This window comes from Paraburkholderia sp. 22099, from assembly GCF_052045835.1.
Classification (GTDB): domain Bacteria; phylum Pseudomonadota; class Gammaproteobacteria; order Burkholderiales; family Burkholderiaceae; genus Paraburkholderia; species Paraburkholderia terricola.
In genome coordinates this window covers 1-56,260 of the sequence record NZ_JBQEPU010000036.1, presented here as the reverse complement: position 1 = coordinate 56,260, position 56,260 = coordinate 1, and the positions used below count along the sequence as shown (strand labels likewise).

At 63.3% G+C, this 56,260-nt stretch carries 55 protein-coding genes and 1 pseudogene (1 of these 56 cut by a window edge); 36 read left to right on the top strand and 20 right to left on the bottom strand.

All coding sequences use genetic code 11. The features are described from left to right. The 14 genes from ACTJLC_RS27025 to ACTJLC_RS26960 form a co-directional block, all read left to right on the top strand. Window positions 1-837, top strand: partial view of an OmpA family protein gene (locus ACTJLC_RS27025; RefSeq protein WP_440845766.1) — the 3' portion only. 939 nt of this gene lie to the left of the window's left edge; the window shows 837 of its 1,776 coding nt (coding positions 940-1,776); its start codon lies beyond the left edge, outside the window; the stop codon is at window positions 835-837. 463 nt (window positions 838-1,300) lie between these two features. Continuing rightward, window positions 1,301-1,966, top strand: coding sequence for a DUF2968 domain-containing protein (locus tag ACTJLC_RS27020; RefSeq protein ID WP_159442565.1), 666 nt, complete (start codon window positions 1,301-1,303; stop codon window positions 1,964-1,966). A gap of 60 nt (window positions 1,967-2,026) precedes the next feature. After that, window positions 2,027-2,719 carry a DUF2968 domain-containing protein gene (locus ACTJLC_RS27015; RefSeq protein ID WP_310135476.1) on the top strand — a complete coding sequence of 231 codons (693 nt, stop codon included), beginning with the start codon at window positions 2,027-2,029 and terminating at the stop codon, window positions 2,717-2,719. A 389-nt stretch (window positions 2,720-3,108) separates the two neighbouring features. Further along, window positions 3,109-3,267, top strand: a complete 159-nt coding sequence (locus ACTJLC_RS27010) for a hypothetical protein (RefSeq protein WP_161553733.1) — start codon at window positions 3,109-3,111, stop codon at window positions 3,265-3,267. Then, complete coding sequence (locus ACTJLC_RS27005) at window positions 3,251-4,243, top strand: GlxA family transcriptional regulator (RefSeq protein ID WP_310135474.1); 993 nt, start codon at window positions 3,251-3,253, stop codon at window positions 4,241-4,243. The genes ACTJLC_RS27010 and ACTJLC_RS27005 overlap by 17 nt, the downstream gene beginning before the upstream one ends. 420 nt (window positions 4,244-4,663) lie before the next feature. Then, window positions 4,664-5,665 carry an FHA domain-containing protein gene (locus tag ACTJLC_RS27000; protein ID WP_310135473.1) on the top strand — a complete coding sequence of 334 codons (1,002 nt, stop codon included), beginning with the start codon at window positions 4,664-4,666 and terminating at the stop codon, window positions 5,663-5,665. Then, complete coding sequence (locus ACTJLC_RS26995; protein WP_374710327.1) at window positions 5,662-9,720, top strand: TOMM system kinase/cyclase fusion protein; 4,059 nt, start codon at window positions 5,662-5,664, stop codon at window positions 9,718-9,720. Before ACTJLC_RS27000 ends, ACTJLC_RS26995 begins: the two co-directional genes overlap by 4 nt. A gap of 34 nt (window positions 9,721-9,754) precedes the next feature. After that, a complete protein-coding gene (locus ACTJLC_RS26990; RefSeq protein ID WP_083080863.1) occupies window positions 9,755-10,120 on the top strand; it encodes a BMA_0021/BMA_0022 family TOMM bacteriocin in 366 nt (121 codons plus the stop codon). A 1-nt stretch (window position 10,121) separates the two neighbouring features. Continuing rightward, window positions 10,122-10,475, top strand: a complete 354-nt coding sequence (locus ACTJLC_RS26985; protein ID WP_083080862.1) for a BMA_0021/BMA_0022 family TOMM bacteriocin — start codon at window positions 10,122-10,124, stop codon at window positions 10,473-10,475. Between the two features lie 112 nt (window positions 10,476-10,587). Beyond that, window positions 10,588-12,810 carry a TOMM precursor leader peptide-binding protein gene (locus ACTJLC_RS26980; protein ID WP_310135472.1) on the top strand — a complete coding sequence of 741 codons (2,223 nt, stop codon included), beginning with the start codon at window positions 10,588-10,590 and terminating at the stop codon, window positions 12,808-12,810. A 729-nt stretch (window positions 12,811-13,539) separates the two neighbouring features. After that, a complete protein-coding gene (locus ACTJLC_RS26975; RefSeq protein ID WP_310135471.1) occupies window positions 13,540-13,740 on the top strand; it encodes a hypothetical protein in 201 nt (66 codons plus the stop codon). A 247-nt stretch (window positions 13,741-13,987) separates the two neighbouring features. Then, a complete protein-coding gene (locus ACTJLC_RS26970) occupies window positions 13,988-14,560 on the top strand; it encodes a phasin family protein (protein ID WP_310135470.1) in 573 nt (190 codons plus the stop codon). 162 nt (window positions 14,561-14,722) lie between these two features. Further along, window positions 14,723-15,466 (top strand): acetoacetyl-CoA reductase, encoded by a 744-nt coding sequence (phbB, locus tag ACTJLC_RS26965; RefSeq protein ID WP_310135469.1) that lies wholly within the window; start codon window positions 14,723-14,725, stop codon window positions 15,464-15,466. 28 nt (window positions 15,467-15,494) lie between these two features. After that, window positions 15,495-15,653 (top strand): hypothetical protein, encoded by a 159-nt coding sequence (locus ACTJLC_RS26960; protein ID WP_167363311.1) that lies wholly within the window; start codon window positions 15,495-15,497, stop codon window positions 15,651-15,653. Window positions 15,654-15,743: 90 nt separating this feature from the next. Here the strand turns inward: ACTJLC_RS26960 and ACTJLC_RS26955 are convergent, their stop codons facing one another. Both ACTJLC_RS26955 and imuA read right to left on the bottom strand, forming a co-directional pair. Further along, window positions 15,744-17,213, bottom strand: coding sequence for a Y-family DNA polymerase (locus tag ACTJLC_RS26955; protein WP_310135468.1), 1,470 nt, complete (start codon window positions 17,211-17,213; stop codon window positions 15,744-15,746). Further along, window positions 17,143-17,850, bottom strand: coding sequence for a translesion DNA synthesis-associated protein ImuA (gene imuA, locus ACTJLC_RS26950; RefSeq protein WP_083080857.1), 708 nt, complete (start codon window positions 17,848-17,850; stop codon window positions 17,143-17,145). The genes ACTJLC_RS26955 and imuA overlap by 71 nt, the downstream gene beginning before the upstream one ends. 293 nt (window positions 17,851-18,143) lie before the next feature. Here imuA and ACTJLC_RS26945 point away from each other — a divergent pair, with 293 nt between their 5' ends. Further along, entirely contained in the window at window positions 18,144-19,145 is a 1,002-nt protein-coding gene (locus ACTJLC_RS26945; protein ID WP_310135467.1) for an SDR family oxidoreductase, read from the top strand. A 21-nt stretch (window positions 19,146-19,166) separates the two neighbouring features. Here the strand turns inward: ACTJLC_RS26945 and ACTJLC_RS26940 are convergent, their stop codons facing one another. Beyond that, window positions 19,167-19,820, bottom strand: a complete 654-nt coding sequence (locus ACTJLC_RS26940) for a DUF1109 domain-containing protein (protein WP_310135466.1) — start codon at window positions 19,818-19,820, stop codon at window positions 19,167-19,169. Continuing rightward, the gene (locus ACTJLC_RS26935) at window positions 19,817-20,476 is read right to left on the bottom strand and encodes a sigma-70 family RNA polymerase sigma factor (protein WP_310135465.1); all 660 of its coding nucleotides are present in this window, start codon (window positions 20,474-20,476) and stop codon (window positions 19,817-19,819) included. The genes ACTJLC_RS26940 and ACTJLC_RS26935 overlap by 4 nt, the downstream gene beginning before the upstream one ends. A 134-nt stretch (window positions 20,477-20,610) precedes the next feature. On the opposite strand from ACTJLC_RS26935, the gene ACTJLC_RS26930 reads away from it, so the two are divergent. The 12 genes from ACTJLC_RS26930 (at window position 20,611) to ACTJLC_RS26875 (ending at window position 31,715) form a co-directional block, all read left to right on the top strand. Then, the gene (locus ACTJLC_RS26930; protein WP_114164433.1) at window positions 20,611-20,931 is read left to right on the top strand and encodes a BufA1 family periplasmic bufferin-type metallophore; all 321 of its coding nucleotides are present in this window, start codon (window positions 20,611-20,613) and stop codon (window positions 20,929-20,931) included. 13 nt (window positions 20,932-20,944) lie between these two features. Then, complete coding sequence (gene bufB, locus ACTJLC_RS26925; RefSeq protein WP_114164434.1) at window positions 20,945-21,835, top strand: MNIO family bufferin maturase; 891 nt, start codon at window positions 20,945-20,947, stop codon at window positions 21,833-21,835. A 1-nt stretch (window position 21,836) separates the two neighbouring features. Beyond that, entirely contained in the window at window positions 21,837-22,613 is a 777-nt protein-coding gene (locus ACTJLC_RS26920; protein ID WP_244220062.1) for an HvfC/BufC N-terminal domain-containing protein, read from the top strand. 8 nt (window positions 22,614-22,621) lie between these two features. After that, a complete protein-coding gene (locus ACTJLC_RS26915; RefSeq protein ID WP_374710329.1) occupies window positions 22,622-23,101 on the top strand; it encodes a DoxX family protein in 480 nt (159 codons plus the stop codon). 449 nt (window positions 23,102-23,550) lie between these two features. Then, window positions 23,551-23,910, top strand: coding sequence for a hypothetical protein (locus ACTJLC_RS26910; protein ID WP_083080848.1), 360 nt, complete (start codon window positions 23,551-23,553; stop codon window positions 23,908-23,910). A 93-nt stretch (window positions 23,911-24,003) separates the two neighbouring features. Next, window positions 24,004-25,299, top strand: a complete 1,296-nt coding sequence (locus ACTJLC_RS26905) for a TolC family protein (protein WP_083080846.1) — start codon at window positions 24,004-24,006, stop codon at window positions 25,297-25,299. Between the two features lie 11 nt (window positions 25,300-25,310). Next, window positions 25,311-26,867, top strand: coding sequence for an efflux RND transporter periplasmic adaptor subunit (locus tag ACTJLC_RS26900; protein WP_310135461.1), 1,557 nt, complete (start codon window positions 25,311-25,313; stop codon window positions 26,865-26,867). Further along, on the top strand, window positions 26,864-30,067 hold the full coding sequence (locus tag ACTJLC_RS26895) for an efflux RND transporter permease subunit (protein WP_310135460.1): 3,204 nt from the start codon (window positions 26,864-26,866) through the stop codon (window positions 30,065-30,067). The genes ACTJLC_RS26900 and ACTJLC_RS26895 overlap by 4 nt, the downstream gene beginning before the upstream one ends. Further along, complete coding sequence (locus ACTJLC_RS26890) at window positions 30,064-30,399, top strand: copper-binding protein (protein WP_114164440.1); 336 nt, start codon at window positions 30,064-30,066, stop codon at window positions 30,397-30,399. Before ACTJLC_RS26895 ends, ACTJLC_RS26890 begins: the two co-directional genes overlap by 4 nt. A gap of 270 nt (window positions 30,400-30,669) precedes the next feature. Beyond that, window positions 30,670-30,849, top strand: coding sequence for a hypothetical protein (locus tag ACTJLC_RS26885; protein WP_227470417.1), 180 nt, complete (start codon window positions 30,670-30,672; stop codon window positions 30,847-30,849). Between the two features lie 132 nt (window positions 30,850-30,981). Beyond that, a complete protein-coding gene (locus ACTJLC_RS26880; RefSeq protein WP_073431728.1) occupies window positions 30,982-31,296 on the top strand; it encodes a hypothetical protein in 315 nt (104 codons plus the stop codon). Window positions 31,297-31,397: 101 nt separating this feature from the next. Continuing rightward, window positions 31,398-31,715 (top strand): P-II family nitrogen regulator, encoded by a 318-nt coding sequence (locus tag ACTJLC_RS26875; RefSeq protein WP_073431729.1) that lies wholly within the window; start codon window positions 31,398-31,400, stop codon window positions 31,713-31,715. A 58-nt stretch (window positions 31,716-31,773) separates the two neighbouring features. On the opposite strand, the gene ACTJLC_RS26870 is transcribed toward ACTJLC_RS26875, so the two are convergent. The 5 genes from ACTJLC_RS26870 to ACTJLC_RS26850 form a co-directional block, all read right to left on the bottom strand. Next, window positions 31,774-34,017 carry a copper-transporting P-type ATPase gene (locus ACTJLC_RS26870; RefSeq protein ID WP_440845745.1) on the bottom strand — a complete coding sequence of 748 codons (2,244 nt, stop codon included), beginning with the start codon at window positions 34,015-34,017 and terminating at the stop codon, window positions 31,774-31,776. A gap of 133 nt (window positions 34,018-34,150) precedes the next feature. After that, on the bottom strand, window positions 34,151-34,402 hold the full coding sequence (locus tag ACTJLC_RS26865) for a DUF2933 domain-containing protein (RefSeq protein ID WP_310135458.1): 252 nt from the start codon (window positions 34,400-34,402) through the stop codon (window positions 34,151-34,153). 22 nt (window positions 34,403-34,424) lie between these two features. Next, window positions 34,425-34,871 (bottom strand): hypothetical protein, encoded by a 447-nt coding sequence (locus tag ACTJLC_RS26860; RefSeq protein WP_310135456.1) that lies wholly within the window; start codon window positions 34,869-34,871, stop codon window positions 34,425-34,427. Between the two features lie 172 nt (window positions 34,872-35,043). Further along, the gene (locus ACTJLC_RS26855; protein WP_310135455.1) at window positions 35,044-35,379 is read right to left on the bottom strand and encodes a hypothetical protein; all 336 of its coding nucleotides are present in this window, start codon (window positions 35,377-35,379) and stop codon (window positions 35,044-35,046) included. A gap of 55 nt (window positions 35,380-35,434) precedes the next feature. Continuing rightward, window positions 35,435-35,791 (bottom strand): DUF4148 domain-containing protein, encoded by a 357-nt coding sequence (locus ACTJLC_RS26850; protein WP_310135453.1) that lies wholly within the window; start codon window positions 35,789-35,791, stop codon window positions 35,435-35,437. Window positions 35,792-36,259: 468 nt separating this feature from the next. Between ACTJLC_RS26850 and ACTJLC_RS26845 the strand changes: the two genes are divergently transcribed. From ACTJLC_RS26845 to ACTJLC_RS26830, 4 genes are all read left to right on the top strand, one after another. Next, entirely contained in the window at window positions 36,260-36,646 is a 387-nt protein-coding gene (locus ACTJLC_RS26845) for a response regulator transcription factor (RefSeq protein ID WP_073431733.1), read from the top strand. A gap of 220 nt (window positions 36,647-36,866) precedes the next feature. Next, the gene (locus tag ACTJLC_RS26840; protein ID WP_310135452.1) at window positions 36,867-39,068 is read left to right on the top strand and encodes a PAS domain-containing sensor histidine kinase; all 2,202 of its coding nucleotides are present in this window, start codon (window positions 36,867-36,869) and stop codon (window positions 39,066-39,068) included. Further along, window positions 39,058-39,732: a response regulator transcription factor gene (locus tag ACTJLC_RS26835; protein ID WP_154875020.1), complete on the top strand. Its 675-nt coding sequence runs from the start codon at window positions 39,058-39,060 to the stop codon at window positions 39,730-39,732. Before ACTJLC_RS26840 ends, ACTJLC_RS26835 begins: the two co-directional genes overlap by 11 nt. Window positions 39,733-40,034: 302 nt before the next feature. Further along, window positions 40,035-40,364, top strand: coding sequence for a hypothetical protein (locus tag ACTJLC_RS26830; protein ID WP_374710326.1), 330 nt, complete (start codon window positions 40,035-40,037; stop codon window positions 40,362-40,364). Between the two features lie 3 nt (window positions 40,365-40,367). Here the strand turns inward: ACTJLC_RS26830 and ACTJLC_RS26825 are convergent. Further along, window positions 40,368-41,695, bottom strand: a pseudogene (locus ACTJLC_RS26825) (type II toxin-antitoxin system HipA family toxin). A 3-nt stretch (window positions 41,696-41,698) separates the two neighbouring features. Then, window positions 41,699-42,151 carry a helix-turn-helix transcriptional regulator gene (locus ACTJLC_RS26820; RefSeq protein WP_073431735.1) on the bottom strand — a complete coding sequence of 151 codons (453 nt, stop codon included), beginning with the start codon at window positions 42,149-42,151 and terminating at the stop codon, window positions 41,699-41,701. 317 nt (window positions 42,152-42,468) lie between these two features. Between ACTJLC_RS26820 and ACTJLC_RS26815 the strand changes: the two genes are divergently transcribed. Together ACTJLC_RS26815 and ACTJLC_RS26810 are read left to right on the top strand one after the other, a co-directional pair. Then, window positions 42,469-43,494, top strand: a complete 1,026-nt coding sequence (locus ACTJLC_RS26815) for a hypothetical protein (protein ID WP_143326506.1) — start codon at window positions 42,469-42,471, stop codon at window positions 43,492-43,494. Between the two features lie 452 nt (window positions 43,495-43,946). After that, window positions 43,947-44,261, top strand: a complete 315-nt coding sequence (locus ACTJLC_RS26810) for a tyrosine-type recombinase/integrase (protein WP_073431737.1) — start codon at window positions 43,947-43,949, stop codon at window positions 44,259-44,261. A gap of 499 nt (window positions 44,262-44,760) precedes the next feature. On the opposite strand, the gene ACTJLC_RS26805 is transcribed toward ACTJLC_RS26810, so the two are convergent. Further along, complete coding sequence (locus ACTJLC_RS26805; RefSeq protein WP_176035840.1) at window positions 44,761-45,888, bottom strand: IS630 family transposase; 1,128 nt, start codon at window positions 45,886-45,888, stop codon at window positions 44,761-44,763. A gap of 86 nt (window positions 45,889-45,974) precedes the next feature. On the opposite strand from ACTJLC_RS26805, the gene ACTJLC_RS26800 reads away from it, so the two are divergent. The 3 genes from ACTJLC_RS26800 (at window position 45,975) to ACTJLC_RS26790 (ending at window position 47,938) form a co-directional block, all read left to right on the top strand. Then, window positions 45,975-46,202, top strand: coding sequence for a helix-turn-helix transcriptional regulator (locus ACTJLC_RS26800; protein ID WP_073431739.1), 228 nt, complete (start codon window positions 45,975-45,977; stop codon window positions 46,200-46,202). Between the two features lie 183 nt (window positions 46,203-46,385). After that, window positions 46,386-46,559: a hypothetical protein gene (locus ACTJLC_RS26795; RefSeq protein ID WP_159442600.1), complete on the top strand. Its 174-nt coding sequence runs from the start codon at window positions 46,386-46,388 to the stop codon at window positions 46,557-46,559. Between the two features lie 812 nt (window positions 46,560-47,371). Beyond that, the gene (locus tag ACTJLC_RS26790; RefSeq protein WP_073431740.1) at window positions 47,372-47,938 is read left to right on the top strand and encodes a hypothetical protein; all 567 of its coding nucleotides are present in this window, start codon (window positions 47,372-47,374) and stop codon (window positions 47,936-47,938) included. A gap of 2 nt (window positions 47,939-47,940) precedes the next feature. Here the strand turns inward: ACTJLC_RS26790 and ACTJLC_RS26785 are convergent, their stop codons facing one another. The 8 genes from ACTJLC_RS26785 to ACTJLC_RS26750 form a co-directional block, all read right to left on the bottom strand. Then, window positions 47,941-48,705 carry an acyl-homoserine-lactone synthase gene (locus tag ACTJLC_RS26785; protein ID WP_244745224.1) on the bottom strand — a complete coding sequence of 255 codons (765 nt, stop codon included), beginning with the start codon at window positions 48,703-48,705 and terminating at the stop codon, window positions 47,941-47,943. Window positions 48,706-48,867: 162 nt separating this feature from the next. Continuing rightward, on the bottom strand, window positions 48,868-49,656 hold the full coding sequence (locus ACTJLC_RS26780; RefSeq protein WP_084561496.1) for a LuxR family transcriptional regulator: 789 nt from the start codon (window positions 49,654-49,656) through the stop codon (window positions 48,868-48,870). Window positions 49,657-49,971: 315 nt separating this feature from the next. Continuing rightward, window positions 49,972-50,898 carry a 3-oxoacyl-[acyl-carrier-protein] synthase III C-terminal domain-containing protein gene (locus ACTJLC_RS26775; RefSeq protein ID WP_073431743.1) on the bottom strand — a complete coding sequence of 309 codons (927 nt, stop codon included), beginning with the start codon at window positions 50,896-50,898 and terminating at the stop codon, window positions 49,972-49,974. Beyond that, complete coding sequence (locus ACTJLC_RS26770) at window positions 50,888-51,958, bottom strand: 3-oxoacyl-ACP synthase (protein WP_073431744.1); 1,071 nt, start codon at window positions 51,956-51,958, stop codon at window positions 50,888-50,890. The genes ACTJLC_RS26775 and ACTJLC_RS26770 overlap by 11 nt, the downstream gene beginning before the upstream one ends. Beyond that, window positions 51,955-52,563 carry a GNAT family N-acetyltransferase gene (locus ACTJLC_RS26765; protein ID WP_073431745.1) on the bottom strand — a complete coding sequence of 203 codons (609 nt, stop codon included), beginning with the start codon at window positions 52,561-52,563 and terminating at the stop codon, window positions 51,955-51,957. Before ACTJLC_RS26765 ends, ACTJLC_RS26770 begins: the two co-directional genes overlap by 4 nt. A gap of 25 nt (window positions 52,564-52,588) precedes the next feature. Further along, the gene (locus ACTJLC_RS26760; protein WP_440845737.1) at window positions 52,589-53,674 is read right to left on the bottom strand and encodes an acyl-CoA dehydrogenase family protein; all 1,086 of its coding nucleotides are present in this window, start codon (window positions 53,672-53,674) and stop codon (window positions 52,589-52,591) included. A 24-nt stretch (window positions 53,675-53,698) separates the two neighbouring features. Further along, entirely contained in the window at window positions 53,699-54,907 is a 1,209-nt protein-coding gene (locus ACTJLC_RS26755) for a pyridoxal-dependent decarboxylase, exosortase A system-associated (RefSeq protein WP_073431747.1), read from the bottom strand. Continuing rightward, on the bottom strand, window positions 54,904-56,154 hold the full coding sequence (locus tag ACTJLC_RS26750) for an AMP-binding protein (RefSeq protein ID WP_440845735.1): 1,251 nt from the start codon (window positions 56,152-56,154) through the stop codon (window positions 54,904-54,906). Before ACTJLC_RS26750 ends, ACTJLC_RS26755 begins: the two co-directional genes overlap by 4 nt. Window positions 56,155-56,260: the final 106 nt, after the last annotated feature.

Below are 56,260 nucleotides of genomic sequence, written 5' to 3'. Positions count from 1 at the left end.
GATGCCGTTGCGGCCGCTTCGTCGCCAGTCGTTTCCGCCCCGACGACGAATTCACAGCTTGCTTTCCGCGTGGACCGGACGGGTGTCCCTCAATTGATGGCGGTGGTAGGCAGCGATGCGGAGAAACAACAACTCGTCGATGCCTTGACCCGCAAATTCGGCGCGGGACGTTTTACGAGCGACGTCACCGTCGAAGCTCGCACGGCGCCTGCGGAGTGGCTCGGGCACATGGACGACCTGCTGCTCCTGATGACGCTACCGCGAGCAGAGGCGAGGATCGACGGAAGACGCATGGAACTGGGTGGCGCGGCGACGAGCGAGGCCCTTGGCTGGCGTGAGCGCCTGCAGCGCGAATTCGGTTCGTCGTGGGACATTGCCGCGTTCAACGCCGATCGAACTGTCCTCGCCGCGACCGATGCCTTTCTGCGAGCGATGACTCGTCTTACCGACGCCGGCAGCCCGTGCACGGCAACCGAGGTGGCCAAGGTGCTGAATCTCCAGGTGGTGAATTTCGCGAAATCGAGCGGACACGTTCCTTCATCGGCGAGAGAGAACCTGAGCGTGACGGCGCAGTTAATGAAGGCTTGCGCGAACCGCGCTCAGCCAATGCGTTTCGACATCGCGGTGTTTTCCGACAACGTTGGCGAGCCGCGGGCCAATCTGCAACTTTCGCAAAAGCGGGCCGATGCCGTGCGCGCGTTTCTCGTAGACGCAGGGGCGCCGGCGAATCTGCTTGACGCAAAGGGTTATGGCGCGGCACGGCCGGTGACGACCAATCTGGTCGCCAGCGGCCGCTTCGCGAATCGGCGTGTCGAATTTGTTCCGGCGGCATCGTGAAGCGGGTTAGCGCGCAGGCGGCGGTGCAGCCGACTCGATGCAGGCGCGGGGCCAATCGCATGATGAGGTTTATCTGTCCATGAGGACGACTCCAACAGAACGCGTAGGCTTGCGCGACATGAAGGCATGCAGCGTGGGCAATTCACGGCGAGAAGAAGCCGGTTTATTGCCCACGCGGTATGCGGGAGCGAAGATCGTCGCGGCAATCATGGCCGTTCCGTTGTCGCTCTTCTTTGCCTGGGCGTTGCTTCACACGCTTCTCGCGCTGATTTTTCCGTCCACGCTCGTTGCTCGCTAAGACATGGCGTTGCAATGCAGGGCTCGACGGTTTCGTTAGACGACGTTTTTCTAATCGTGAAGCGCAGTACTTATGGGATTTGTCTTGAGGAATCTATTGAACCGGCGAAGCTTGTCAACTTCAGCCGCTCCATCGCGGGTTGAGACGTCTGGAATCGAAAACGATGTGCCGCCGCTCGAACACGCAGCGATATCGCCCGACGATGCCGATGACGCCGCCGCGCAAGCCTCGGAGACGATCGCGTCGCTTCGGGCCGTGTCGATCGTCACGTCGCAGCCGGGCGTGCGCGCGCTTCAGATGGCCGACGTTGCGGAAGTCGAGCGGCTGGCGGAAAGCGGCGCGCTCACGCAATTGCGAGCATTCCACAGTTTCGATTATTCGGTCGTTCTGCACTTTCACGGCGAGGGTCTTTGCTATTACGTCGCGCTCTACCACGACGGTTCGCTGTGGCGGGTGCTGACGGCAATCGGGCTGGACGCAGCGGAGACCGCTTTTCGTCACCTTCAGGAGCAGGCGACACGGCTGTCCGAGGGCGAAACCCGGCGCGCCCAACTCCTCGCGCAAAACGACAACGTGGCCCGCATGATCCGCGAATCGGAAGCGCAGGCCGAACGGCTTCGCAACGATCTCGAGCGCGACGCGGTGGAGACGCAGCGCGTTACCAGAAAACAGCATCAGGTGCGCAAGGAACTCGCGCAGCTCGAAGCGCAGCGCGTGGCCGGGCAAGCACGATTGAACGTGAGCCTTCGGCAGGTTCAACACCTGAGCGCGACGAACAATGACGGCATCCGGCATGTTCAGAGCCGCCGGGACGAGAACATCAAGAAATGAACGGACACGCTTCATCAATAGCGGGCCCTCACCGGATTTTTTAACAATACGATGCAACCCATGAACCAGATATCGCATAACCGCGTGCTCGCGCTCGCAGCTTTTGTTCTCATTGGCATTTGCACCGGAGCCCATGCACAGTCGTTGTCGGGCGCGGCGTCGGCGCCGCCGAGCGCACCAGCAGAAGAAGGGTTCATCACCGAACAGACAGGCGTGCCGCCGGCGGGCGATATCGCGGAACTGCAACGACTCACGAATAGCAATGCACTCGACGTGCTGCGCGCGTCGCGCAACGGCAGCTATGGCGCTGATCTTCTATTCGACGGCAAGCTCGGCACGTACTACGTTGCACTCCTGCAGCAACGAGACTTCTGGCGCGTAGTGAAGACGCAGGACGAGCGGCGCGCACAGGCTGTCTACGCCACGTTCTCGCGGCAGGCCGAGCGCCTGGCGGAAGTCGAGATGCGTCGCATCAAGCTGGAAGCGCAGAAGGTGCAGACGGAACAGCGCCTGGCGATCACGCAGGCGAAGCAGAACCGTCTGCAGGCGGATATCGATATCGCCAGGGAACAACAGACGCTCGCAACGAGCCGTCAGGAGCAGGCACGCAGTGAACTGACGGGATTGCGCGCGCAGCAGGACGCGGCCCAGGCGCAGTTGCGCGAGACGCAAGGTCAACTCGGCAAGCTGCAACATCAGCTCGATGCGGGACTGCCTGCCGTTCGGAGGAAACGTGGTTCGACGGGCTCGTGAGGTTCAACGGGGTGGCGCTGGCGGCGCTGCTTGATTCATTCGCACGATCGATGCGAGGGCGTCGCGCCTTCGTTGCGGGTGGACGACGCGCTGAAAGCCTCTGAAAGCAGGCGATCGCACGTCTAACCCCAATGTGAACCTCGCCTTTTGCCACAATCCCGCCGTCGTGTAATCACGTGTAATTGATCGGGCAAGGCCTCGGGACTAGTTTTAAGTTCTAGCGAGTGCTTTCCCGGATCGGCCGGCCTCCAATCATGACCGAGATACCCGTCGGCGAAACCCGCGCCGACAGTATCGGCGGTTAAATGCCGGCAATCTCTCGCTACCGCTCGCAAGAAATCCCGCATTGACCACTCCGTCCAGTAACTCGAATTGGAGGAGATTCAAAAATGGAAGCAGTCGTTATTGCACAATCCGAATTTATTGCGTCGGCAAATAAAACGAATATAAGAAATTGGTCAATCGAGGCAATTCCTATCGGCGCATTTAACCCGGAGCGCTTTGCAAGCCGTCATACTCCGGGGCAAAAGAATGCAGCGGGCTCATAGTCCGCCGTGCTGCTCGCGGCAAACAACCGTGCCGGGGCAAACGAGCAAAACCACTCGCGTCGACATAGCGTTGTTCGACGGCTTTGCGCTGCCGGAGGTCGCAGCGATCATCGAGATCTTCGAAAAGGCGAACGCGCTCGCCGTATCCCAGCGATCGGGTTCCGCACGCTATCGCGTCTCGCTGCTTTCGGCTGCGGGTGGCCGCATCGCGAGTTCATCGTCCATTTTCGTCTGGACCCAGGACGTCGCGTCGCACCGCGGTACGAACGACACGCACCTGCTGTTCATCGCGGGCGGGGCCGGCGCGCAGCAGGCGTGTCGCGACGAACGCCTTGGCAATTGGCTGCGCCGCAGGCATCCGTTCAGCGAGATGGTTCATCCGATCTCGGAAGGAAAACAGCTTCTGGAAGCGGCCGGGCTTCCCAGTCGATCCATCCCGGTTCTCCACCGCCGCAACGAAGCGGGCGGCCTTTATCCGGTGCTGCTGAGCGAAGTACCCGATGCCGTGCCCACGGCACTGCGCATTGTCGAAGCGGATCTCGGCTTTGAACTGGCGCGGCGGGTTGCCGAATCGGTCGAGCCGCGGCACGAGACACCCTTCGACTCATCCATTACGCGCAGCGCGGCGCATCGGGTCAGCGAGAAGATCCTCGCGTCGGCGCGCTGGCTGGACGCAAACGTCGATCGGCCCATCTCGATCGACGACGCCGCGCAAGTCGCGGCAATGAGCGAGCGCAATTTTCTGCGGCGCTTCAAGCGCGAGATCGGCATGACGCCCTCCGAGTATCTGCTTCGCGCGCGTCTGAATATGAGCTGCCGGATGCTCGTTGAATCGCGGTTGCCGGTCGACAAGATCGCGCGGCGTTGCGGAATCAGCAGCGGCGGTCAGTTGGCCAAGCTGTTCAGAAAGTATCTGGACACGACACCCACCGACTATCGGCTACGCGAAGAAGCGTCTTCAGGCAATTTGTCCTGAGCGCGGATTCCGGCTCTGCACGCGGGCAGGTAGTAGCGGACGCGCGGGGCGCGGTCCAAAACATCTTCAGCCGAGCCGAGCAGCGTTTTTTCAACCCGGTTTTTAACGATTCATTCAATGCCGCGAATCGTTTATGCGGAATAGATTTATTTAAAATTTTCGCTTAGTAAAGTTTGACAATTCTCCTCCTGGCAATTTGCTAACATGAAAACTCAGTGCTAAAGGTTATTTAGAAAAATGCATGGCGACTAAACGGTGATTTACAAAGCAACTTGCGGAAATCGTTAGGAACGTTGTTCAAAACCGATTTAAGCCACTATGTTCAGTACTGGCGTCAGCGGCATTTCGGCATGAAGTGCGCCGGCCCGGCCGCTTCGATTTGCCAGTCGAACACCGGGCGAACCTATCGCGGGGCGGCGCATGGCAACACTCAAGAACCTGGCTTCCGGAGAAGCGTGCCTGCTGCACGCGTACCACGTGTTCGGTCGCGACGCCGCACGCTGCGACACGGTCGTTCGCGATCCGTCGGTCTCCCGCGTCCACGCCCATATCTGTTGGAACGGTGGGCAATGGGAACTCTACGATCACAGCAGTAACGGCACGTCGATATCGGGCGCATTGCTGCGCAATGGCGAACACGCGGTCCTGAAACAAGGCGACGTGATCCGATTCGGAAAGCTGGGCGTCGCCCCCTGGCGTATCGACTCGCTCGACGACCCCGCCGATACGCTGTGGCCCATAGGCGGCGCGGTGCAGCCGATCGTGCTCGAAGCGAGCCATGTGCTGCTCGCGAACGTCACCCCGTCGATTGCGATTTTCAAATCACCCGAAGGCGAATGGTTCTGCGACGACACGTCGCCGCCGCGTCTGCTGCGTCACGGCGACGAAGTGTGCGTGGGAGACGCCGCCTGGCGTCTCGCGCTGGCGCGTAGCGGCTCGACGTCGGTGCTGACGTTGCCCGGCGTTTTTGGGGGCGCGACGCAACGGCTCGACTTCCTGGTTAGCCAGAACGAAGAGCACGTGCGCGCGCTGCTGCATATCCGCGGTGGCACGGTCGATCTCGGCGAGCGCGTCCATCACTACAGCCTCGTCATGCTCGCGCGAGCCCGCTCGGCCGACATGCATGCGGGCCATGAAGCCGCCGCGCAAGGCTGGATCGAACTCGACGAACTGGCGCGCATGCTCGGCCTCGACCCGTCCCATGTCAACGTGCAGATTCACCGCGCGCGGACGCAATTCGCCGCTGTCCCCGGACTCGACGCGAGCCAGCTCGTCGAACGTCGGCGCGGCAGCGTTCGCATGGGCGACTTCCCGTTTCGCGTCTTTCGCGGCGAGCAGCTCGAATGCGAATCGGTGTCGAGCGCGCGGCAGCGCATCAACCTCCACGGCCTAACGGCAAACCCGGTCTTACAACCCGCATGAACGCCAGGGAAGCGCCAGTGTCGCCACCGTACAGCATGCCGCAGACGCTGGAGCCGCAACACGCCGGTTCGCCGGCCAGCCACGCCGCGCCGTTCACCGAGCTTGCCGGCACGTGGCGTTACCACGTCGGCCCAATGCTGGGCGAAGGCGGAAACGGCGTGGTCTATCGTGCAATCCGTAGCGACACGGGTCAAGACGTCGCCATCAAGCTCATTCGGGAAGACGTCACGAAGACCTCGGCCGGGCGCGCGCGCCAGCGTGCGCGCTTTCGACGCGAGACGCATCTCTGCGAAGGGCTGCATCACCCTCACGTGGTGGCGTTGCTCGACAAGGGCGAGGCGCCTGACGGGCGGCTCTTTGCCGTCTTCGAGTTCGTGCCCGGCCGAACCCTGGGTGACTGGCTGGCTTCCGAGGGCACGCTGTCGGCCGTCGATACGGGGCGGCTGATGACCGAGGTGCTCGACGCGCTCGCGGTCGTGCATCGGCACGGCGTCGTTCATCGGGACCTGAACCCGCGCAACATCCTGATCACGACGGCGGACGACGGTCCGCACGCGAAGATCCTCGATTTCGGCATTGGCGCCGCGTTGCCTGGCGCGGAGCGCATCGAAGGCCAGGCCTCGACGCAGGCGACCGAAGTGCTGGGCACGCCGCAGTATTGCTCGCCCGAGCAATTGCGCAACGAGGCGCCGACGCTCAAAAGCGATCTGTATGCGTGGGGACTGCTGGTGATCGAATGCCTGACGGGTCGCGCGGTCATGCAAGGCGCAAGCGTGGCCGAGATTCTTTATCAACAGCTCAGCCCGGTCGACATCGCGTTGCCCCCGTCGATCGCCTTGCATCCGCTTGGCTCGGTACTGCGCCGGGCGCTGAACAAGAACCCGGAGCAGCGTGCCGCTTCGGCGGACGAACTCGCGGCGCAATTCCGCACGCTCAACTTCGCGGCGCTCGTCGGCGAATTCGACTCCCGCCAGGCGAGCGGCCGGATTCGCACGGGCACCCTCGCGCCGCATGCCGGAAGCACCGGCACGATGGGCGTATCCCGGCAGATCACCACGCTATGCTGCAACGTCACGATCGCCGGAGAAGGCCCGCAGCGGCATGCGAACGCCGACTACCGCGATACGCTCGACGGCTACGAGGAGCGCTGGTTGACCAGGTGCACCGATATCGCCGTGGGCTACGGCGCACAGGTGGGCGGCCGGCTCGGCGACACACTGCTGCTCTATTTCGGATTGCAGGGCGATATCGACCGGCCCGCGCGCCGCGCGGCACGAGCGGCGCTCGAGATGGTGAGGGAAGCCGCTCGCGCCCGGCTGACGGAGCCGCGGGCCGCAAGTGCGCGGCCCAGCGAAGGCTGGCGCGTCGAGGTCGCGGCGGCTATTCACGTCGGGCAGGTTCATGCCCGCGCGTCGCTGATGTCGGGCGTCTCGACGCCCGCCGCGACGTCCAGACTGCTGCGCCTCGCGACGCCGGGCCAGATCCTGATGAGCGACGATGCGCGCCTGGCGCTCGAGCGCCACGTCGATTATCGGCCGACCCCGCTGCACCTGCCTCGGGCGGGCATGATGCCGCAGCGCGTGCATGAACTGCTCGGCGAACGCCGCAGCACCATCCCATTCGACTGGCTGGACGACGGCGCGAGCGCGCCGATGCTCGGTCGCGACCGCGAACTCGATGTATTGCTGCGCGTCTGGCAGGCGACGCGCGCACGAAATCTTCGGGAAAGGGCGGGCCAGGGCGCTTCGCACGACCCTTCGACGCTGGTGGTCGGCGAGGCGGGAATCGGCAAGTCGCGGCTCGTCCATGAGCTATGCGAGGCGGTGCAAACGCAAGGTCATGCGTTCGCGTATTGCGCCTGCTTGCCGGAACGGGCGAATCATGCGCTGTTCCCCATACTGCGCTTTATCAGCGCCCATTGGCGCATCGAGGCGGACGGTCCCGTCGATCTCGCCCTCGCGGCGATCGACACAATGATCGCACCGCTCGCGTGCGACCACGTGGCGGCACGCGCGGCGCTTGCCGCATGGCTAGGGCTGCCGTGCGATGCCCGCGGCTTTCTATGGTCGAGCGTGCGCGAACAGCAGGCGCTGTTCGACGTGCTGGAACAACTGATCGTCTCGCTTGGCGATGGCGCTGAAATCCTGCTCGTCGTCGAAGACGTTCAGTGGATCGACCGTTCGACCCAGGATTTTCTGGAGTCGCTGCGCCGCTCGCCGCGAGCCCGGACCGTTTGCATCGTGCTGACGTCGCGGCCCGGCAACCTCGAGCGCTGGCGCGCCAGCACGGAACACCTGGTGTTGCGCCGCCTGTCGCGCAACGACGCGCAACGCCTCGTCTCGGCACTGTTCGACCAGAAGTCGCTGGATGCGGCTTCGCTCGGCCTGCTCGCCGAGCGCACGGCGGGCATCCCGCTCTTCATCGAGGAAATCGTCCGCGAGCTCATGACGAGCGGCGCGACAACCGAGCCGGACGGCTTGCTGTCCGGACTGCGGGCAACGGACCCGCATCCGCTTCCGGTCAGTCTCGGCAGTCTGCTCGGCCTCATGTTCGACCGGATCGACGAAGCGCGCGACACCGCGCAGCTCGCCGCGACCATCGGGCTCGAAGTGGATGCGCAACTGCTCGCCGACGCGTCGCCGCACGAGCCCCGCACACTCGACGCCCATCTACGGCTTCTGATCGAAGCGCGGATTGTCTACGCGCGGCATCGGCTCGACCGCGTGTTCTACACGTTCCGCCACGCATTGATTCGCGACGCGGCCTATGAATCGATGCTGCCCACCCTGCGACGCAGCAACCACACGCGGGTAGCCCGCGCATTAGCCATGAAAACCGATCGTGGTACCGGGGCGCAACCCTTCCGCGTCGCGCAGCACTTCGCGCATGCGGGCGTCTTCGCCGAGGCCATCGGCCATGGCATCGAGGCCGCGCGGCGCGCGCTCGACCGCTCCCTCTACGACGACTCGATCCGCTACGCGCAGTCCGCCTGCGACTGGCTGGACAAGGCCGACTATGCGGAGCGCGAACACGACAGCGCCCACCTTCACTCGACGTTGACGCACGCGACGATGGCGCGCTTCGGCTGGGCCGATCCGCGGGTGCGTGAGCACGCGGAGCGGCTCTTGCGGCTGGTGCTGACGCTCGGCGATCAGAAGCTCGCCATTGGCGCGTTGTGGACGCTGTCGACCTATTACCACGTCGCCGGCGACCGCGGCACCGTGCAGCGCATCAGCATGCGGCTCGACGAGCTGGCGGCCGATTGCGGGGATCCCGGCGTGCGGGTCGCCGCCGATGCGATGCGCGGCATGAGCCTGTGGATCGACGGCAACTACACGCGTGCGCGGGACGCGTTCGAGGCGACGCTCGCGGGCTACGACGTGCGGCGCGACGCGGACCATCGGCGCATCCTGGGACTCGATACACGCGCCTGGACCATGGCGTCGCTCGCGAGCGTGCTCTGGTGCATCGACGACGCGCCGCAGGCTGCGCTCGCGATGGGACGCGAGGCCGTGTACCGCGCGACGTGCCTCGACCATTTGCCGACCCTCGGCGTCACGCTTCTGTACCTCGCGCGCACCCAGCAGTGGGCCGGCGATCGCGACGCCGCGCGTGCCACATCGGAGGCAACGTTGCGCCTCTCGCAGGTTCATCAACTGCATGCGGTCAGGCACTACGCCGCGATCATTCACGCATGGACCGAAGGGGACCGCGCAGGCGCCGTCGCGCATGTCGGCGCGCTGCGCCAATCGGGCGGGATGCTCGGCCTGACCTACTACGCGTCGCTGATCGCCGAGATCGATGCGGAGCGCGGCGACTACGAGGCCGCGCTAGCGCAGGTCGAACGATGTCTCGCGCTGTGCGATTCGATCGGAGAGCGGTATTACGAAGCGCAACTGCTGCTGAAAAAGTGCGAGTACCTGCGCCGGATCGAGCCGCGCGGCAATGGCGCCGCCGCCATGCATGCGTGCCAGCGCGCATTCGAAATTGCAACGAAGGCGGGCATGTCCCGCATCGTCAAGAGCGCTGAAGAGACGTTGAATTCATTGCCGTAAGTGGTCCCATTCCTTCTTTCAGGAGAGAAAACCGATGACTCAGAATCTTCGCTCGCCGACCTACGAGCAGTTTATCGAATACCGAGCCGTGATCATCAAGGCAATTGCCACGGCATGGCACGATCAGGCGTTCTTCCAGGAGTTGACGAAGCATCCTGTCGAGACGTTGAAGAACCGTTTCGGATACGAGTATCCGTTCAAGATCGACTTGAAGGTGCACCCGGAGTCGGCGACATGGACGCCCGCCATCAACGGCGGCTGGACCACCCAGCAGACGAACAGGTTCACGCTGGTCCTGCCGCCGGCACCGGCGAAGCAGGAGCAGCACGCGCTCGCGCTCGCCTTTTACAACGCGAAACACCTCTACATCATGGATCACCACATCCAACCGGGAGTTTGAGATGGCAATGGACAACGCGACCCCAACGCTCGAATCGATGCTGGAGTTCCAGCAGGTCTATCTGCGCGCAATCGCGCTTTCGTGGGAAGACAAGAGCTTCCGAAACGAGTTGCTGAAGAATCCCGCCGATGCGCTTGCCCGGTACCTGGACTACCGATGCCCGTGGCTGATCGATCTGGAAGTTGTCGATCCGGGCGGCCAGTACGGATGGGATGAACACAACCAACGCTGGAACCTGCCGCCCAATACCATGACCGTCGGCATACCGGCACGGCCGGAGCTTCCGGGCGAGGAAGCCGTCGCGCTCGCGGCCTATAGCGACGCCGGGCCGAACTACGTCTTCACCTGCTGCTGACGCAGCCGGTCCGAGCCCGCACGGCGATGCGGCCCGCGCCTGGCGGGCGGGCCGGCATCGGCGGCGCGGGCACGCTTCCTTCCGCCGTTTTCCCTGCACGGAACCCCACACGATGCTCGACGATTTTTCGCGCGTGCTGCGCTTCAAGCCGCATTTGCTCGTGCTCGACGCGGGCGCCGAGAGGCTGTTCGTCGTCGACGAATTCAAGCGCACGATGCTGTCCGGCGCCGTCTTCGTGCAAATCGCCGCCTGCTTGCGCGCGCGCGTGACGATCGGCGAGATCATCACAGCGCTCGCCGTGACGTTTGGAGAGTGGCAGGTGCTCGCGGCACTCGATCATTTGGTACGTCGAGCCTACGTGCGTGCCGACTCGCCTGGCGAACACGATGCGGCGCGCGGCTTCTTCGAGCGCGTCGGCCTGGATGGCGACGCCGCTTGCGAGCGCCTTGCCCGCAAGCGCGTGACTGTCGAAACGTTCGGCGTCGACGACGCGCCGCTTAAACATGCACTGGCGACAGCAGGCATCGACATCGAACCGGATGCCGGCTTGACAGTCGCCCTGGCCGATTCCCATGACCGCGACGATCTCGCCGAATTGGCCGCACGCGTATCGCTGCGCGGCGGCGCGCTGCTCATCGTGGTTGCCCATGGTGTGCAGCCGCTAATCGGCCCGCTGCTGGTTGCCGATACCGTGTGTGACAGCGCGCCTTGCGTCGAATGCGTCCGCTATTGGACCCGTCTCAACCGGCCCGTCGAGGCGCTGCTCGCGCGCCATCACGGCCGCGCCGCGGCGCGCGTTCCGGCGGCCGTCTCGCGCGCGGGCGCGGCGGCTACGGCGGCGCTGGTCGCGGCAACGATCGAGCAGATCGCGGTCGACCCCGCCGCATCGGAGCGCGCGCGAACGCACATCGTCTCGCTGCGCCTCGACACGCTGGCCGCCGCGCGGCATCGCGTGCTGAGGCGGCCTCAATGCCCGCGCTGCGGCAATCCCGCATGGATGCGCGAGCAGGCGGCGCGCGCGCCGCAGCTTGCGGATGACACGGCGCTCAAGCGCGACGGCGGCGGCTACCGCAATGCCGATGCGCAAGATGTGTTCGAGCGTTACGCGCATCTGGTGTCGCCGGTCAGCGGCCCGATCGCCTATCTCCATCCCATGCCGAAGCGACACGCCGGTCTGCGCAAGGTCTATGTGGCCGGTTTTCTCGTGTGTCCCGCGGGCGTGCCGCGCGACAATCGCTTCGACAGGGTCTGCTCCGGCAAGGGCGCCACCGACACGCAAGCGCGCGTGAGCGCATTGTGCGAGGCGCTCGAGCGTTTCAGCAGCGTCTGTCAGGGTGACGAGATGAGAGTGACCGCATGCATGGAAGACCTTCTCGACGATCCGCCTATCCATGTCAACGATCTTCAGCAGTTCAGCGCACGCCAGTTCGACGAGCGCGATGCCATCAATGCGTTGACCGACGATGTTCGAAAACAGGTGCCGCGGCCTTTCTCGCCACGTGACGTCATCGATTGGACTCTCGCGTGGTCGCTCGTCACAGGCGGGCGCCGGCTCGTGCCGTTGAGCTACTGCTATGCGGAGACGCCCGAGAGCGCGCAGCCCAACGTGCCGTGCGTGCATAACCCGAATGGTTGCGCAGCCGGATCGTGCCTCGAAGAGGCGATTTTGCAAGGCTTGCTCGAGTTGATCGAACGCGATGCCGTCGCGATCTGGTGGTACAACCAGGTACGCCGTCCCGGAATCGATCTGGCGAGTTTCGCGGACCCGTATTTCGATGCGCTCGTGCGTGAATACGAAGTGCTCGGCTGGCGTCTCTGGGCGCTCGACATCAGCCATGATTTGGCCGTGCCGACGGTCGTCGCGCTTGCGGAAAATACGTCCAACGGACGGTTCTCGATCGGCTTCGGTTGCCATCTGGACGCGCGTATCGCCACGCAGCGAGCGCTGACCGAAGTCAACCAGTTGCTCGATCTCGCAGCCGACGGCCCGCCGCCCTGGGATCACACGAAGCTATCGAGCACCGAGTTCCTGTATCCGGCAAATGACATGCTCGGCACGACGAGTTCGACATGGCCGCCAGTCGATGCGGGTACGTTGAAGGCGGCGGTCGAACACTGCGTCGCGCGAATCGCCTCGGCTGGAATGGACGTGCTGGTTGTCGATAAGACGCGGCCCGATATCGGCTTGCCCGTGGTGCAGGTCATCGCGCCGGGTCTTTGCCATTTTTGGCCGCGCTTTGGCGCGCGGCGTCTTTATTCGGTTCCCGTGCGGATGGGGTGGCGCGAGGCGCCGCGCCGCGAATCGGAGTTGAATGAGGCGTTGTTGTTTCTTTGAGGTGTTTGTCGTGTTTGCAGTGGCTATCGTGGTTGGGTTCGTTCGAGTAACGGGTGGTCCTGTGTCCATGTTCGCTGAACATGGACACGTGGCCTCAGTGGATCAAAGTCACGGCGGAAGGGTGTGGATAAACGACCCTCCGCCTGCGTGATCTTCCATCGGCTCAGTCGTTGTTGATGGTGATGTACGGATCCCACGTGACGTAATGCTAACCGTGGCCCTTGCGACAGCGAGGAAGTCGACGCTTATGCATTTTACGAGTAAAAATTATGAAAACAGGCGACTCGCATATCAACGTAATAATTATTTCTTAATTGCCGTATATAGCGTGGCCTGTAAGTAGGTCATGTCCGATAAAGACAATGCTAGCCTATAAACGCCATATTCAAATATGAATCAAGGTGGCTTAAAGGCCCATTGTTGGACCTGCCAACTTCACACCTCCGGCGTGCCGAAAAACCGCCAAACACATGCCCATCAAGGCGCACAAAGTCGCCGCAGTCAACAGGGGGACGTCCCGCCACGGCCATTCATATGCAGAATAAATAACCAGACGAATTAAAAAAGTACGGACCATATTGCAATTGAAAATTGAGCGGTTATGATGACGTCTCCGTAAGGATTTCCCGAGCGTTTGCTTCGCAAATGAGAGGGGAAATATTTCCCGCCATTTGCCGCCGGAACGGTAATTAATGCTTCCGGGCCGACAGATTAAATCGAGGAGACACAATGCTAAGTCCCCATGAATTCGCCACCTTGATGCTCCTCAAGGACGCGCCCGAGCAGATCGACCTGGAGCGCGTCGAACTCGACACGCTGCTGGAACGTCAACTCATATCACTCGAGCGTCTGGCGTCGGGCCATCCCCGTGCTCATGTCACGAGCGAAGGCGCGTCCATTCTCAAAGCGGTCGCGCGCAGGCGTTATTGAATTGCGGCGTGTGCCGCCGCGCCACGCGGCGAGCGCGTCGAAGAAAGTAAGCGAAGTGGCTTTAGTTGGACTTTAATGTGTAAGTGCCCCTGGTTTTAACGACTCTCCGAAGTATTCGCGACGCATGCTGCCTGGCAGGCGTCCGTGCGCTTCGGTTCATCCATCATCGCCATTCGTCGTGCGGCATCCGGTCCTATCCGATCGATCGGGCTTTGTGCGGCGAATCGAATCCTGAGGAATTTCAATAATGGTTCTATCGAGTCCCGAGCAAATCGCCGCATCGCAGAAAGCTGGCCTCGACGCATTCTTCGGATTGACCGGCAAGGTCTTTGAAGGCGTCGAAAAACTGGTTGCGTTGAACCTGCAGGTCGTCAAGTCCACGCTGGCGGAATCGCGGGAGAGCCTGAGCAAGGCGCCCGGCACGCCGGAGCCGCAGCAGTGGTTCACGCTGCAAGCCGGTTTCACCGCGCCGCTCGCGGAGAAATCACTGACATACACTCGTCAACTCTTCGACATCGCGTCAACCACGCAGGCGGAGGTCGCGCAACTCGCGCAGACGCATTTCGAACGGTATAACGCGAACCTGCAGGCAGTCATCGAGGAAGCGGCGAAGAGTGCTCCCGCCGGTTCCGAAGCGGCGATCGCCGCGTGGAAGTCCGCGATCAGCGCCACCGCCACGCTGTGCGAATCGCTGCAGAAGACGGGTCAGCAGGCCGTGGAAATGGCCGGGACCAATCTCGAAGCCGTGACGGCCTCGGCGTCCAAGTCAGCCAAACGTAGTGCCGAGTCGGCTATCGTGGCCGCGAGCGCGAAGCATTAAGACCCACGCGGGCAGCAATGCCCGCGTTATCGGTTCGAACTCTATTTACAGCATTCCTTTTAGCCACCTTGGCGAGGAATCCGGCATTCCCATACATCCCATTTGACTGAAGGCGGTGTTGCTCCCGACGGGCACGCCGCCGGTAATTGCGAGGACGATTCAATGGCAAAGCAGATCGCGTTGGTAACGGGTGGCATGGGTGGACTGGGCGAGGCGATCAGCATCAAGTTGCATGACGCCGGTTACGCGGTCGCCGTCACCTATTCGCCCGGCAACACCGGTGCGAACGAGTGGCTCGCCCGCATGGAAGCCGAGGGGCGACAGTTCCGCGCATATGGCGTCGACGTCGCCGACTACGACTCCTGCGAAAAATGCGCGGCGCAGATCAAGGCCGAAGTCGGACCGGTCGACATCCTGATCAACAACGCCGGCATCACGCGCGACGCCAGCTTCAAGAAACTGGACAAGGTCAATTGGGACGCGGTCATCCGCACCAACCTCGATTCGGTGTTCAACATGACGAAGCCCGTGTGCGACAGCATGGTCGAGCGCGGCTGGGGCCGCATCATCAACGTGTCGTCGATCATCGGCTCCAAGGGCGGGTTCGGCCAGACCAACTATGCGGCGGCCAAGGCCGGCATGCATGGTTTCACGAAATCGCTGGCGCTCGAAGTGGCGAAAAAAGGCGTCACGGTCAACACGATCTCGCCCGGCTATATCGCCACGAAAATGGTAATGGCCGTGCCCGAGGAAATCCGCGAGACGAAGATCGTTCCGCAGATTCCGGTCGGCCGGCTCGGGCAGCCGGACGAAGTTGCCGCGCTCGTGCTCTACCTGTGCTCGCGCGAAGCGGGCTTCGTGACCGGCGCCAACATCGCGATCAACGGAGGGCAGCACCTGCAGTGAACCCGGGAGATCAGCAATGGAGGTTCCGATGAGTGAAGCAGTGGCAATCGTCGTAGGTTCATTCGTGCTGGTGACGGCAACAGCGTTCGTCGTCGCTCACTATCGCCGGGAGCAAATGCGCCGAAAACTGCTTGGACGGCTGGCTTATCATCGCGACGCGTACGGCCTGGGCAGCGCCCGGCGTTGAGCTTCCGCTCTCGCTAACCTGTGGTGAAGATCGGGTTGACGGCGTTCCTCGCGCAGGCGAGGCGCCGTCGAAGGCCGTATTCGTGGCGCTTCATCCGAACAGGCCATGAAGGAACCACCGCGGCTCTTCTTCCGCATCGCGACTGCTCATGCGCTCGCGGTATATCCAGAAACAGCTCTGGTCTTCACCCTGAGCGACGAAATAATCGCGCGTGACGAGTTCGCCATCGAACCACCCGCTCTCGATGCGTTCGCCAGGCGACACGAGGCGCAGCGGCGAACCGTAAAACGGGCGGTGTTTTCGCATTAGCAGGCGCACGGGTTTCTCCAGCAGCCAGGTGGGCCGCGGAAGCGCTTTCGGCAACCGTGTGCTTTCCGACGTGCTGCCGACCGGCACCCATCGGTTGGCGATTTCGGGCCGGTAGTCCGCCGTTGGCGCGGGCCTGAGCACGTTGTCCTCGCCGAGCCGCGCGACCAGCAGCTCGACGAGACGGGCGTGGTCCGCGGCGGAGCCGCCGGGCTCGGGAAACAGCGTATCGGATGCCGGTGCGGCGGGCTGCACGTTCGATGCATCGAGCCGCAGCGCGATAACGGGGGCGGTCAGTTCAATGCGGCCAAGACGCTCCCTGACGAGTCGGACCAGATGATCTTCCCGCCATGTCGGCTCGCCCAGGGCAATCTCGATGGGCGTCGGCTCGATGGCCTGCCTGCCGCGCTCGTGCTCGAGCAGAAGCGTCGCGCCCGTCAACGCCAGTTGCTTCGCGCACAGCCAGCCGCACAGTTGCACGATGAGACGATGCGCACCGAAAAGCGCCGCTTCCGCATGCTCGATACGATCGGGCATTTCAATGCGGGCGGAAAACGTGGGAGGGAGCGCCAGCCACTCGAACAGTTCCGGCGCCGTGCCGAAAGCGCGGTCGAGCGAGTCGAGCAGATGTTCGCCGCAACGTCGTTGCAGGCCCGCGCGCGGCAGCCGTCTCACGTCGGCAATCGTTTCGCAGCCAAGGCCGGTGAACCAGTCGGCAAACGGCCTGATTTCCGGCACTGACTGCAACGGCAGCACCGACAGTTGCCGTTCCAGCGAATCGACCTTGAGCACGCGCCGGTTCCGGTTCCTCGCGAGCAGCCAGGCGCCTTGCCCGGTCGGCGCAGCGCTTATCCGCGCGGTCAGCCCGATGGCTTCGAGGATCGCTTTCGCCTGCCGGCATACGGCGAGCAGTCCGCCAAAGAGATGCAGGCTCGCGCCGATGTCCACCACGACAACCGCTTCGTCGAGAACCGCGACATCGGGTGAGAACCGCATGAGCGCCACGGCGACCTCGCGTTGCGCGGCATGCTCGCGGCCGGCGTCGCGTTCGTAAATCTCGATCTCCGGCGCGAGCGTCAGCACGCCGCCGCGTTTCATGCCGACCCGCACCCCCGCGGACCTGGCGACGCCATCCGCGATGAGCACCTTGTCCCGTTCGAGAACCACGCAGCCGTGCGCGGGCTCAGGCAGCCACTTCGGCCGGAAGATCTCGAGCTGCAACCGGGGCAGGTGAACGGCGAGAAATACGCGCATGGTGCGAAAACAGAACAGGTGTGGGTTGCAGGGGAATGGACAGAGGCTCTGCGCGTGCCGGACCTCGTCGCTTCGTGATGTCGACGGTCAGGCCGTCGCGTTCGGGCCGCAGCGCCAGCCGTAAAACCGCGGGAGAGGCATCCTGTGCCGACGCCAGCGGGCGGATCATGAAGAACAGCGTTTCCGAAGACTGGGCGGCCAGATGCAGCCGCCGCAGCGACGAGGTCTGAACGTGTTGCGCCCAGAACAGCAGTGCGCCGCAACTGCCGGCGCGCAGAATCTGCTCCGCGGCCCAGAGCGCGTCGGCTGTCTTCGGAGCCTGGACAACCATCAATTGTTCGGACGACAACCCGATGTATTCGAGGCCCAGGCCGTTCGGTACGTGCGGCGGCTGCACCATTGCAATCGGCCGCTTCTCCATTTCGCTGAGCGCGGGGCGCAATAGCCGCATTTCGCCCACGCCGGCCTGCTGCACCAGCAGGTCCACCAGCGCGCCGACCGGCCATCCGCCGCCGGGCAATTCCGCCGATAGCGCGGGATAGCCGGTATCCACGATATGCCCCCGGCTGCGCGCAAGCTGCGACGCCCGCCATAGCGACGGGTGGATGGCTTCGGGGACGGGCAGCGCGGTGGTCATTGGAGTTGCGGAAAAATCACTGTATGCATGTACAGTATCCTACACGGATTTTCGTAGCCACGAACAGGCACTTTTTTCGGGAAATTTTCAGGGAGAGGGCGCTGGCACGGCCATTAGAAAACCTCACGCCACTCGCCACTCGCCACGCGAACTGCCCGAATGCCCAATCGCATCCAGACGACAAAATCGTCACGCCTGAACGCATGGCACGCCGCATGCAACGCATGCAGCACGAACCTGCCAACTCAAAACCCACGCGAACCCGCCCGCATTCACCGTCGACCGGAGGAACCATGTGGCGCAAGCTTGCTCGACCGCGAATCGTGGTGGTCACCGGCGCCAGCGCGGGCGTGGGCCGCGCTACCGCCCTCGCGTTCGCGCGTCGCGGCGCGCATGTCGCGCTGCTGGCGCGCGACCCCGCGGCGCTCGACGACACGGCAGCGCAAGTGCGCGCATGCGGCGTGCGCGCGTTGCCGATCGCACTCGACGTCAGCGACGCCGACGCCGTCGAAGCCGCCGCCGCGCGCGTGGAAGCGGAGCTGGGTCCGATCGACGTATGGGTCAACAACGCCATGCTCACCGTGTTCGGACCGATGGCAAGCCTGACGCCGAAGGAGTTCGCGCGGGTGACGGACGTGACCTACCTCGGTTACGTCTGGGGCACGATGGCCGCGTTAAAGCGCATGAGCGCGCGCAATCGCGGTTGCATCGTTCAGGTCGGCTCGGCGCTCGCCTATCGCGCGATTCCGCTGCAATCGGCCTATTGCGGCGCGAAGCATGCGATCCGCGGCTTTACCGACGCATTGCGCTGCGAACTGCTTCACGATCACAGCCGCGTCCATCTGACGATGGTGCAAATGCCCGCATTGAATACGCCGCAATTCGACTGGGCCGAGAACCGCATGCCCCACGCTCCGCAGCCGGTGGCGCCCGTTTTTCAGCCGGAAGTCGCCGCGCGCGCGATCGTCTGGGCGGCAACGCATCGTCGGCGTGAGGTGTATGTCGGGATATCGACGGTGAAGGCGATTGTCGCCAACCAGGTCGTGCCCGGCTGGCTGGACCGATATCTCGGCCGCACCGGCTATCAGGCGCAGCAAAGAGCCGCGCCGGCAAGCGATGCCGCGCCCTCGAATCTGTGGCAACCGGTTGCCGGCGCGCATCGCGTTCATGGTCCATTCGACGGCGAGGCGAAGCGTTACAGCAGCGCGCTATGGCTCGATACGCATCGTCCGCTTGCGCTTGCCGCCGTGCTGAGCCTGGCCGCGTTGACATGGCGGCGCTGGCCGCGCCGCTAGCCGGCGTGGCTGGTCGGCTCGTCAGCGCAGCGCGATCCAATCCAGCAGCCGCTGACCGTAGCGGCCGCTCAAGGCCAGATAAAGCGCGGCGACGCCGAGGTTCCACAGCAGGATCATCGCGGTCGCGTCGAGAGGATGGAAAATCGACAAGGCCACCGCGGTCATTGCAGCGACCGCGAGACTACCCGCCATCACGACCGGTCCCGGCTCCAGCCGGGCGGCGTGGCGCAGCATGATCAGCATCACGAGCGATAGCGGCATGCCGACCAGTACCAGGGTCGCGAAGCATCTTGCCGTTTCGCCGACAGACATGCCTTCCGGTCCGATCGCGATCCAATTGGTCAGGCAACCGTAGCCAATCGTGGCGACCCACGTGAGCGCAGCCGGTCCCGGTAACAGAAGCCAATGGCGTGACCGGCCCGGCACGCTGGCAATCAATGCCGCGACGGCGGCCAGAATGCCGGTGGCCGTGGCCGCGGCCATGCCGATGACGAACAGCGGCTGATGCAGCTTGACCGCCAGGTCGGCGCGCACTCCATGCGCGACACCGACGAAGAGCATCACAACCGCGGCAAACAGCAACCAGCACGCGGCTCTCGCCGCTGGCGAGCGCAGACGCCGCACCGGCGCGGCATCCGCGGCGAGCACGTCGATCAGGTCGGAGGTGCGGGTCATGATTTGCTACCTCGCTGCGGGAACCTCTCCCGTAATCGTTTCATGGCCCGATGCGTGGCGACTTTCAACGCGGCAACCGACGTTCCGCTTGCAGCCGCGGCTTCTTGCAGCGACATCTCCTGCAATTTGAGCATGCGCATCGCGTCGCGTTGTCCGACAGGCAATTGCTCGATTGCTTCCCTGACCAGGCGGGCATTCACCGTCTCTTCCTCTAAGTTCGCTTCATCGGCGGCAAAGGTTTCCAACTGATTTTCCGTTGACGATTCATGCGAGCCAACACGGCCGCGCCGGCGCAGACCGTCGACGATGCGCCGGTTTGCAATGGCGACCAGCCACGGCCCGAACGGACGCGAAGGATCATACGTGTTGCGCACGGCGTGCACGGTCAGCAGCACATCCTGAACCGTGTCCTCGATGTCGTCGGCGTTGCGGATGTGTCGTGCCGCGAGCGCACGAAGGTAGGGCGTGATGTCCTGGAGCAACCGGCGATAGGTCTGGGCGTCGCCCATTTGCGCGCTGGCCATCATGGCGGACCAGTCGAGTTTGCCGTCGGCGCGACGGGTCGCCGGCGCTTGCCGAGCGGCCGGCGCGATCGACGCCAGGCTCTCTCTTTCGGAACCAGGAACGGGACTCGGCGGGGGGGGATGCCGTTGCATGCTGAAATTTTGTGGCGGGGAGCCCGGATTGTCACGCGGAAAAAGTTTGAGCGGACCGTAACCTTTTGCGGCGCTCGGCCGAACCTTCCTGCACGGCCCACAATGTCCGGCCGCAACCCTCAGGAGGATGCGTGATGAACAAACACAGGATGACGGCCTCGATCTTGTCTTCGGCAATCGGCCTGGCGCTCGCCATGCAGATCGCGCCTGTTCAGGCCCAGGCCATGAAGGACATGAGCGCGATGCCGCAAGTCGTGAAAGACAACATGGCCCGGATGGAAGCGAACAAACTGCAAAAGTGCTACGGCATCAACGCCGTGTCGAAAAACGACTGCGCTGAAGGCGCCCATTCCTGCGCCGGACAATCCACCCAGGCGCGCGACCCCAAGTCATTCGTTTTGCTGCCCGCCGGCGATTGCAGCAAGATCCAGGGCGGCAAGCTGAAGCCGGCGTGAGGAAGGAAGGGTCATGGATGCCGCTTCCGGCGCCTCGCACTATGCCCACGGCCTGATTCCGGCGTGCGCCGGCGTCGGGCTGCGCTTTCGGCACCATCACGAAGTTGTCGAACGGCATCCGCCCGCCGCCTGGTTCGAGGTGCATCCCGAGAACTACATGGGCGGCGGCCTCGCGCCAGGATACCTGGATGCGATTCGCCGGGATTACCCGATCTCGCTTCACGGGGTGGGCCTTTCTCCCGGCAGCGTCGAAGGCCTGGATGCACGGCATCTCGAGCGTGTGCGCGCCGTCATCGAGCGGGTCGAGCCCGGCCTCGTTTCTGAACACCTGTCATGGAGCGTAAGCGCCGGCGTCTATCTCGCCGACCTGTTGCCGCTGCCGATGACGGAAGAAGCGCTGACCCTCGTATGCAGTCACGTCGACCAGGTGCAGACCTGTTTGCGGCGGCGCATTTCATTGGAAAACCCGTCCACGTATCTGCGTTTTCGCCACTCGACTATTCCTGAGTGGGCGTTTCTCGCCGAGGTCGCGCGGCGCACGGGATGCGGCATCCTCTGCGACGTCAACAACATCTATGTCAGTGCCGGCAATCACGGCTGGAACGCACAGGTTTATCTCGATGCCTTGCCGCCCGAATCGGTGACCGAGATTCACCTGGCCGGACACAGCGTGCGTCAGCTCGACGAGGGCCGAATAATCCGCATCGACGACCACGGCTCACGCGTCGCGCCCGCCGTGTGGGACCTGTTCGAACTGGCGCTCAGGCGTTTTGGACCGGTTCCCACGCTGATCGAATGGGACACCGATGTGCCGCCGCTCGAGGTTCTGATGGAAGAAGCCGCGCTTGCGGATGCCGCTATCGGGAGGCAGGGAAATGACGACTTGTGCGCCAACGCTGCATGACTTGCAATGCGCGGTGCGCCGGGACTTGCTTGGGCTTGCCGATGGCGATGCAGCCGCGTATGTGATAGCCGATGGCCTCGCTCCGCAGGCGCGGCTCGCGATTTATCGGAACACGGCGAATAGCACGCTGCTTACGGCATTGCGGCTCACTTATCCGGCCGTGCGGGCTTTGGTTGGAGACGAATTCTTCGAAGGCGCGGCTCGACTTTTTATCGAGCAATGCCCACCGTCGAGCGCGCACCTGGATAGCTACGGCGACAGGTTCGCGGATTTTCTGGCGCGGATGCCGGAAGCGGCGTCGCTCGTCTATCTGCCGGATACCGCACGACTCGAATGGGCCGTGAATGAGGCGCTGCACGCAGCCGACGCAACGCCGCTCGATCTACGCCGCCTCGAACAACTGGATGAAGCCGGCATGCAAGCCGTACGGTTTTTGCCGAGTCCCGCAATACGAATGATGGAGTCGGCGTTTCCCATCGACGCCATCTGGCACGCGGTATTGTCAAGGGACGATAGCGCGTTGGCGGACATCGATCTGGCGGCTGATCCGGTCTGTTTGTCTATCCAACGGGCACCTTCCGGCGTCGAGGTGAACCGGATGACGAAAGGGCAATACCGCTTCACGGCTGCGTTGCTTGCGGGACGCCCTTTGCATGACGCCCTGGCCGATGCGCCGGACGCTGAAACGTCCGTCTGGCTCGCACACCTTCTTGTATCTGGATGCCTTGTCGATATCCGTCTGTCGAACGAGGCATCCAGCCGAACAGCCGAGAGGTAGCCCCCATGATGCCGGAATCTCGATCCGCTCATCGCAGTTCGATACTGACTGAGCGCATCCTGCGCACCGTGGGATGGCTGGAGCGCGTGCCGTATACGGTTCTCGCGCTTCCACTGAGGCTTGCTGTCGCCACGGTCTTCTGGAACTCGGCGATGACCAAACTGGCCGACTGGAATGCCGCGCTCCAGTTGTTCAGGGAAGACTATCGACTACCGTTGCTGCCGCCCGAGCTTGCCGCCTACATGGCTGTGTCGATCGAACTGACCGCGCCTGTGCTGCTTGTGCTCGGCCTCGCGACGCGACCCGTGGCATTCGTCCTGCTCGGCATGACAACGGTCATCGAGGTGTTCGTGTATCCGCAGGCATGGCCCACGCACATTCAATGGGCCGCGATGCTGTTGGTCCTGCTGTGCCGGGGCGCCGGCAAGTGGTCATTGGATCAATGGTTATTCAGACGCCTTGGCATCCGCTGCGCATCACGCACATGACGTGGCATACGCCCGGCCCGCCGCCACGATAGCAATGGGTCGAGCATGTCGCTGCGATGACCAGAAAGTCATTTCGGCGTCACGGCTCGTTCAGGCGCCGCGCTCCATCATCCAGAGATGAAGACACCATCCATAGCCCGTGTTCGCTTCGTCATTGCAATAGCGACGGCTGTCGTCGCGCTCGCCGGCTGTCAGAGCGCGGCCACGTCGAGCCGCTCAGCCGTCGTGAGCGGCCCGGCCGTGAGCCCACGCTCGGGCGACTCGCCGCAATTGCCGAAGTCCTATCCCTGCCAGAACCTGCACGTGAAAATGCCGGCTTGCCCGCCGAGATGACATGGGCCTGGCGCGCGAATTGCATCGCCCAAGCCCGCAGCCGGCTGCGTGCGACAAGTCACGCCGGCGATAAATTCCCCGAACATGGATAAGACCGCTCCCGTATAATTCCGGCCATGAAATTGCTCCGGACATTGCTCCTCCTGCTGCTTTGCGCCGTGCTGCCCATCAGTGGGCTGGCGGCGAGCGGGTTGACGGGAGAATGTCCAATGCAAATGAGCATGGGCGCCGACGAGGGCAGTGCGACGTCCGCGGAAATGCCTGGGTGCGAGACCATGAAATCGTCGCAACCCGAGAAAGCCAAGGGCTTCTGCAAGGCAACGGCGCAATGCCAGCTCGGCAGCCTGTATCACCCGGTCTCCCGTACTGAAGTCACCCGTCCCGCCGGACTCTCGATTCCGGTTGCTTTCCACTACGCCGACTCGCTGCCCGTCCGTGAACCGGCCGGCCCCTGGCGACCTCCTCGCGTCATCTAATCCCTTTCTGACAGGTTCACCGCGTTCGCGGTGAGGGTCGTCCTGCGTTCAGGACGTGGATTCCCTATGGGAGTCCGCCGTTGGGGTTCGAACATGCCTTTAACCATTGGCGCGCCGTCATGCCGGCGCGCACCCTTGCGCGCGCATTGGCTGTGCGCCGCGCTGATTCTCGCGAGCGCCGCTGCGCGCGCTCAGCAAGCACCCGTCACGCTCGATGCGGCACTTCAGGCCGCCACCGACCGCTCCGCCGTCATGGCGGCGGCGCAGGCATCGGTGCGCGCCGGTTCGGAAGCGGCCGTGCGGGCCGGCCAGTTGCCCGATCCGATGCTCAAGGCCGGCGTCGATAACCTGCCGGTGAACGGGCCGCAACGATTCACCATCGGTCAGGACTTCATGACCATGCGCCGCGTCGGCATCGAACAGGAATGGGTATCCGGCGACAAACGCCGGCTGCGCTCCGCGCTCGCGAACGGCGTGGTGGACCGCGAGCGGGCCGGCTATCTCGCGCAGCTCGCGAACACCCGTCAACAGACGGCCGCGGCGTGGCTGAACGCGGTCTATGCAAAGAAGGCGATTTCGCTGCAGCAGGAACTCGTTGAGCACATGAGCCATGAGCTGGATGCGACGAGGGCGTCCTATCGTGGCGCGAAGTCGACCGCGGCCGACGTGACCCAGGCGGAGGCGCTGCTCGCTCAGGCCCAGGACCAGATGCTCAAGGCCCGGCAGACCTTGCAGACCGCGCTCATCGCGCTGTCCCGCTGGACGGCGAGCGCCGTTGCGGATGTGAGCGGCGAGCCGCCGGCGCCGCAGTCGTATGTGCCAGCGCTGCCGCCGCAAGAACTGAGCGAGGTGCAGCCGGTGCTGGTCGCCGCGTCGCGCGACATCGCCGTGGCCGACGCCGATACGGCCGTCGCGAACAGCAACCGCAGCCCCAACTGGACGTGGGAAGTCGCCTACCAGCAGCGCGGCGGCGGATTCTCCAACATGGTGTCGGTCGGGGTGAGCATTCCGCTGCCGATCCATCGCAAGAACTATCAGGACCGTGACGCGGCCGAGAAAGCCGAGCTCGGCACCAGGGCACGCCTGCTGTACGAGGACGCGCAACGGCAAGTCACAGCGGACATCCAGACTCAGTCCGCGACGCTTGCCAGCGGCCGCGAGCGCATCGCCAATCTCACGCACGCGCTGTTGCCGCTCGCGGAGCAGCGCGTGCGCCTGGCGGTGGCGGCGTACAAGGCGGGTACCGGTTCGCTCGCGGACACGTTTGCCGCGAGACGTGCGCAACTCGACGCCGAGCTTCAGGTGCTCGACTTGCAGCGAGACGTCTCGCAGACCTGGGCGCAACTGGAATACCAGGTCGTGCCTGCCTCGATGTCCGTCAGTCAGTGAAGGAGAGCACCATGCAAACGAAACCACTGGCGCGCGCGGTTCTGATGACGTCCATCGCCGCGGCGCTGTTAGGCGCGGGCTATCTCGCCGGCACGCGGCGCGCGCCGGCGACGGGCTCCGGCGTCTCGGCGGCATCCGCCTCTGCCTCTGCCTCTGCCTCCGCAAACACGATCGACCCGAAGACGGGCCGCAAGGTTCTGTACTGGCACGACCCGATGGTGCCGAACCAGCACTTCGACAAGCCGGGCAAGTCGCCATTCATGGACATGCAACTCCAGCCGGTCTACGCCGACGAAGGTGGCGCGGGCGGCATCAGGATCGACCCAGGCCTTCAGCAAAACCTCGGCATCCGCTACGCCACCGTGCGCCGGCACGAAACGATGGAAGGATTCGATGCCGTCGGCACAACGCAGTTCGACGAATCGCGCTCGGAGGTGGTGCAGTCGCGCGTGACGGGTTACATCGATCGTTTGCATGCCAGCGCACCGATGCAGCCGATCGCGAAGGGCGCACCGATTGCGTCGCTGTTCGTGCCCGACTGGCTCGCGCCGCAGGAAGAATATCTCGCGCTCAAGCGCAGCGGCATCGACAGCGGCATGCTCGAAGCGTCGCGCGCGCGCATGCGTGCGCTGTCGATTCCCGATGGCGTCATCGCGGCTCTCGACCGGACGGGCAAGGCGCAGACACATGTCGTGCTGTCGTCGCCGGAAACCGGCGTGCTGAGCGAACTGAACGTCAGGGACGGCGCGATGGTGACGCCAGGGCAAACGCTCGCCAAGGTCGCCGGTCTGTCGAAGCTCTGGCTCATCGTCGAAATTCCCGAAGCGCTTGCGCTGGGCGTGCGGCCAGGCATGACCGTCGATGCGACGTTTGCCGGAGACCCGGCCCGGCACTTCAACGGGCAGATTCGCGAGATCCTGCCCGGCATCAGCACCACCAGCCGCACGCTGCAAGCGCGCCTCGAAATCGACAACGCCGCGCTCGAACTGACGCCCGGCATGCTGATGCGCGTGCGCGTGGGCGCACAGAAGCCGGTCTCGCGTCTGCTCGTTCCGGCCGAGGCGGTCATCACCACGGGCAAGCGCTCGGTCGTCATCGCGAGGAACGGCGATGGCCGCTTGCAGCCCGTTGCGGTCACGGTCGGCAACGACATCGGCAATGAAACCGAAGTATTGAGCGGCCTGAGCGACGGCGAGCAGGTCGTCGCGTCCGGTCAGTTCCTGATCGATTCCGAAGCCAGCCTGAAGTCGCTTTTGCCACGGCTGGGGGGCGGCGCGGGCACGGCTCCCGGCGCTCCCGCGCCTGCGCCTGCGTCAGCAGCGGGAGCGGCAGCGGCCCAAACGTACGAGACCACCGGCAAGGTCGAGAAAGTGACCGCCGAGGACATCACGTTCTCGCATCAACCCGTTCCGGGCCTGGGCTGGGGCGCGATGACGATGGCGTTCAACAAGCCCTCGCCCAATGCGTTTGCGAACGTGAAGGCGGGCGACATGGTGCATTTCGCGTTCAGGCAGTCGGATGACGGCTACCAGTTGACCAAGGTCGAACCGCTTGGAGGCGCCAAATGATTGCACGCCTCATAAGATGGTCGATCCATAACCGCTTCCTGGTGCTGCTGGCGACGGTGCTTGTCACGGCGTGGGGCGTCTACTCGGTCACGCAAACGCCGCTCGATGCGCTGCCTGATCTCTCCGACACCCAGGTCATCATCAAGGCGTCGTATCCGGGCAAGGCGCCGCAGGTGATCGAGGACCAGGTCACGTATCCGCTCACCACGACGCTGCTCGGCGTGCCTGGGGCAAAAACCATCCGCGCGTATTCGTCGTTCGGCGATGCCTTCGTGTATGTGCTGTTCGACGACAAGACCGACCAGTACTGGGCGCGCTCGCGCGTGCTCGAGTACCTGAACCAGGTGCAGAGCCGTCTGCCCCAAGGAGCGACCGTCTCGCTTGGACCGGATGCGACCGGCGTCGGCTGGGTGTACGAATATGCGCTGGTCGACAGGACGGGGCAGCACGACCTCGGACAACTGCGCGCGCTGAACGACTGGTTCCTGAAGTTCGAACTGAAGTCGGTGCCGGATGTTTCGGAGGTGGCCAGCATCGGCGGCATGGTGCGCCAGTACCAGGTCGTGCTCGACCCCGACAGGCTGCGGGCGTACGGCATCACCCAGACGATGGTGGCCGACGCGCTCGGCAAGGCGAATCAGGAATCGGGCGGCTCGGTGGTGGAAATGGCCGAGTCCGAATACATGGTCCGCTCGTCCGGCTACCTGCATACGCTCGACGATTTCCGCAACGTCGTGCTGCGCGCGAACGATGCCGGCACGCCGGTGCTGCTTGGCGACGTGGCGCGCATCCAGATCGGACCGGAGATGCGGCGCGGCATCGCGGAACTGAACGGTCAGGGCGAAGTAGCGGGCGGGGTGGTCGTGATGCGCTCCGGCAAGAATGCGCTGAAAACGATCGACGCGGTGAAGGCGAAACTGGCCGCACTGAAGCGCTCACTGCCGGCGGGCGTCGAAGTCGTGACGACCTACGACCGCTCCCAACTGATCGAACGCGCGGTGGCTAACCTGAAGGACAAGCTCATCGAGGAATTCATCATCGTCGGGCTCGTCTGCGCGGTGTTCCTGTTTCATCTGCGCAGCGCCTTCGTCGCCATTCTGTCGCTGCCGCTCGGCGTGCTGACCGCGTTCATCGTGATGCGCTATCAAGGGGTCAACGCGAACCTCATGTCGCTGGGCGGCATTGCGATCGCCATCGGCGCGATGATCGACGCGGCCATCGTGATGATCGAGAACGCCCACAAGCATCTCGAAGCGTACGACCACGACCACCCTGACAAGCCGATCACGACGGCACGGCGCTGGGAACTCATCGCCACTTCCGCAACGGAGGTCGGGCCGGCATTGTTCTTCTCGCTGCTCATCATCACGCTGTCGTTCATCCCCGTATTCTCGCTGGAAGGGCAGGAAGGCAAGCTGTTTTCGCCTCTGGCGTTCACCAAGACCTACACGATTGCGGCTGCGGCCGGTTTGTCGGTGACGCTGGTGCCGGTCCTCATGGGCTACCTGATCCGCGGCCGCATTCCGCACGAGAACGCCAATCCCATCAACCGCGTGCTGATCCGGCTGTACCGTCCGTGGCTGGAAGCGACGCTGCGCCGGCCGTGGATCGCGATCGGCATCGCCGTTCTCGCGCTGGTCATCACGCTTGTTCCTGTATCGCGGCTCGGCGGCGAGTTCATGCCGCCGCTCGACGAAGGCGACCTGCTCTACATGCCGACCGCGCTTCCCGGCATTTCAGCAGCGAAGGCGGGCGAACTCTTGCAGCAGACCGACCGGCTCATCAAGACGGTGCCCGAGGTCGCCACGGTGTTCGGCAAATCGGGACGCGCCGACACGGCCACCGACCCCGCGCCGCTGGAGATGTTCGAGACCACGATCCAGTTCAAGCCGCGCGACCAGTGGCGACCCGGCATGACGCCGGAGAAGCTCGTCGATGAACTGGACCGGACCGTCAAGGTGCCGGGGCTGTCGAACGTGTGGGTGCCGCCGATCCGCAATCGCCTGGACATGCTGTCGACCGGCATCAAGACGCCGGTGGGCGTGAAGATTTCAGGCAGCGAGTTGTCGCAAATCGACGGCATCGCGGCGCAGGTCGAGGCGGCGGTGAAGGACGTTCCCGGCGTGACATCCGCGTTGGCCGAACGCCTGAATGGCGGCCGCTACATCGACGTCGATATCGACCGGCTGGCGGCGGCCCGCTACGGGCTTGCCGTGGCGGATATCCAGTCGGTAGTTTCGTCGGCGGTAGGCGGTGACAAGGTCGGCGAAGTCATTGCGGGGCGGGAGCGCTTTCCGATCAACATCCGCTATCCGCGTGAAATCCGCGATTCGCTGGAGAAGCTGCGTGAGCTACCGGTCGTCACGGAGCGCGGCGCGCAGATCCGGCTCGGCGATGTCGCGCGTATCACGATTGCCGATGGCCCGCCGATGATCCGCAGCGAGAACGCCAGGCTCTCCGGTTACGTCTACGTCGATATCCGCAACACGGACCTGCAATCCGCCGTGAAGGCGATGCAGCGCGCCGTGGCGGAAAAAGTCGTGCTGCCGCCTGGCTACTCGATTGCGTGGTCCGGTCAGTTCGAGTATCTGGAGCGCGCGGCGGCGAAGCTGCGCACCGTCATTCCGGTGACGCTCGCCGTCATCTTCGTGCTGCTGTTTCTCACGTTCGATTCGGTGGCCGATGCGCTGCTGCTGATGTCGACGGTGCCGTTCGCGCTGGTCGGCGGTTTCTGGCTCATCTGGATTCTGGGGCATGCGGTATCCGTCGCGACCGCCGTCGGCTTCATCGCGCTCGCGGGCGTGGCGGCGGAATTCGGCGTGGTCATGCTGCTGTACCTGAAGGGCGCGCTGAACCGCAGGCTCGAAGCCGGCGAGCCGCTGAGCGAGGCGCTGCTGTTCGACGCGATCCGGGAAGGCGCCGTGTTGCGCGTGAGGCCGAAAGCCATGACGGTCGCGGTCGTGCTCGCGGGTCTCATACCCATCATGATCGGACACGGTGCCGGCTCGGAAGTGATGCAGCGCATCGCCGCGCCGATGGTCGGCGGCATGGTCACCGCGCCGCTGCTGTCGATGTTCGTGATTCCCGCCGCCTGGTTTCTGCTCCAGCGCCGTCGCGCGAGACAGGAATGTGATGCGCGGTCACACCATGCAACTTCCGGCATGAACGTGCCATCTACCCAAACTGGAGAGACTCAATGAAGACATTGATTATTGCATCCGTTGCTTTCGGAGCCATCGTTGCGGCGCCCGCGTTTGCTGAAGAAGGTATGGACATGTCCAAGCCGTCGACTTCGAAAACGTCATCCAACACTGCGCTCACCAATGCCGAAGTGATGAAGGTCGATCCGGCCACCGGCATGGTCACGCTAAAGCACGGAGCGCTGGAAAACGTCGGCATGCCGCCGATGACCATGGCCTTCAAGGCGAAAGATGCTGCAATGGTCAAGCAGGTTCACGAGGGCGACAAGGTCAAGGTCCGCGTCGAAAACGTTGACGGTACGCTGACCATCGTGAAACTGGAAAAGCATTGACGAGGTACTGATACGGCACTCGTCGAGCCAGCACGCAACAGGTCCGGCCGCGGACCGTAGCGATGCGCCGCGGCAGCGCCTATACTGGGATTCATGAAAGTGTGGGCCAAATTCGTCGCGTGCTTTCTGATTGCGTGGTTGCCGCTGCTCGGCTACCCGGCGCAGGCGGCATTGTGTCCGATGGCGGCGTCGGTGGCCGCGCATCAACAGAGGCAAGCTTCGCACGCATCCGACATGACTGCGTGCGAGCAACCTGCAAGGCATCACACCATGAATGCCCAAGCTGCGTGCCACGGCGGCATGGGCGGCCTCGCCTGCGGCGTGCCCGCCATACCGGCGAGGTACGCCGTTATCGTCGTACCTTCCGCGCCTGTCTACCGGGCTGTCGCCCGTACCTTCACGGAACAGTTCATCCCCGAACTGCCGGCACCTCCACCGCGCTTGCTGTAACTCCCTCGTCGGCAGGGACGAATGGTTCCGCACCGTGGCTCGCGCACGTCCGCCACGCACGAAACTAGCGTCGCGCCGCACGTTGGAGACTGCTTTCTCGGCGATACGATCGAACCGAATCCGGAGACTGACATGATCACGAAATTTATCCGAGCAGCGGCGCTGTCGGCGCTGCTGTCAATGACAGCCACTGTCGCCGTGTCGGCTGGTGGCGCGCGCAACGACGGAAGCTCGCCAGCGCAAACACGAGAACGCGGCGATTCCATGATGGGAATGGGAGGAATGGGAGGAATGGGCGGCGGCATGATGGGTAGCTGTCCAATGATGGGCGGCAATATGGGCATGGACCCCAAGACCGCGATGCGCATGCACGCCGACATGATGCGCGCGATGAGCGACATCATGCTCAAGTATGCCGATCAGGCCGGAGCGACCCCGTCGAAATAAGCGCTTCGGCATTCATCTTTTCTGACGGCATGACACGGCGGGTGCGACATGGGCGGTCGTCGCACCGTTTCTCGCTGTTTTCCTCGGTCATTGAGGGCAACATGGAACTGAAATGCGTTGTTGCAATTGTTCGGCCTGAAGTCCTCGAGGTGCTGGAGCGCCGGTTGGGCGCAGTACATGTTCATGGACTGACCATCACCCAGGTAAAAGGATTCGGCGCGCACCCGAACCCGTTCTCTAACGACTGGACAACCGGGCATATCAAGATCGAGGTCTTCACGCAGAGCGAAGCTGTCGATGCGCTGGTTCGGGAAATCCTGAACATTGCATACGGCACTGCGGGCGAAGACGGAATCGTCGCGGTCCTCCCGGTGGAGCGCTTTCTACGCGTGAGTACCGCGTCCGAGGCGGCTCCGTGAACCAGACGGCGGTGGATGCGGCGCATCGCCGCGCCGCCTTCGCCGGCAGGAGGCGCGGCTACGTGCGCGCCGCCCGCAAACGAAGCGCGTTGCCTATGACCGACACCGAGCTCAGCGCCATTGCCGCGCTCGCGATGATGGGGCTGAGCAGGATGCCGAGCCAGGGATACAGCACGCCTGCCGCGACAGGAATGCCAATGACGTTGTAGGCGAACGCGAAGAACAGGTTCTGCCGGATGTTCTTCATCGTTGCGACGCTCAGGGTGCGGGCTCGCGCGATACCGCGCAGGTCGCCTTTGACCAGCACGACGCGGGCGCTGTTCATCGCGACGTCCGTGCCGGTGCCCATCGCGATTCCGACATTGGCCTGAGCGAGTGCGGGCGCGTCGTTGACGCCGTCGCCCGCCATCGCGACCACGTGCCCTTGCTGCTGCAATTCCTGTACGTGCTTGTACTTGTCCTGCGGCAGAACGCCCGCTTTGACCCCGTCGAGCGACAGCGTTTTCGCCACCGCGTTGGCCGTTACCGGATTGTCGCCGGTCAGCATGATGATCCTGATGCCCGAGGCCTTCAGCAGTTGCACGGCCTCGGCTGTCGTGCCCTTGACCGGATCGGCCACGCCGATATAACCGGCGAGTCTGCCGTCCACGGCCAGATACATGATGGTTTGGCCCGCTTCGCGCAGCCGGTCCACGTCCGCGTTGACGGCCACGGAGTCGATCCTCGCATCGTCCATGAGCCCCGTGTTTCCCAGCAGGGCGGCGTGACCGTCGATCTTGCCGCTCACGCCTTTGCCGACGATCGCGTCGAACCCGTCGACCGGCTTCGTCGCCGCGTTGTTCTCCTGCGCCCGGGAGACGATGGCCTGCGCCAGGGGATGTTCGCTCGGTCCTTCGAGACTGGCCGCATAGCCGAGCACCGATGCCTCGGTGTGGTCCGCCAATGCGACGACCGTCTGAACACGAGGTTTGCCCTCGGTGAGCGTGCCGGTCTTGTCGACCACCAGCGTGTCGACTTTCTCCATCAGTTCGAGTGCTTCCGCGTCCTTGATGAGCACGCCTTCCTTCGCGCCGCGCCCGACTCCCACGATGATGGAGACGGGCGTCGCCAAACCGAGGGCGCAGGGGCACGCGATGATGAGCACGCTGATCGCGACGACGAGCGCGTTCGCGAGCGCGGGCGCTGGACCGATAACCGCCCAGACGACGAACGACACCGCGGCGATGCCGATGACCGCCAGCACGAACCAGCCCGACACCTGGTCAGCCAGTTTCTGAATCGGCGCGCGCGAGCGGCCGGCCTCGGCGACCATCTGGACGATTCTTGCAAGCAACGTGTCCGCGCCGACCTTTTCGGCGCGCATCAGAAACGTACCGGTCTGGTTGACCGTCGCGCCGGTCACCTTGCTGCCGGCCATTTTTTCCGAGGGGATGGATTCGCCGGTAATCATCGATTCGTCGACGCTCGAACGGCCTTCGGTGACGACGCCATCGACCGGAACCTTCGAGCCGGGCTTCACCCGCAACGTGTCGCCGATCGCGACGGCTTCCAGCGGCACGCTTTCTTCCGCGCCATTCGCGCCGACGCGAACCGCCGTGTGCGGCGCGAGGTTCAACAGATCCTTGATCGCGCTCGACGTGCGCGAGCGGGCGCGCAACTCCAGCACCTGCCCGAGCAGTATCAGCGTCACGATGACCGAGGCGGCCTCGAAGTACAGCGGCAATTCATGCCCGCGCCGGAACGCGTGAGGCAAGGCATCGGGGAAAAACAGCGCGAACACACTGAAGAAGTACGCAGCCGAGACGCCCAGCGCGATGAGACTGAACATGTTCAGTTGGCGCGTGCGGAACGATTTCGCGCCACGCTCCAGAAAGGGCCAGCCCGCCCACAGCACGACCGGTGTGGCGAGTACGGCCTGCACGCACTGCGACCAGGTCGCCGGCATCCAGTGGGGCAGGGCCAGCCAGTTGCCGGTCCGGTCGATAACCGCGCTCACGTCGTAGGACGTCAACATCGGCCCCATGGTCATCACGAGCAGCGGTATCGACAGCGCGAGCGCGACCCAGAACCGGCGCGTCATCGATTCGAGCTCGACGTTGCGTTCCTCGACCGCGAGCGGCGTGACGGGTTCGAGCGTCATTCCGCAGATAGGGCAATTGCCGGGGGCCGACGCGCGTATCTGCGGATGCATCGGACAGGTATAGACCACGCCAGGCGTGTTGCCGCTGTCGCCGCGATGGCGAGCCGGAAAGGCAGGGCGGCCGTGGACCGGCGCCGGCGCGTGAGCATGGGAATGCGACATGGAAAACCCTCCACTAGGAGTCAGCCGGCGTGCGCGGCATGAGCGTGGTGAACCTCGAGACAAAGCACGGCGTGCGCCGCGCGTCATCGCGCCGCGCGTCGCCGTGACAACGAGCCCCCAAAAGTTCTATCCGCTAGTAAGGGCGTTCATCATTTCCCTGGTGGGTCTTCGCATGCTGCGTGCCACCCCCTGCGCCGTGATGCCCATGATGCATGAACAGGTGCATCAGCGGACATGCGAGGAGGAGCACATAGGGCAGCGCACCCAGAAAATGCGCGCGATGCCCGGAAAACATGAAGAAAGCGGCCACCGCGCCGAAACCCACCAGGGCGATTGCGCCGCGCGACTTCCAGAAGGGCCGCGCCTGCTGAACGGGGATTGTCATGCCGGGCTCCTTATGCGCGCCGTCACTTCGCGGCCGGCGGGTTCTCGATGGCCTCGCGGTCCATCATCATGGTCATCATCATCTGCATCATGTCCATGCGCTTTTCCATCATGTCGTGCTGCGCGCTGCCCGAACCCATGTGTCCGTGATGGTCTTTCATGCCGTTCATCATCGCCATGCCTTGCTGCATGGCCTGCATCTGCTCATCCATCAGCCTGGCTCTTTCCTCGGGCGTGTTTGCCGCCATCATGCGCGCGTGCAGTTCCTGCATTTTCTTCATTTGCGCATCGGCGGCGCCGAGCGCCTTCGGCTTGGCGGCACTTGCGGCGCCTGGCGCCGCCGTGCCGTGCGCGTGTTCATCGACCGCGGGTGCGGCGCCGCTCGAGATCGCGGGGCCGAACGAAAGCGACAGGGTAATGAGCGACGCAGCGAGCCATGCGAGCGTCGGGGTTTTCCGCCGGCTGTTCATGATTCTCTCCAGGTTGTTGTTTTCCCTGTCGTTGACTGTACTGGCGGGAACGTCGGCTCTGTTGATCTGGCGCAACGAAAAGGCATCCTGGACGGCTGGCTGACGGCTACCGATCTGGAGCGGGCAAAAAGTGGCGGCGTGGGATTGGCTGCGGCGATTTCCGCTGCATGCGTCAGGTCCAGTACTTCGAATCGGTGATGGACTTGCGGTAGCCGGGAACGAGGCGGGGCGGTCGGTGCGGCGAACCGGACGCACCGAACCCGTTTTCAGATGCGTCGAGACGTGCCGCTCCCGATTGGGCTGAAGCTGACGGCTGAATTAACGAACGCGCTCCGTCCTCGATAACGCGTTCCATCGCGTTGTCCGCTGCAATGCGTTCCAGCGGTAATTCAGAGGCTTTGCCCACCGTCGTCAACACCTCGATGAAGCACGCCGACTGCGCCCCATAGCCTGCCGAGACCGCCAGCGCAACCATTGCGGCGAAATACAGTGTCCCGGCGGCTTTCATGGGCATCGGCCTGACATGCGGGCGTCGACCGAATGATGAACTTCGCACTTTGCCCTCAGCTGCCGAAGTACGGATTGCAGTAGCTCGCCGGGCCCACGCAGGACGATTGCATCGCCGTATGCGTGGATGCGCGCTTGCCGGCCGCGGATTTGCCGTGTTGCGTGACGCCGCCGTATCCCTGAGTACCCGATTGCTGTCCGTCTTGCGCGGCGATCTTTGCCTCGGCGGCCTGAATGTCGGCCGGATAGTTGATGTCGTTGGCCACCGACGGGTTATAGCCGGCCTGTTCCACGCGAACCAGATCGGCGCGCACTTCGGCACGCGTGATCGGCCCATTGGTTTGCGCGAAGCTCAGTGCGGGAGCGGCGAGTGCGCCGGTTGCGATAGTGAGGAAAAGTACGATCTTTTTCATGATGAAGCTCCTTGATGGATGAGAGAAGGCGAATCGTTGGTGAATCGTTTGCGAATCGTTTATCGAACCGCGATTGAAATGTAGTCCCGCAAGCAGCATCGAAATAGACATACATCGGTACGCCGGCCGGCCAACGGCCGGTGCGTTGGCTGAACCTTCGGATGAGCCATGCGCCGCGCGATAACCGGTCTGACGAACGGGTCTCGTGCCTGCGCATGAGCCACCCCGCTCCGAGGTCCGGTGCGTTCATATGAAGGTGTTATGCGCCCGGTGAGGCCTGCGGAGCGCGCTGCGCTCGCCGCGGCTTTCGCACCTATACGGAGGTATGAGCGATCCATTCGAACGTTTGGTGCCGCGCTTGCGTTCGTAGAATGGTTCGCGAGGCGTGCGGCGCGTATAGTCGAACCGGAGCGGGTGGCAGCCCATGTTGCACCGCCGTTTTTGCACTCAAGGCCGAGGACCCGTCGCTTGTACAACAATCCAATCGTTTCGATCATCGACGACGACGAGTCCGTCCGCGTTGCGACGTCGAGCCTGGTTCGTTCGCTTGGCTGGGACGTCCGGCTCTATGCGTCGGCGGAGCAGTTCCTCGCGTCCGACTCCATCGGCGCCGTGACCTGCATCATTTCCGATGTGCAGATGCCGGGTATTTCCGGGCTGGACATGTACCGCCGTCTCATCGAGCGCGGCGTGACGCTGCCGGTCATCTTCATCTCCGCTTTCGCGTCGGATGCGGTGCGCCGTCAGGCGCTCGACATCGGCGCGATGTGCGTGCTGAGCAAGCCCGTCGATGCGGCGGAGGTGTCGCGCCGTCTGGAAACGATCAGGGCGGGTGGTGACGGCATGCCGGCTTGAGGGCCACCGAAGCGCGCATGCGCACGCATCGGCCAGCCATATCTCCGATAGAATCAGAGCCGGATAAAAAAGGTCGACGTCCCGCATCCCGGACCGATATGCACGACCGGTCCCATGAAAGCAGGGACGCGCTGCTTACCAACAAACGCTTGTCTGGAACACCTATGCAAAATTCGTGTCCTTCCATCCGTATCTTCTCCGCGCGGCGCGCTCCCAGACCGTGAAATTCAACCAGGGCGCCGGCAGGCCGCTGCGAGACAACGCACGGGCGCTATACGCATGTGCGGCCATAATCGGTCTTGCCGTTTTCGTTATCGACGCATTCACGCCGCTCGATATTGCAATCGCCGTGCTGTACGTGGTGGTCGTGCTGCTGGTGGCATCGACCGGATCGCGGCCGGCCGCGGTCGCCGCCGCATGGACCTGCGTGGTGCTCACGCTGTTCGCCTTCGTGCTGTCGCATGACGAACACTATTCGGGCGGCGCGGTGGCGCGTTGCGCGGTCAGTCTGCTCGCCATCGTCACCACCTCGGTGCTGGCGCTGCGCAACCAGGCCAACACGGCCACATTGCGCGAACAGCTTCAGTTGCTCGATCTCACGCACGACGCGATCGTCGCCTACGACATGAACGACCGCATCACGTTCTGGAATCAGGGCGCGGAGGAACTGTACGGCTGGACCGCGCAGCAGGCGCTCGGCCAGCCGATTCACGAACTGACGCAGACCCATGCGGCCATTTCCCTCGATGAGATCCGCGACGAAGTGCTCCGCGTCGGGCGTTGGCACGGCGAGCTCGAACGCGTGCGCAAGGACGGCGAGACCGTCGCCATTTCGAGCCGCTGGGCGCTATGGCGCGACCGCAACGGCAAGCCGCGCGCGATCCTCGCGACCAACAACGACATCACGTTGCGCAAGCGCATGGAAGCCGAACTGCGGCGCCAGCAGGAAGAACTGCGCGCGACCATCGACGCGATTCCGGGCATGGTATGGAGTTCGTCGCCGGACGGCCGGCTCAGCTACATCAACCGGCGCTGGAGCGAGTTCGGCGTGACGGTCGCCGAGGACGGCGGCGACATCTGGCGCTCGATCGTGCATCCCGACGATCTGCCCGCGACGGAGGCGGCATGGCAAAGCGCGGTCACGACGGGCGCCTCGTTCGAAAACGTCGCACGCATCAGGCGCCGCGACGGCGTCTACCGGTGGATGCACATTGGCGCGGAACCGTTGCGCGACGCCGCCGGCAAAATCTTGCGCTGGTACGGCGTGAATACCGACATCGAGGAGCGCAAGCGGGCCGAACAGGCGCTGGAACGCAGTGAAGCGTTTCTGTCGGACGCGCAGCGGCTTAGCCGCACGGGCAGCATCGCCACGCGTTTTCCGGGCGGCGAGATGTGGTGGTCCGAAGAGGCATACCGGATTTTCGATTATCCCGAGGACGCCAAACCCGGCATCGATCTAATCGTCGCGCGCACGCATCCCGACGATCTCGCGCTCGCCCGCGAGGCCTACGAACAGGCGATGGCGGGCGAGCCGTATATCGACACCGGGCACCGTTTGCTGATGCCGGACGGCAGCGTCAAGCATGTTCACTACGTCGCGCATATCGCCGCGCCGCAGTCGGGCAATATCGAGTACGTGGGGGCGTTGATGGACGTCACCGAGCGCGTCGTCGCGCAGGAAGCCCTCGACCGTTCGACCGCCGAGCTTGCCCACACCACGCGCGTGACGATGCTGGGCGAACTGGCGGCATCGATCGCGCACGAGGTGACGCAGCCGCTTGCCGCGATCGTCACGGCCGGCGACGCGGCGTCGCGCTGGCTCAACCGGCCGCAACCGGAACTGTGCGAAGCGGCGCAGTCGATCAATCAGATGATTCGCGACGCGAAGCGCGCGACGGACATCATTCGCCAGATACGCGCGATGGCGCAAAAGCGCGATCCGAGCCATGCGGTATTCGACTTGAATGCTATCGCTAGGGAATCCGTCGAACTCGTGCGCCGCGAGCTGGATGGTGAACGCGTCGAAGTGGAAACCGCTTACGAACTGCCGGCCCTGGAGGTGTGCGCCGACCGCGTGCAACTGCAGCAGGTCATCATCAATCTCGTGCTGAACGGCGTGCAGGCGATGACGGGTGTCGCCGGGCGCGCGCGGCGTCTGCGTATTCGCACCCGGCGCTTCGACGGCCGGCATGCGCAGGTGATCGTCGAGGACTCCGGCACCGGCATTAGCGAGGAGAACCTCGGGCGCCTTTTCAACGCCTTCTTCACCACGAAGAAGGACGGCATGGGAATGGGACTTTCGATCTGCCGGTCCATCGTGGAGATGCATGGCGGGCGGATCTGGGCCGAATCGAAGCAAGGCGAGGGTGCCGTGATGCAATTCATACTACCGCTCGATGGAGACACGTGTGATGGACGTTGAAAGCGCAAAGGCCACGGGACAATCCATTGCTTATGTGGTCGACGACGACGATTCGATGCGAGCCGCGGTGAGCATGCTGCTGCGCTCGGTCGGCCTGCGCGTCGAAACGTTCGCGTCGGCCCAGGAGTTCCTGGCATTCGAGATGCCCGACGTGCCGAGTTGCCTGATCCTCGACGTGCGCCTGAAAGGGCAGAGCGGGCTTGCCGTGCAGGAGCAGATCGCGGCGGGGCACATTCACGTGCCGATCATCTTCATGACGGCGCATGGCGACATCGCGATGACCGTGAAGGCCATGAAGGCCGGCGCCATGGACTTTCTGGCCAAGCCGTTCCGCGATCAGGACATGCTGGACGCCGTGGCGAACGCGCTCGCGAAAGACGAAACGCGGCGCAATGCGGACCGCTCGGTGGCCGACCTGCGCCGCTGCTACGAACTGTTGACGCCGCGCGAGCGCGAGGTGATGGGATTCGTCGCGCGCGGCTTGATGAACAAGCAGATCGCCGCCGAAATGAATCTGAGCGAGATCACCGTGAAGATTCATCGAGGGCAGGCCATGAAGAAAATGGAGTCGCGCTCGCTCGCGGATTTCGTTCTGAAGGCGGAGGCGCTTGGCGTCAAGGCGCCGCAGGAGTCGGGAGTGGCGGCGCGCGTCTCGCGTAGCTGATCGATGGCGAGTGCTAGAACGTGACGAACTGGACGCGGCGGCGCCGCCGTCCACTCGCCCCAACATTCCGGTTCATTGCGTTGCAAGTCGGCGCCCGTTAATAACGGAACGAGCGAACGGAACCGAGCACTAGAAATCGGTGACAGTTCGACGCCCCGGTGCCGTTGCGAGCCGTCGGTTTCATAGCTATTCGTCGTGCTGTTGGTAAAGGCGACCGGCTGCTTGATCTGATAGACGGCGAGGACCGCGCCGTGACCTCGCAAAGCTCGAGCGGCTCCGCGCAGATCGTGTTGTAGTTCGATATGGATCGAGACGTCGACGGCGCGGCGCGCGACGTGCAGGCGGCGATCAACGCCGCGCGCGGTTCGTTGCCCACCACGCTCACGCAAACGCCGACCTACCGCAAGATGAACACGGGGGACGTTTATCTTCAAGGCGTGTATCAGCACGTGAGCGGCACCGGCGACAGCGGCATTCACGCGGTGATCAACGGCTTGAGCGCTTCCGAATCAGCAAGCCGCCGTTACGGTGGGTATGCGCGTCCGGTTCTGATCGCGGATACCCGTGGAGCCGGTGATGGTTTCACGGGTATCTATCGCGAGCATTTGCATGACGGCATTGCCGCGGGCTGATTCTTACTGTGCCGCGAGCTTCGCGCTGTGTTGCCGCAGTCCATTAAAGATCCTGTCTGACACGTCCTTCGGGACAGCGGCCGGCAGCAGCGGCTCGACCTCGGCGACGACATCTTCCGTCATGTCGGTCAGGGTGGTGATCATCTCATCGACGTCGGCCGGCGCCAGCGTGACTCGTTGCCCTTGCGCTATCCAGTGACGACGTCGAATATCGTTGATCAGGTAATGCGCGTTCTCACCACGTACCGCCATTGCCAGTTTCGCCCGGCGCGGGGAAAGCAGGTTCGGTCCGTTTCCAATGATCGGATGCGCGGAGAGAACGTCATAGATTGGAGTGGCCTGATAGCGGTTGGACTTCAGGTGCGCAATGCTGAAATTTTTCGCGTGGCCGTCGATGGCTGCAAGCATCCAGAAAACGATTTGCGTCATGAAGAAATTACGTTGATCGATCGCGGACCGCTCTGAACCGGCCAGGACTTCCATGATCTTCTGTATGCCGGGTCCGCTATCCGATTCATATTTGGCTGCGGCGGGCGTTGCGGTGGCCTGGCACATGTCCTCCTGGGGAAGCCTCAGGATCCATGAGCCGTCGCTCGCATACCTGCGATCGAATCGCTCGACCACGAGTACTTTCTGGTCCTCAAACGTTGCAATGTCGCATCTGGCGATGGGCAAACCATACGCGGCGACGATTTTCGAGCACAGCCACTCGTTTTCCACCGATGTGCGCATGTCGGCGCGCATGTTTCCGACCAGTCCGAGGGGCAGCTTCAGGATATGCGTGGTCGGCGTGCTGCGTTCAGGGATAAACCACTGGTCGCCGTGCCATAGAAGGGCGGTCTTTTCCTGCGCGCCGGCGATGGACAGACGCAGATCGTCGATGGGCTCGTGTTGACCCAACGCAGGCGGGGCCGTTACCTCCCGCAGTAGCCGCGCGATTTCCGCCTCGTCGAGGCGGGCGCCCGCTGATCTTCTCCAGGTCCACCGGGGTTTCATCCGGAGGCAGCATCTGGATAGCGCCTACGCAGTCTCTTCCCAACTCGGCCAGCAACTCGAAGGGTGATGTGCCACCGGTTCTGTAGCGCGTTGCGATGCGCTCGCGGATAGCCCTGCTATCAGGCAGCAGGTTACCAGTCCGAAACGAGCTTGCCCCGGTAGGGTTGGTTACCGGCCGTGAAAGGTAGCGAGAGCGATAGGGGGCGCCCCTGTTCGTCTGCTATCCAATCTTCGAAGTAAGTGAGTTTCTCCCCGTCCCGAGTGGTCTCCCAGGTACCTACAGGCAACCCGTTCATCCACAGAGTCAGGCTTTTTCCTTGTGCGCGGCGGCCCATGTGTTACCAGTCCTCCCGCTTCCTGATGACAGCGGCGATTGGCGCCGCTCGCTTCCGTGTGACCGGCTTCGATGAGCCTTGCTCGCCACCGCGCGCGGATGTGGCGGCGGGTTTCCGGCTGCCAGCCGTCTTTGCTGCGCCAGTAGTCGCTCGTTTTTTTGCCACGCTCTGCTTCGCCGCGACTGGCGGCTTCGCTGTCCGCGGACGTTCGGGGACGCGGCTTTCGAGATTCGCCGACGCCAGCGCCTGGTTCAGAACGATATCGACCTTCAGCACCTTCAAAACATGAAATAACCGATCCATGCTCGCGGCTTCGGGCTTCGCCTCGAACTGGGCGTAGGTCTGCTGAGTGACACCCAAATGGCTGGCCATGCGCGCCTGCGTGAGTCCGGCGGCCTTGCGGAAGCCGACAAGAAGCGGCCGCAACTGGCGAGGGGTTTTGACGGGATAGTCCACGGGCGACCTCGGGTAGTGCGAGGAAAGAGGCGGTCTGCAACGGTCGGAACAGTATATCTCCTGTATCGGGCGAATACAAGTTTTGTACTGTAATTGGTAGATACAGGAGATATCTTGTTGAGATAGCTTCGGCGGTTGGAGGATAGCCGCCGACTCACGAAGTAGAGGCGATGCCGACCCGCCGCGCAGTGGGCTCGAAATGGCAACTGCCAGCCCCGATCGCTTTGCGCCCCTTCCTATTCAACCCGCATCAAATATTTGCGAACGTCGCTCCCTTTTCGCCAGCGCGGAAACCTTACGTTCTTGCAACGAGGACCATGAAGGCGTTCGACGCATTTCAGACGTCGCCTACGTTGAGAGAATCTCCGACCATGCGCGCCATCCGCTTTTTTCGCGGCAGTACAGCCGAGGCTTCCTCGACCAGGGACGCCAGCACACCACAGTCTCCCCAGACAGGTGGCAGGAAGGGCCTGTCTTTCCACTTTTCATTGCCGGGCCTGACGGGGCGCGGCGCGAAGTTGTCCGCATCTGCTGCGAAATCGTCGATGCCGCCTCGCGGTGTGCTCAAGCGCAAGCCGCTTCCCGAGAACGCGCTCGGCAAACTGATGCATGCCGAGCAGCCGACGAAACTCACCACCGAGTTTCTTCGTCGCGAGGAGCAGACGCATGCTCCCAAAAGCGTGACGTTCGCCGCTAAGGCGAGGGTCGTCGATGGAGCCGGCAAGCTTCGCAGGGTGGACTCCAAGCGGTTGGACACACACAAGGTGGTGGAGGAGCGATCGCCCGAATTGACACGCAGCAACACCGCGCGACGGCAGAGCGCGCAGCATGTCGCGCAAAATCTCTCCGAGCTCATCGAAAGCCATCCTGAGGGGACCTTCGACGCCACCATTCAGCAAGACCTCTTGCCTCATGAAGCGCTCGAAGGCGCGGACCTCGACCATCTCGATCACGCGGACGTGGTCCACGAATTGGGAGAGCTTCAGAGAAGGCAGAATCAGGGTCTGCTGCGCCAGATCGCCTTGAGTCTGAAGACACTCGCAGCCACGTCCGCCGATGAGGTGAGAGAAATCCTTCCCGCCATCGTGCGGAATACGCACGTGCACGAGGCGCATGATCACGAAGCCGACGGAATCACCGAGGAAAAAGCATCTCCGGAAGAGACGATCCGGGCAGCGTTCGCCAGGCTCCCGGAGCGGCTGCGCGGAGAGGACGTGATCGAGATGTTCGAAAGCCTCGATGCGCCGCATCCTCGGCAGGTGATGGCCGCGCAGGCTCAGACTTACCTCGATACGATCGACGAGCGTCTTGCGGAACTCAACGCGAAAGGCGTTCAACGGTAGCGCATGCGCGAGTTTCATGGCGTTCTCCCCGACGGACAACCGCCGTGACGAACCAGATGATAGTTACTGTTCAGAAACACAACAAAGACAAGTAAGCAATTGTTTTTATTTAATAGTTTTAGTTTGGGAGGTCCAAAAATTGCGTTTTTACCCGCAATTTACCCGCGCTGAAGGATTGTGAGTCCGCGCGAGCCGCGGCAATTACGAACACTATCGACGTCGACGAACCTGTCAGACTGACGAGGCGCTCGAGCAGTACACGCAGCGGCCACGTTTGCAGCGGATGAGCATGCAGCCCATTTCGTCGAAAAGGCTTACGGGGAGGGCTTTCCGATGCGTGTTCAGTGGCGGTTCGATCGTTTCCGCGGGACTGTCGGGGCAGCGGAGTCTTCGTTATGGGCGCTCTACAACAGTGTTAACCTGCGCTGCCCGACGGCGAAACATCCGCATCCATGAAGGCCCTGAAGGCCCTGAAGGCTCAGGACGGTCTCCCGGCACGCGCACTCGCGCTGCTGATTCCCACTGCGGGCAGAACGAATGAGGTAACCGGTGCAGTGCGCGGCGAATTCGACCTTGACGGGGCCACGTGGACGATTCCCGCAGAACGGATGAAGGCCGAACGTCCGCACCGGATTCTACTGTCCGCATCGGCCCTCTCGCTCATGCGCACGCTGCTTGATGAGGCTGACAGCGATCTGGTCTTTCCGGGCGCGAAGAAAGGCAAATCACTGTCCAACATGGCAGTGCTCGGCGTGCTTCGCGCATGAAACGAAACGACCTCACGGTGCATGGCTTTCGTTCGATCTTCCGCGACCGGGGGGGCGGAATGTACGACGTCCCCAAACGAAATAGCCGAGATGACGCTCGCTCATGCCGTGGATGACAAAAGTCGAGGCCGCGTATCGTCGGGGGACATGTTCCGGCGACGCAGACAGATGATGTGCGACTGGGCGCTGTACTGCACGAGAAAGGCAAAAGCGGCCTGATGTTGTGTAGGCTCTCCGCTCGGATGGCGCGAAACGGTGCGGCAGGGTGCACAGGCCGTGCGTTCGCTTGCGGCTGGATTTCATCTGCATAGGCCCGATAGTTGCATCCCTACGAATCGCAAGGTCCTGCTCCCTGCCAGCATTGTGAGAGCAAGGTTTAACCGGTCGTCACTGGGTGCGGGAACCGCAGGGAATTCTGGGTACATCGTCTTCGGGCGATCAGTCCGGATTCCAGCAATTTTATTCCGCACAGCGCATTTGCGATGCCGTCAGCAAGAAGCTAGATTGGTGGCATCTGGGGTGATCCGAGTCTAGTCAGGAGGACCTGGTGTTCCGTCCCAGAAATAACTTTGCATAGCCGGGCCACTTTCTGGAGAATGGAATCGGCTGTCGCGGTCCATACGAACGGACGCTTGTGCTGGTTGTACTGCTCGGTATAACGCTCGATGCTGGCGATGAGCTGGCGCACGTTTCTGAATGACCCGCGACGGATCGCCTGCTCCGTAATCAGGCCAAACCAGCGTTCAACCTGATCCAGCCAGCTGGAGTAGGTCGGCGTGAAGTGCATGTGGTAGCGCGTATGCCTTGCGAGCCACGCCCTGACCCTCGGATGCTTGTGTGTCGCGTAGTTGTCGACGACCAGATGCACATCGAGATCAGCCGGCACCGCCTGGTCAATATGCCTGAGGAACGCCAGGAATTCCTGATGTCGGTGGCGCGGCTTGCATTGAGCAATGACTTCGCCCGTTGCTGCATTGAGCGCAGCGAACAGGGTTGTAGTGCCATGCCGGACGTAATCATGCGTCACCCCTTCGAGATAGCCCAGCCCCATCGGCAGCATCGGCTGCGTGCGCTCCAGCGCCTGACACTGGCTCTTCTCGTCGACGCACAGCACCAGGGCGTTGGTGGGCGGGCTCAGGTACAGTCCGACAATATCGCGCACCTTCTCGACGAAGAATGAATCGGTAGACAGCTTGAAGCTCTTTGAACGATGGGGCTGTATACCGAACAGCGACAGATACCGGGCCACCGAACTCTTCGAAATCCCTGTCTGCGCGGCCGCAGAACGCACGCTCCAGTGCGTTGCCCCGTCCGGCTTCTCGTGCAACACCCTGGCCAGCAATTCCGCGACCGCCTCGTCGTCATGTGTGCGCGGTCGGCCTGGGCGAGCTTCATCATGCAGACCCGCAAGCCCCTGAGCGACAAACCGCTTCTTCCAGTGCGTGATCGCCGGTGGCGTCACTTCGCACTGCATCGCAATTTCCTTAGTCGTGTGACCGTCAGCGGCCATCAGGACAATCTTTGCCCGACGGACCAGAGAATGAGGCAACGAACGCGAGCGACTCATGGACAGCAACTGTTCTCGCTCCAGTTCTGACACCACAACCTCGATCCCCTTGCGTCCCATGATCGCCTCCTGTCCATCACCGTTCGATGTCGATCATAGAACAATCTAAATTTATGTAAAGTTATTTCTGGGACGGAACACTAGCGATGGCTGAACAGATTGTTGAGCGCGCGGGCGCGAACGCGCGCCTGATTCGCCTTCGCGAGGTGCGTACCCGCGTTGGTCTCGGTGCAAGCACGGTCTACCGCTATCTGGCAACAGGGAAATTCCCACGGCCGGTCGAGATTGGTGGCGGCAGGGTGGCGTGGCTTGAAAGCGAGATTGATGCGTGGATTGCCAGTCGCCTGGAAGCCGAACGGCGCGAGGCGGGATAATGCGGTTCATTCTGTCACTGCGATACGACCTTATTACCGGGCGCCACGTTGTACCCATGCTTCGCAGCGCTAGTGCGGTGTTCCGTTCTGACGGGAACTTGAGCGGCTGTTGGCGCGAGTGACCTTCTGCAGGATATCGCGAGCGCTCCTGGTCCAGATGGACGGCTTGGGGTTGATGTCGCGATGTGCAACGTACCCATCGACGGCGGCGACAGTTCGGGCATGCTGGTGAACAAACCTCAGCACAACCGCTCGGCGGTAACCTCGCGGAAGAACCGCTCGACCATGTTCGGGCACGACGCCGAAGTCGCCGTGAAGTGCATGTTGACGCGCGCATGCCTGCGCAGCCACTCCTGAACGGCCGGCTGCTTGTGCGTGGCCTAGTTGTCGGCGATCACACGCGGCGTCCTGTCGTTGGCGTTTGGGGATCGATCTGGCGAAGGAATTTCAGCTACTTGATGTGGGTATGGTGCTGCGGCACTGGCCGATGACCTGGCCGTCCGGCACATTGAGCGTGGCAAAACAGCGTAGTCGTGCCAATACCCTTGTTGTCGGGGGCATGCTCGGGCGGAGACATACAAAGGCCCACGATGTCTTCGAGTTTCTCGGCGAACTTCGGGTTGCGCGAGACTTTGAAGCGTCGCTAGACGTGCGGCTTTAGGCCGTGGCCGTGCCAATGCCGCATGACGGTGCTGACGCTATCGCCCGACCCGGCGCTCACCTGCGCGTGCCCCAGTGCTTGACCGTTTGGGCGATCTTTGAGCATTGCTGTGGCAAGTCATAGAGAGGTCTTCCTGCCACAACCTTCCGCGAACTATGCCGGCCTTTCGACAGCGGGTTCCGCATGTTTGCGACTTAATGGCAGGATAGTGCACGCTGCCTGACGGTGGCCCCGTCGATCCGGTGACCGGCGGTCACCAGAACTGTCGGTACTCCTGCTGCATATCCGTGCTGATTCCGATATGGCACGCCCTGTCTTTTTTCGCAGTTGATATTTCGTCTGAGAAAACCGAAAAAAGATACGTGGCTGAAGCCCGATGACTTTGCCGCGATTAACGGTCACGATTGACCGGTGGTGAAGACTCCAGGTGCCTTCCGTGCGCGTCTGACGGCGGGGAAGGGGCGCAGCCGGAACGGTACAGGCATGCGCATTTGAGGCAGGGAACATCATGAAAGAACTCGATGCATGGCCAGTCACTGGCATGGAGCACGCCCCTCCGATGCTACCGGCAAGCGCTACTCCCGATCAGCGTTTGCAGCGGGCAGAAGCCGAAGTCCGTCGGCTAACCAGATGCATGGAGATGAAGGACCGGCAGCTCTGCCAGTTGCGCAAGGCGCTTGCGCATTCGGCGACCGTTCACTACTCATTTGAAGATCGTCTGCAGCGTGAACTCGATGCCCTGCGGATCATGATACCCGTGAACGGGTTCCAGGAGCATTGTGGCAAGTTTGCTAGCGACCAGCCAGAGGAAGGCATCGTCGTGAAACTGCCCTACGTGACGTCGATACTGTCCGTTCTGTTCGATGCGATGTGTACGTTCTGGGCGGACGGCGATCACGATCATCCTCCGAAGTCTGCGACCGTCGCGCACGCGATCGACGATCGCCTGGGCTTGAGTTCACAGCAGAATGGAGAGGCTTCGCGCAGCGGGCAGGCCTACGCATCGGCGATCAGGCCGGACTGGATGAAGGAGGCCGACAACCGGCACCATTGCCGGCCTGCAGGCATGCGCTAATGTCAGGGGCCAGTCGTCCAGACTGTCGCTTGTGTGTGTACCGTACTGTTGTCGCAAACTGCGAGGGGCACGTCGCCATGAGGGCGCACAGAGGGCGCATTCGCTTCAGTCGGAGGCGAATGAGCCGGCATGCCAGGTCCGAGGAGCTGGTGCTGTCCGACGCGGGTGATCGAATTCAGCAGCGTGACAGGATCGCACTGGAGTTTGTGGAACGTGGTAGGGGCTAGATCGATTGAGCACGCAACGATATTCGTGCAGCCCGGCGCCGTGCCAACGCCGATATCGAGCAGATCGAGCCCGAAGCGTCGGTACAGGCGCGCAACGGAGCGGGAGACCACGCCGATCACGCGTGTCGCGCCCAACGAGAGGGCGAGCGCCATTGCGTAAGGGAACAACGACATGCCCGACATTGAGCCAGTTCGATGGTCCGGCAGTCCAGATCCTGCGAACCGCGACATCTCCCATATCGAAGGTGATGACGGCAAGGAATCTGGCCTTGCAAGTTCCTGAAAGACGTCACGGAGCAGATAGGGTCCTGTGGTGGGCATGAGCCGCGCACATCCGCACACCTCTTCGTCTGCGGACAGCGCGGCCAGGTGGACCGTAGCGCCTCCGTCGAATTCATCCCACTCGCCCGTCGCATCGTGTGACACGCCGGGTATTTCCCAGTGCAGGCGCTGGACAAATACCCTGTGACGGAAGACTCCGAGATGGTGACGGATATCTGATGGCAGGTCATCAAGCCGGCCGGCAACGATGTATGACATGGGCTCCTCCTCGTGTTAGCCGTTGACGTGACGCTATCAGCGTGTCTCTGGCCCAGAAACTCGGAGCTTTGGGAGGGTGTCGGCGCGCACGCGAGCGTGCACTGGCCCAGGCCGCTTACGGCGACGGGCAGGGCATGCGGTGGAATTGCGGGAAAAGCGGAGTCAGGGTTTGATGATGCCCTGTACGGTCGCGTGGACTGCGGCGGCCGTCCTGCTGCGGATGTTGAGCGCCTCCATCGCTTCTTCGATGTGGTAGTCAACGGTATAGCGCGAGCGCCCGAGGATCTCGCCAATCTCGGCCGAGGTTTTCCCCCGGGCGACCCAGGTCAGGCATTCGAGCTGACGCGGTGTCAGCAGGTGGGCCGCCCTTTTCGGGGACATTTGAGCGAGGCGATGCAGTTCGAAGTGAAACTGCGCGCTGATCAGGTATGCCAGCCGGGAGTTGATTGCGTCGTTGACGGAGCGCAACGGGCCGGACAGGTTGAACAGCAGGATACTGCCATCGGACTGGTGGACCGGGATACTGAGTCCCGCGCGCAATCCGGCCTCTCCTGCTTCGTCGAGTAGACGACGCTCGGCTTTGCTCAAGCCGATGATGTCATGCCACCGGTAGGGAGCCGACTGGAGGAACGCAGCCCGATGAACGGGGTCGCTGGACGCGTAATCCCGACGCTGGTAGTGCCGCACCCACTCCTGCGGATAGTGGGAGCCGATCATCTCGAGCGCCGTTCGCCGGGTGCAGGTCGAACGGCTCCGGGTAACGCGGCTGATCACGTAATGCGGGAAGCCGAGTTTCCCGGCCGCATGGCCGAAAGATTCGACGAGGGAAGGGATATCGGCGGCACATGCAAGACGCATCACCGGTGCCGGTGCGCCGGTTTGCAGACGATTAGATATGAGTGATGGCCTGTGCTGACGCTCGTTCAGACGGCGTCCAGAGACATGTTTCATGTTCACTACCCCGCCGCTGCCCCAACAGAGTCAGGAACTCCAGGTGCCGCATGAGAACGAGGCCCGCGCGCAACGACGGTGCGATTCATGCGACACGCGTTTCAGGAGTGAGGGGCCAATCAGAGTCGCGCATACGATTGCCGCAGATTGCGACACCGGTGATGGCCAACTGGACGCGTACTATGCACGGGCCCGAATGCATTTAAACATTTATTATAGTGTGCCGATTACCGCCCGACGATTCATATAAGGGATAGAAACATACCCACTGCATGGGGTTGGGGCAAGCGGACGAGACGGGGCTGAGTCGGCCGGCTAACGGACCAGCAAGGCTGCCGCTGAAAACCCTCCGATGCCTCGCGCGAAGAGCAGGAGCGGCCTGCCCGTCACGAGCCCCTCACACTGGGCGAGATTGATGAATGCATCGCTGACGGTGACGTGGCCGACGCGGGCAAAATTCTCCGCGAACAGCCGGTCGTGCGGAACCTGAAGTGAATCGAGCAGGCGGTGCCACGCGGGCAGGTCCAGATGGTGGGGCAGGATGCGCTGGATGTCGTCCAGTGTGAAACGTGCCTGCTGGACGGTCTGCCTGATCAGACTGCGCGCGGTGAAGAAGTTCTGCGCTGCCAGGCGCGATTCGTCATTTGCCAGTACCCCTCGCCAGCCCAGCCCGCTGGCGTGCATCCCGATCGCGAGCAGGCGGTTGACGGCAGCACCGCGTTCGATGAATGCAGCAAACGCACCATCACCCAGAATCCCCTCGGCTCGCATTAACCTTTCCGATGCCAGCGGCATGACGTCGGCGCCGACAAGCAGGACCCGTTTCATGTAGGGTCGGGCGATGAACATCGCGCGAATCACGCGCAGTGCGGCGAGGGCGGACGCACAGTGCTGCTGCGCGAAGGAAAACGCCTCTGCGTTGGTGAATCCGAAACGGTCACAGAGCAGGCCGGGTAGCGAGTGCGGCGGCGGAGCAACGCTGCCCTGCAGTGTATGCACGTACACGATGCAGTCGACTTCGCGACGCGCAATACCTGAGGTAAGCAGGAGACGCTGGACCGCGCTGGCCGCGAGACCGATCGCAGTTTGCCCATTCGCTTTCCGGTAATAGCGCATCCCCGCCCGTTCCAGCTGCACGACGGTAGTGGCGCTCTGTCCGGTCCGTTGTCCCCAGCTGCGGACATCGTCGACGCATTGAGGAAGATGGAAAGCGACGTGCGTTATGCCGAGATCAGGGATCATGAGACGGACTGGACCTCGTTTTGCTGATAGGGAGGGAGGGTGCGCCGTGCATCCCCAGCAGTGCTGTGCCGATAAAGCCGCCTGTCCCGTAGCCCCACAGCAGCGCGCGGTGTCTCCGGCCACAGGCGGCGCGGTTGAGTATCTGTGCGAGGCGCACGATGGATTCGGCAGCGCCGAGATGAACGCAATCTTCATGCTGCACACCTGTGTCCGGCCGGCCGAGCAGGTCGGATACTGCGGCCGTGAGCGACGGAATACCTGGGTGCCCCACAACGTCGTTAACATTCTCGTCGTGAAGGCCGTGTCGCGCGAGGAGCGAGTCGATCATCGATAGCAAGGGGAATGTCCGGGCATCGGCGACTCCTGCGTCACCGCACACCATGTCAACGGGAACGTGCCGGGCTGCGACATCAAGCAGGTGCACACCACCTGTGCCGGGGTCGGTTCGTTCAACGAGCATCGCGCCGGCGGCGTCACCGTGCACCATGCAAGTTCCGCACATTCTGGAAAACGGTGGGCACCATTTCTCCGCTGCTACGATAAGTATGGTATGGATGTGCGGCTCAGCGACGAGCAGGTCGGCCGCAAGCCTCAATGCCGTGAATGGCGACACGCCATGCTGTTGCGAGACGGAAAATGGAAAGCACGGTGTGCCGACTTCGGCACACAGCCGTCCGGCAACGGTGGTCGAAACGTGTTCATCGAGGCTGCTGTGACAGAACACGATGACATCGACCGGGCGGGCGTCCGGGGGGCGTGCAGCGCAGAGCGCATTCGCCACTTTTACGGCGAGTCCGGAAAGATCGGTACCGGTTTCGACCGGCACCATGCAGGTCACGTCGGGTGTTGGCACACCGGAATGCACAGGGCGTGAACCACCGGTTTCCTCGCCTGCCCCCGCCTCCAGCCAGTGGCCGTAGTCGGGATGCCACGATCTCATCCACGCATCCCAGCCTGGATGTCCGGTTGCGCGCAGTGCCGACTCGATCGCCGTCCATCGGGAGAGCGGTATGGCCTCAGGCACCCAGGCCGTCACTGCGGTGATGACGGGCGGCTTCATGCGCCCCCCGCGGGCGGGCCCGAGCCGTTGGCGAGATCGGCTGGTAGCAGGTCATAGAGTACGCGCCCAAACCGCGACCCACGCATGACATGGCAATCGCGCTGCAGGCCGGCCGGCCGAAACCCGATCCGCTCGAGCAGGCGTCGTGACCGCACGTTGCAGTCCACGGCCCACGCCGTGACGCAATGCAGCCGGTCCGTTGCGAACGCCTCGTGGAGAAGCGTGGTCGAGGCCACAAACGTCATGTCACTGCACGCTGGGCGCCGGCTGTCGCGCAATACCCAGAACGAGGCGGTGCCAAAGGCATGCGCGAGATCGCTGATGGCCACAAGGCCGCTTGCGACCTCATGGCCGGCCGGTCCGAACATGCGCAGGCGGTGCCGACCGCTTTGCACCATGAGCTGCACGGCAAGCAGGGGTAGCGTTTGGCGGCCCTGCCCAAAATCGAACCACTGGTTGATGTCCGGTTCGGAGAGCCAGGCAGCGATGTCGTTCACATCGTTGCTGTCAGGTTCACGAAGCCAGCATGAGCCGGATCCTCCATCCGTCTGGTGGGATCCTTCAGTCTGCTGCGCGGGTGTTCGCGACTGGCCCTGGCTGTCCACGTCGAATCTCCGGCCGGTGAATGCCTCATGCAGACGCGATGAACGTACGCAGCGCGGCCTCGACCTTCATCAACAGCATCGCAAACCAGTGCACCGTCTGGAACCGTGCCGCCGGCGGGGGGCCTTCCACGTAGCCATGGCCACCGCAAAGCTGCACAAGCTCGCGCGCAACGTCCATCGCTTCGGTGGCAACGTGGCGAGCCATCTGCGATACGGGGGCGATCTGCGCCTGCGTATCCTGCGCTGCCACCGACCGGAGCACGAGATGGATGGTGTGCGCGGACACGAGCATGTCGGCGAGCCGGGCAGCGACGAGCTGATGGGCAACGATCGGCTTGCGGAACGTCTGTCGGGTCACGCTGTAGGCAAGGGCGAAGTCCACACACCGCTGCACGGCGCCCGAAAGCAGCGTGGCGAAGTAGATCGCTGTGTCGACGAGCGACTGCCGAACCGGATCCGGGCCGAAGTTGTCTTCGTCCCGGGTCGCCACCGGGATCGGGGCATCGTCTGCAGGCACGGCGGTATATCGTTCGATGGATAGCGCGCCGAGCACGGCAACAGGTGCGGCACCGCGGATTTCCTGCCCTGCAGGCAGCGTCGCGAGCACGAGCTGCGGGCGTTTGTCGTCCATGCGGACCATCATTACTGGCGAGGCTGGGTGCCGGCGCAATATCCAGAGACCCGAGGCATCGATGTCCGGAATACCCGGTGCGATCGATGTGCTGCCGTCGAAATAATGCCGGGTATCCCGGTCGGATAGCCGGTCGAGCGCATCGTATTCGCGCAGTGTCATCAGTGCCGGGCTGCTGAGTGTCAGTTCGGCCGCGCGTTCCAGCGGACCCGCCGCGAACTGTTCAACGACAAGCGCCAGGTCGTGCCGGTTGATTCCCATGCCTCCTTTCTGCTCCGGCAGGATCATGGCCGCGAGGTCGAGCGTCGCAGCGAGCCTGACCGTTTCGCTCCATAGGGCAGCGTCTGGCTGATGGACGAGCAGCGGTTCGAGGCGTTCGCGCGCAAACTGTCTTGCGGTCGCACGCAGCCCCTGCTGATCGTCGCTGAGCGCCCACGATGCTGGCGTGAGGTCCGTTACGACGGATCGACTGGATGGCATGATGTTTCTCCTGCTGTTGCGGCGTCACACGAGCATTTCGACGGGTTCGGGATGGCTCAGGAAATGCAGCGGGCTCGCCGAGCGCCCATACGCGCCCGACTGTTTCACCACGACAAAGTCGCCGATATTAGCTTCGGGAAGCTCAATGTCGTCCGCCAGTCGGTCGAGCGGCGTGCACAGGCAGCCCACCACGTGGCAGCGTTCGCGTGCCACACCATCGGGACGGTTTCCGATGACGACCGGAAAGTTACGCCGAAGGACCTGGCCGAAGTTGCCGGAGGCAGCGAGGTGATGATGCAGGCCGCCATCCGTGATGACGAACGTTTTGCCGCGCGAGACCTTGTGGTCGATCACGCGGCACACGTAGATGCCCGCTTCTCCCACCAGGTAACGCCCGAGCTCCAGGATCGGCGTCGTTCCGGGCAGACCTGCGCGCATCCCTGGCAGCCAGTCGTGCATCGCTTCGCAGACTGCCTTCACGTCGAGCGGTGTTTCGCTTGGGAAGTAGGGGATACCAAAGCCGCCGCCAAGGTTCACGAACCGGAGCGGCTCGGTCAGACCGCCGGCTAGCCGGAGGACGAGTTCAGCACTCTGGCGCTGGGCCTTGACGACGGTTGCCGCATGCAGGCACTGTGAGCCCCAGAAGACGTGGAAGCCGGCGAGTGCGACTTCCCGCGCTTCGAGTTCGCGCAGCAGCGCCGGCACCTGCTCGACATCGACGCCGAACGGCGCCGCGCCGCCACCCATGCGCATGCCGCTCTGCCCGACCTGAAAGTCGGGATTGACGCGGATCGCCACGCTGGGCTGCACGCCGAGTTCCCATCCGAGCGCCGTGACGAGCCGTAGCTGGGTTTGCGATTCAACGTGCACGTTCACACCGCTGGCGACGGCGCGCCGCAGGTCGTCATGAGACTTGCCGGGACCGGCAAAGCCAATATCCGCCGGGGCGGCGCCGGCGTTGAGCGCGACGGCCATCTCCTGCGCCGAGGCGACGTCGAACCCGTCCACCCATGCGGCCAGATAGTGGACCAAAGCTGGCATCGGATTCGCCTTGATCGAGTAGTGCAGATGCATGCCGGAGGGCAGCAGGCTGCGCAGTTCCCGGATGCGGGCGTCGATCGCTGCGCGGTCGTAGGCGAAAAACGGCGTACGCCCTGCGCGGTCGGCCAGCTGACGCACGTCCACGCCGCCGAACTGCAGCCCGGAGGGCCGCCGGATGAAAGTCAGGTTCACGATGCTTTCTCCCCAGAACCGCCTGCGAGCGAGGCAAGCCGGGTACGCAGCGCCGCCCTGTCGAACTTCCCGTTGGGATTGCGTGGAATTTCCGGACAACTCACGATGTCCCGGGGGACCATATAGCGCGGCAGGCGCTGCATGCACCAGTCGCGCAGATCGCCGACACGTGTTGAACCACCTGCCAGGACGACGAGCAGCGCGATCGCTTCGCCAAGCCGATCATCCGGGATACCCAGGGCAACCGCTTCCACGACGAGGCCGCTTGCGTGAACCGCTTCCTCGATTTCCTCCGGGCTTATCCGGTAGCCGGAACTCTTGATCTGGGCGTCGTTGCGGGCGATGAAATAGAGAAAACCCTCGCTGTCGCGCCGCACCAGGTCGCCAGACCAGACCGCCATATCGTGCGGCGCTCCGCCCGGTTTCGTTTCGGGCGAAGGACGGTAGCGTTGGGCAGTGCGTGCCGCGTCGTTCCAGTAGCCAAGTGTGACGCATGCGCCCACATGCACGAGCTCGCCGGCTTCATCCGGGGAGCACGGTGTGCCGTCCTCCCGGACGACGAGCACCCGCGCATTGGGCACGGCTGTACCGATCGAGTCGGACCGCCGGTCGATCTGCGCAGGGTCGAGATATGTGGAACGGAACGCCTCGGTCAGCCCGTACATCAGGAAGGGTGTGGCTCGCGGAAACAGCGCCCTGAGTTTCTGCAGCACAGGCAGCGGAAGGCGACCTCCGGTGTTCGCGAAGTAGCGCAGATTGTTGCGCGACCCGTCGGGCCACGTTGCGGCTGCGAGCTGCATCCATAGTGGCGGCACACCGGTAATCGCAGTGATGTGCTCGCGCTCGCACGCGCGGACGGCATCGTGCGCGCTGAGGTAATTCAGAAGGACCGCTGTTGCGCCCGCAGACCAGGCCGAGGTCAACTGGCTCAGCCCCGCATCGAAGCTCAGGGGCAGAACGGCGAGGATGCGGTCAGACGGCTCGTGGCGCAGATAGTCGGCTACGCTCCAGGCGCCTTCGAGCAGGTTCCGGTGGCTGAGCATCACGCCCTTGGGCAGCCCTGTCGAGCCGGATGTGTACAGAAGGGCGGCGAGGTCGGTATCAACGTACGATACCGCCGGTCCCGCGATATGGGCATCGTCGGGGCGGCCGCTGTCACGGCCTGGCCAGCGATGAATCCTGACCGTGTTCCCGAGGCTGGAGAATGCCAGTTCAGGCTCATCCACGATGATCAGTGCGTATTTCACACCAAGCTGGACAGCGATTTCGCGCCAAGCTGGACAGGCATTTCACGCGAAGGTGGGCACGGATTTCACGGCAAGCTGGACAGCGATTTCACGCGAAGCTGGACAG

Bases quoted from the DNA above. Each gene is read 5' to 3' on its own strand.
- ACTJLC_RS27015 (WP_310135476.1), top strand. From the start codon at position 2,027: ATGAACCAGATATCGCATAACCGCGTGCTCGCGCTCGCAGCTTTTGTT.
- ACTJLC_RS27010 (WP_161553733.1), top strand. From the start codon at position 3,109: ATGGAAGCAGTCGTTATTGCACAATCCGAATTTATTGCGTCGGCAAAT.
- ACTJLC_RS27005 (WP_310135474.1), top strand. From the start codon at position 3,251: ATGCAGCGGGCTCATAGTCCGCCGTGCTGCTCGCGGCAAACAACCGTG.
- ACTJLC_RS27000 (WP_310135473.1), top strand. From the start codon at position 4,664: ATGGCAACACTCAAGAACCTGGCTTCCGGAGAAGCGTGCCTGCTGCAC.
- ACTJLC_RS26995 (WP_374710327.1), top strand. From the start codon at position 5,662: ATGAACGCCAGGGAAGCGCCAGTGTCGCCACCGTACAGCATGCCGCAG.
- ACTJLC_RS26990 (WP_083080863.1), top strand. From the start codon at position 9,755: ATGACTCAGAATCTTCGCTCGCCGACCTACGAGCAGTTTATCGAATAC.
- ACTJLC_RS26985 (WP_083080862.1), top strand. From the start codon at position 10,122: ATGGCAATGGACAACGCGACCCCAACGCTCGAATCGATGCTGGAGTTC.
- ACTJLC_RS26980 (WP_310135472.1), top strand. From the start codon at position 10,588: ATGCTCGACGATTTTTCGCGCGTGCTGCGCTTCAAGCCGCATTTGCTC.
- ACTJLC_RS26975 (WP_310135471.1), top strand. From the start codon at position 13,540: ATGCTAAGTCCCCATGAATTCGCCACCTTGATGCTCCTCAAGGACGCG.
- ACTJLC_RS26970 (WP_310135470.1), top strand. From the start codon at position 13,988: ATGGTTCTATCGAGTCCCGAGCAAATCGCCGCATCGCAGAAAGCTGGC.
- phbB (WP_310135469.1), top strand. From the start codon at position 14,723: ATGGCAAAGCAGATCGCGTTGGTAACGGGTGGCATGGGTGGACTGGGC.
- ACTJLC_RS26960 (WP_167363311.1), top strand. From the start codon at position 15,495: ATGAGTGAAGCAGTGGCAATCGTCGTAGGTTCATTCGTGCTGGTGACG.
- ACTJLC_RS26955 (WP_310135468.1), bottom strand. From the start codon at position 17,213: ATGCGCGTATTTCTCGCCGTTCACCTGCCCCGGTTGCAGCTCGAGATC.
- imuA (WP_083080857.1), bottom strand. From the start codon at position 17,850: ATGACCACCGCGCTGCCCGTCCCCGAAGCCATCCACCCGTCGCTATGG.
- ACTJLC_RS26945 (WP_310135467.1), top strand. From the start codon at position 18,144: ATGTGGCGCAAGCTTGCTCGACCGCGAATCGTGGTGGTCACCGGCGCC.
- ACTJLC_RS26940 (WP_310135466.1), bottom strand. From the start codon at position 19,820: ATGACCCGCACCTCCGACCTGATCGACGTGCTCGCCGCGGATGCCGCG.
- ACTJLC_RS26935 (WP_310135465.1), bottom strand. From the start codon at position 20,476: ATGCAACGGCATCCCCCCCCGCCGAGTCCCGTTCCTGGTTCCGAAAGA.
- ACTJLC_RS26930 (WP_114164433.1), top strand. From the start codon at position 20,611: ATGAACAAACACAGGATGACGGCCTCGATCTTGTCTTCGGCAATCGGC.
- bufB (WP_114164434.1), top strand. From the start codon at position 20,945: ATGGATGCCGCTTCCGGCGCCTCGCACTATGCCCACGGCCTGATTCCG.
- ACTJLC_RS26915 (WP_374710329.1), top strand. From the start codon at position 22,622: ATGCCGGAATCTCGATCCGCTCATCGCAGTTCGATACTGACTGAGCGC.
- ACTJLC_RS26910 (WP_083080848.1), top strand. From the start codon at position 23,551: ATGAAATTGCTCCGGACATTGCTCCTCCTGCTGCTTTGCGCCGTGCTG.
- ACTJLC_RS26905 (WP_083080846.1), top strand. From the start codon at position 24,004: ATGCCTTTAACCATTGGCGCGCCGTCATGCCGGCGCGCACCCTTGCGC.
- ACTJLC_RS26900 (WP_310135461.1), top strand. From the start codon at position 25,311: ATGCAAACGAAACCACTGGCGCGCGCGGTTCTGATGACGTCCATCGCC.
- ACTJLC_RS26895 (WP_310135460.1), top strand. From the start codon at position 26,864: ATGATTGCACGCCTCATAAGATGGTCGATCCATAACCGCTTCCTGGTG.
- ACTJLC_RS26890 (WP_114164440.1), top strand. From the start codon at position 30,064: ATGAAGACATTGATTATTGCATCCGTTGCTTTCGGAGCCATCGTTGCG.
- ACTJLC_RS26885 (WP_227470417.1), top strand. From the start codon at position 30,670: ATGAATGCCCAAGCTGCGTGCCACGGCGGCATGGGCGGCCTCGCCTGC.
- ACTJLC_RS26880 (WP_073431728.1), top strand. From the start codon at position 30,982: ATGATCACGAAATTTATCCGAGCAGCGGCGCTGTCGGCGCTGCTGTCA.
- ACTJLC_RS26875 (WP_073431729.1), top strand. From the start codon at position 31,398: ATGGAACTGAAATGCGTTGTTGCAATTGTTCGGCCTGAAGTCCTCGAG.
- ACTJLC_RS26870 (WP_440845745.1), bottom strand. From the start codon at position 34,017: ATGTCGCATTCCCATGCTCACGCGCCGGCGCCGGTCCACGGCCGCCCT.
- ACTJLC_RS26865 (WP_310135458.1), bottom strand. From the start codon at position 34,402: ATGACAATCCCCGTTCAGCAGGCGCGGCCCTTCTGGAAGTCGCGCGGC.
- ACTJLC_RS26860 (WP_310135456.1), bottom strand. From the start codon at position 34,871: ATGAACAGCCGGCGGAAAACCCCGACGCTCGCATGGCTCGCTGCGTCG.
- ACTJLC_RS26855 (WP_310135455.1), bottom strand. From the start codon at position 35,379: ATGAAAGCCGCCGGGACACTGTATTTCGCCGCAATGGTTGCGCTGGCG.
- ACTJLC_RS26850 (WP_310135453.1), bottom strand. From the start codon at position 35,791: ATGAAAAAGATCGTACTTTTCCTCACTATCGCAACCGGCGCACTCGCC.
- ACTJLC_RS26835 (WP_154875020.1), top strand. From the start codon at position 39,058: ATGGACGTTGAAAGCGCAAAGGCCACGGGACAATCCATTGCTTATGTG.
- ACTJLC_RS26830 (WP_374710326.1), top strand. From the start codon at position 40,035: ATGGATCGAGACGTCGACGGCGCGGCGCGCGACGTGCAGGCGGCGATC.
- ACTJLC_RS26815 (WP_143326506.1), top strand. From the start codon at position 42,469: ATGAAGGCGTTCGACGCATTTCAGACGTCGCCTACGTTGAGAGAATCT.
- ACTJLC_RS26810 (WP_073431737.1), top strand. From the start codon at position 43,947: ATGAAGGCCCTGAAGGCCCTGAAGGCTCAGGACGGTCTCCCGGCACGC.
- ACTJLC_RS26805 (WP_176035840.1), bottom strand. From the start codon at position 45,888: ATGGGACGCAAGGGGATCGAGGTTGTGGTGTCAGAACTGGAGCGAGAA.
- ACTJLC_RS26800 (WP_073431739.1), top strand. From the start codon at position 45,975: ATGGCTGAACAGATTGTTGAGCGCGCGGGCGCGAACGCGCGCCTGATT.
- ACTJLC_RS26795 (WP_159442600.1), top strand. From the start codon at position 46,386: ATGTGCAACGTACCCATCGACGGCGGCGACAGTTCGGGCATGCTGGTG.
- ACTJLC_RS26790 (WP_073431740.1), top strand. From the start codon at position 47,372: ATGAAAGAACTCGATGCATGGCCAGTCACTGGCATGGAGCACGCCCCT.
- ACTJLC_RS26785 (WP_244745224.1), bottom strand. From the start codon at position 48,705: ATGTCATACATCGTTGCCGGCCGGCTTGATGACCTGCCATCAGATATC.
- ACTJLC_RS26780 (WP_084561496.1), bottom strand. From the start codon at position 49,656: ATGAAACATGTCTCTGGACGCCGTCTGAACGAGCGTCAGCACAGGCCA.
- ACTJLC_RS26775 (WP_073431743.1), bottom strand. From the start codon at position 50,898: ATGATCCCTGATCTCGGCATAACGCACGTCGCTTTCCATCTTCCTCAA.
- ACTJLC_RS26770 (WP_073431744.1), bottom strand. From the start codon at position 51,958: ATGAAGCCGCCCGTCATCACCGCAGTGACGGCCTGGGTGCCTGAGGCC.
- ACTJLC_RS26760 (WP_440845737.1), bottom strand. From the start codon at position 53,674: ATGCCATCCAGTCGATCCGTCGTAACGGACCTCACGCCAGCATCGTGG.